The organism is Nevskia sp., from assembly GCF_021732705.1.
GTDB lineage: Bacteria > Pseudomonadota > Gammaproteobacteria > Nevskiales > Nevskiaceae > Nevskia.
The window spans coordinates 1-51,689 of the sequence record NZ_JAKFUM010000021.1 but is presented as its reverse complement, the minus strand read 5'-3'; the positions used below and the strand labels follow the sequence as shown (position 1 = coordinate 51,689).

General features: G+C 66.5%; 48 protein-coding genes. 23 read left to right on the top strand and 25 right to left on the bottom strand.

The genetic code is table 11. From position 1 onward, the window contains the following. The 19 genes from QZ951_RS18985 to QZ951_RS18895 form a co-directional block, all read left to right on the top strand. On the top strand, nt 1-290 hold a 290-nt coding region (locus tag QZ951_RS18985; RefSeq protein WP_293003485.1), incomplete at its 5' end, for a thiamine phosphate synthase. Between the two features lie 49 nt (nt 291-339). Then, nucleotides 340-1,629, top strand: a complete 1,290-nt coding sequence (gene hemL, locus QZ951_RS18980) for a glutamate-1-semialdehyde 2,1-aminomutase (RefSeq protein ID WP_293003484.1) — start codon at nt 340-342, stop codon at nt 1,627-1,629. Beyond that, a complete protein-coding gene (ftsY, locus tag QZ951_RS18975) occupies nt 1,626-2,576 on the top strand; it encodes a signal recognition particle-docking protein FtsY (RefSeq protein WP_293003483.1) in 951 nt (316 codons plus the stop codon). The genes hemL and ftsY overlap by 4 nt, the downstream gene beginning before the upstream one ends. An 8-nt stretch (nt 2,577-2,584) precedes the next feature. Further along, entirely contained in the window at nt 2,585-3,280 is a 696-nt protein-coding gene (gene ftsE, locus QZ951_RS18970; protein WP_366943992.1) for a cell division ATP-binding protein FtsE, read from the top strand. Beyond that, the gene (gene ftsX, locus QZ951_RS18965; RefSeq protein WP_293003480.1) at nt 3,277-4,227 is read left to right on the top strand and encodes a permease-like cell division protein FtsX; all 951 of its coding nucleotides are present in this window, start codon (nt 3,277-3,279) and stop codon (nt 4,225-4,227) included. Before ftsE ends, ftsX begins: the two co-directional genes overlap by 4 nt. Nucleotides 4,228-4,516: 289 nt before the next feature. After that, on the top strand, nt 4,517-5,398 hold the full coding sequence (rpoH, locus tag QZ951_RS18960) for an RNA polymerase sigma factor RpoH (protein ID WP_293003479.1): 882 nt from the start codon (nt 4,517-4,519) through the stop codon (nt 5,396-5,398). A 440-nt stretch (nt 5,399-5,838) separates the two neighbouring features. Next, entirely contained in the window at nt 5,839-7,149 is a 1,311-nt protein-coding gene (locus QZ951_RS18955; protein WP_293003478.1) for a nucleotide sugar dehydrogenase, read from the top strand. Nucleotides 7,150-7,275: 126 nt separating this feature from the next. After that, on the top strand, nt 7,276-8,730 hold the full coding sequence (locus QZ951_RS18950; RefSeq protein WP_366943991.1) for a glycosyltransferase family 2 protein: 1,455 nt from the start codon (nt 7,276-7,278) through the stop codon (nt 8,728-8,730). Nucleotides 8,731-8,779: 49 nt separating this feature from the next. Continuing rightward, entirely contained in the window at nt 8,780-9,997 is a 1,218-nt protein-coding gene (locus QZ951_RS18945; protein WP_293003476.1) for a PilZ domain-containing protein, read from the top strand. A gap of 7 nt (nt 9,998-10,004) precedes the next feature. Then, nucleotides 10,005-11,723 carry a hypothetical protein gene (locus QZ951_RS18940; RefSeq protein WP_293003475.1) on the top strand — a complete coding sequence of 573 codons (1,719 nt, stop codon included), beginning with the start codon at nt 10,005-10,007 and terminating at the stop codon, nt 11,721-11,723. After that, a complete protein-coding gene (locus QZ951_RS18935) occupies nt 11,720-13,126 on the top strand; it encodes an alginate export family protein (protein ID WP_293003474.1) in 1,407 nt (468 codons plus the stop codon). Before QZ951_RS18940 ends, QZ951_RS18935 begins: the two co-directional genes overlap by 4 nt. Further along, complete coding sequence (locus QZ951_RS18930; RefSeq protein WP_293003473.1) at nt 13,114-14,814, top strand: NosD domain-containing protein; 1,701 nt, start codon at nt 13,114-13,116, stop codon at nt 14,812-14,814. The genes QZ951_RS18935 and QZ951_RS18930 overlap by 13 nt, the downstream gene beginning before the upstream one ends. A gap of 12 nt (nt 14,815-14,826) precedes the next feature. Then, nucleotides 14,827-15,465 carry an alginate O-acetyltransferase AlgF gene (locus QZ951_RS18925; RefSeq protein ID WP_293003472.1) on the top strand — a complete coding sequence of 213 codons (639 nt, stop codon included), beginning with the start codon at nt 14,827-14,829 and terminating at the stop codon, nt 15,463-15,465. A 7-nt stretch (nt 15,466-15,472) separates the two neighbouring features. Continuing rightward, nucleotides 15,473-16,921: an alginate biosynthesis protein AlgX gene (locus tag QZ951_RS18920; protein ID WP_293003471.1), complete on the top strand. Its 1,449-nt coding sequence runs from the start codon at nt 15,473-15,475 to the stop codon at nt 16,919-16,921. 26 nt (nt 16,922-16,947) lie between these two features. Next, complete coding sequence (locus tag QZ951_RS18915) at nt 16,948-18,087, top strand: mannuronate-specific alginate lyase (RefSeq protein ID WP_293003470.1); 1,140 nt, start codon at nt 16,948-16,950, stop codon at nt 18,085-18,087. After that, entirely contained in the window at nt 18,084-19,034 is a 951-nt protein-coding gene (locus tag QZ951_RS18910) for a tetratricopeptide repeat protein (RefSeq protein ID WP_293003469.1), read from the top strand. The genes QZ951_RS18915 and QZ951_RS18910 overlap by 4 nt, the downstream gene beginning before the upstream one ends. Nucleotides 19,035-19,043: 9 nt before the next feature. Then, nucleotides 19,044-20,471: an MBOAT family protein gene (locus QZ951_RS18905; protein WP_293003467.1), complete on the top strand. Its 1,428-nt coding sequence runs from the start codon at nt 19,044-19,046 to the stop codon at nt 20,469-20,471. 6 nt (nt 20,472-20,477) lie between these two features. Continuing rightward, nucleotides 20,478-21,635: a hypothetical protein gene (locus tag QZ951_RS18900; RefSeq protein WP_293003465.1), complete on the top strand. Its 1,158-nt coding sequence runs from the start codon at nt 20,478-20,480 to the stop codon at nt 21,633-21,635. 84 nt (nt 21,636-21,719) lie between these two features. Next, a complete protein-coding gene (locus QZ951_RS18895) occupies nt 21,720-23,144 on the top strand; it encodes an MBOAT family protein (RefSeq protein ID WP_293003463.1) in 1,425 nt (474 codons plus the stop codon). A 16-nt stretch (nt 23,145-23,160) separates the two neighbouring features. Here the strand turns inward: QZ951_RS18895 and QZ951_RS18890 are convergent, their stop codons facing one another. From QZ951_RS18890 to QZ951_RS18870, 5 genes are all read right to left on the bottom strand, one after another. Then, complete coding sequence (locus tag QZ951_RS18890; RefSeq protein ID WP_293003461.1) at nt 23,161-25,437, bottom strand: hypothetical protein; 2,277 nt, start codon at nt 25,435-25,437, stop codon at nt 23,161-23,163. Between the two features lie 246 nt (nt 25,438-25,683). Continuing rightward, on the bottom strand, nt 25,684-26,640 hold the full coding sequence (gene cyoE, locus QZ951_RS18885) for a heme o synthase (RefSeq protein WP_293003459.1): 957 nt from the start codon (nt 26,638-26,640) through the stop codon (nt 25,684-25,686). A gap of 7 nt (nt 26,641-26,647) precedes the next feature. Next, entirely contained in the window at nt 26,648-27,697 is a 1,050-nt protein-coding gene (locus QZ951_RS18880; RefSeq protein WP_293003457.1) for a heme A synthase, read from the bottom strand. Between the two features lie 146 nt (nt 27,698-27,843). Continuing rightward, on the bottom strand, nt 27,844-28,446 hold the full coding sequence (locus tag QZ951_RS18875) for a hypothetical protein (RefSeq protein WP_293003455.1): 603 nt from the start codon (nt 28,444-28,446) through the stop codon (nt 27,844-27,846). Next, entirely contained in the window at nt 28,443-29,171 is a 729-nt protein-coding gene (locus QZ951_RS18870) for an SURF1 family protein (protein WP_293003453.1), read from the bottom strand. The genes QZ951_RS18875 and QZ951_RS18870 overlap by 4 nt, the downstream gene beginning before the upstream one ends. A gap of 63 nt (nt 29,172-29,234) precedes the next feature. Between QZ951_RS18870 and QZ951_RS18865 the strand changes: the two genes are divergently transcribed. Beyond that, a complete protein-coding gene (locus QZ951_RS18865) occupies nt 29,235-29,444 on the top strand; it encodes a twin transmembrane helix small protein (RefSeq protein ID WP_293003451.1) in 210 nt (69 codons plus the stop codon). A gap of 177 nt (nt 29,445-29,621) precedes the next feature. On the opposite strand, the gene QZ951_RS18860 is transcribed toward QZ951_RS18865, so the two are convergent. The 9 genes from QZ951_RS18860 to bioB all read right to left on the bottom strand — a co-directional run bounded on the left by QZ951_RS18860 (nt 29,622) and on the right by bioB (nt 37,938). Next, on the bottom strand, nt 29,622-30,509 hold the full coding sequence (locus tag QZ951_RS18860; RefSeq protein WP_293003449.1) for a cytochrome c oxidase subunit 3: 888 nt from the start codon (nt 30,507-30,509) through the stop codon (nt 29,622-29,624). 17 nt (nt 30,510-30,526) lie between these two features. Then, nucleotides 30,527-31,108 (bottom strand): cytochrome c oxidase assembly protein, encoded by a 582-nt coding sequence (locus QZ951_RS18855; protein WP_293003447.1) that lies wholly within the window; start codon nt 31,106-31,108, stop codon nt 30,527-30,529. Nucleotides 31,109-31,118: 10 nt separating this feature from the next. Further along, the gene (locus tag QZ951_RS18850; RefSeq protein ID WP_293003445.1) at nt 31,119-31,244 is read right to left on the bottom strand and encodes a hypothetical protein; all 126 of its coding nucleotides are present in this window, start codon (nt 31,242-31,244) and stop codon (nt 31,119-31,121) included. 17 nt (nt 31,245-31,261) lie between these two features. Further along, nucleotides 31,262-32,902, bottom strand: a complete 1,641-nt coding sequence (gene ctaD, locus QZ951_RS18845; RefSeq protein WP_293003442.1) for a cytochrome c oxidase subunit I — start codon at nt 32,900-32,902, stop codon at nt 31,262-31,264. Nucleotides 32,903-32,954: 52 nt separating this feature from the next. Next, nucleotides 32,955-34,250: a cytochrome c oxidase subunit II gene (gene coxB / locus QZ951_RS18840; protein ID WP_293003440.1), complete on the bottom strand. Its 1,296-nt coding sequence runs from the start codon at nt 34,248-34,250 to the stop codon at nt 32,955-32,957. Nucleotides 34,251-34,286: 36 nt separating this feature from the next. Beyond that, nucleotides 34,287-34,805, bottom strand: coding sequence for a DUF2244 domain-containing protein (locus QZ951_RS18835; RefSeq protein WP_293003437.1), 519 nt, complete (start codon nt 34,803-34,805; stop codon nt 34,287-34,289). 208 nt (nt 34,806-35,013) lie between these two features. Then, nucleotides 35,014-35,688, bottom strand: coding sequence for a dethiobiotin synthase (gene bioD / locus QZ951_RS18830; RefSeq protein WP_293003434.1), 675 nt, complete (start codon nt 35,686-35,688; stop codon nt 35,014-35,016). Between the two features lie 4 nt (nt 35,689-35,692). Beyond that, nucleotides 35,693-36,904 carry an 8-amino-7-oxononanoate synthase gene (gene bioF, locus QZ951_RS18825; protein WP_293003432.1) on the bottom strand — a complete coding sequence of 404 codons (1,212 nt, stop codon included), beginning with the start codon at nt 36,902-36,904 and terminating at the stop codon, nt 35,693-35,695. Then, nucleotides 36,901-37,938, bottom strand: coding sequence for a biotin synthase BioB (bioB, locus tag QZ951_RS18820; RefSeq protein ID WP_366943989.1), 1,038 nt, complete (start codon nt 37,936-37,938; stop codon nt 36,901-36,903). Before bioB ends, bioF begins: the two co-directional genes overlap by 4 nt. A gap of 74 nt (nt 37,939-38,012) precedes the next feature. On the opposite strand from bioB, the gene QZ951_RS18815 reads away from it, so the two are divergent. Beyond that, nucleotides 38,013-38,747, top strand: a complete 735-nt coding sequence (locus QZ951_RS18815; RefSeq protein WP_293003429.1) for a ComF family protein — start codon at nt 38,013-38,015, stop codon at nt 38,745-38,747. A gap of 4 nt (nt 38,748-38,751) precedes the next feature. On the opposite strand, the gene QZ951_RS18810 is transcribed toward QZ951_RS18815, so the two are convergent. From QZ951_RS18810 to QZ951_RS18760, 11 genes are all read right to left on the bottom strand, one after another. Next, the gene (locus QZ951_RS18810) at nt 38,752-39,639 is read right to left on the bottom strand and encodes an alpha/beta hydrolase (protein ID WP_293003427.1); all 888 of its coding nucleotides are present in this window, start codon (nt 39,637-39,639) and stop codon (nt 38,752-38,754) included. A gap of 10 nt (nt 39,640-39,649) precedes the next feature. Then, entirely contained in the window at nt 39,650-40,546 is an 897-nt protein-coding gene (ubiA, locus tag QZ951_RS18805; protein WP_293003425.1) for a 4-hydroxybenzoate octaprenyltransferase, read from the bottom strand. Nucleotides 40,547-40,550: 4 nt separating this feature from the next. Further along, a complete protein-coding gene (locus tag QZ951_RS18800) occupies nt 40,551-41,006 on the bottom strand; it encodes a DMT family transporter (protein WP_293003423.1) in 456 nt (151 codons plus the stop codon). 120 nt (nt 41,007-41,126) lie between these two features. After that, nucleotides 41,127-43,223, bottom strand: a complete 2,097-nt coding sequence (gene recG, locus QZ951_RS18795; protein ID WP_293003421.1) for an ATP-dependent DNA helicase RecG — start codon at nt 43,221-43,223, stop codon at nt 41,127-41,129. Nucleotides 43,224-43,274: 51 nt separating this feature from the next. Continuing rightward, nucleotides 43,275-43,598, bottom strand: a complete 324-nt coding sequence (locus QZ951_RS18790; RefSeq protein WP_293003419.1) for a hypothetical protein — start codon at nt 43,596-43,598, stop codon at nt 43,275-43,277. A gap of 4 nt (nt 43,599-43,602) precedes the next feature. Beyond that, a complete protein-coding gene (locus QZ951_RS18785; protein ID WP_293003416.1) occupies nt 43,603-43,986 on the bottom strand; it encodes a RidA family protein in 384 nt (127 codons plus the stop codon). Between the two features lie 117 nt (nt 43,987-44,103). Beyond that, complete coding sequence (locus tag QZ951_RS18780) at nt 44,104-44,931, bottom strand: sulfite exporter TauE/SafE family protein (RefSeq protein WP_293003414.1); 828 nt, start codon at nt 44,929-44,931, stop codon at nt 44,104-44,106. A gap of 45 nt (nt 44,932-44,976) precedes the next feature. After that, a complete protein-coding gene (locus tag QZ951_RS18775) occupies nt 44,977-47,175 on the bottom strand; it encodes a bifunctional (p)ppGpp synthetase/guanosine-3',5'-bis(diphosphate) 3'-pyrophosphohydrolase (RefSeq protein ID WP_293003412.1) in 2,199 nt (732 codons plus the stop codon). 145 nt (nt 47,176-47,320) lie between these two features. After that, a complete protein-coding gene (rpoZ, locus tag QZ951_RS18770; protein WP_293003410.1) occupies nt 47,321-47,584 on the bottom strand; it encodes a DNA-directed RNA polymerase subunit omega in 264 nt (87 codons plus the stop codon). 86 nt (nt 47,585-47,670) lie between these two features. After that, nucleotides 47,671-48,300, bottom strand: a complete 630-nt coding sequence (gene gmk, locus QZ951_RS18765) for a guanylate kinase (RefSeq protein ID WP_366943990.1) — start codon at nt 48,298-48,300, stop codon at nt 47,671-47,673. Between the two features lie 60 nt (nt 48,301-48,360). Then, nucleotides 48,361-49,218, bottom strand: coding sequence for a YicC/YloC family endoribonuclease (locus QZ951_RS18760; RefSeq protein ID WP_293003486.1), 858 nt, complete (start codon nt 49,216-49,218; stop codon nt 48,361-48,363). Nucleotides 49,219-49,254: 36 nt separating this feature from the next. Here QZ951_RS18760 and QZ951_RS18755 point away from each other — a divergent pair, with 36 nt between their 5' ends. Both QZ951_RS18755 and QZ951_RS18750 read left to right on the top strand, forming a co-directional pair. Next, complete coding sequence (locus QZ951_RS18755; RefSeq protein ID WP_293003406.1) at nt 49,255-50,052, top strand: glutaminyl-peptide cyclotransferase; 798 nt, start codon at nt 49,255-49,257, stop codon at nt 50,050-50,052. A gap of 110 nt (nt 50,053-50,162) precedes the next feature. Beyond that, entirely contained in the window at nt 50,163-51,359 is a 1,197-nt protein-coding gene (locus tag QZ951_RS18750) for an acyl-CoA dehydrogenase family protein (RefSeq protein ID WP_293003404.1), read from the top strand. The last annotated feature ends 330 nt before the right edge of the window (nt 51,360-51,689 follow it).

Below are 51,689 nucleotides of genomic sequence, written 5' to 3'. Positions count from 1 at the left end.
GGGCGGACGAGGTGCTCGCCGCCGGCGCCAGCTATGTCGCGTTCGGTCGCTTCTTCGCGTCGAACACCAAGCCGAACGCGCCGCAGGCCGAGATTCCGCTGCTGCGGGCGGCCCGGGCGCGTTTCGACGTGCCGATCTGCGCAATCGGCGGCGTAACGCCCGATAATGGCGCGGCGCTCGTCGCAGCCGGTGCCGACTGGCTGGCCGCGGTCGAAGGCGTGTTCGGCAGCGGCGAGCCGCACGAGGTCGAGCGCCGCGCCTGCGCCTACTGCGCGCTGTTCGCGGCCTGACGCTCGCCCGGCCCGGCCGCGGCCCCCTTCACTGGAAACCGATTTCGACATGACCCGTTCCGAAGCGCTGTTCGACCGTGCCCAAGCCTCGATTCCCGGCGGCGTCAATTCGCCGGTCCGCGCGTTCCGCGCCGTCGGCGGCACGCCGCGCTTCATCGCGTCGGCCAACGGCGCCTACATCACCGATGCCGACGGCAAGGCGTATGTCGACTACATCGGCAGCTGGGGCCCGATGATCCTCGGCCACCAGCATCCGGTGGTCCGCGACGCGATCGTGGCGCAGGCGCAGATCGGCGTGTCCTACGGCGCGCCGACCGACGCCGAAATCACCATGGCCGAGCTGCTGTGCGCGCGGGTGCCGGGCCTGGAGCAGGTGCGGCTCTGCTCGAGCGGCACCGAGGCGACGATGAGCGCGCTGCGCCTGGCCCGCGGCTACACCGGCCGCGACATGATTCTGAAGTTCGAAGGCTGCTACCACGGCCATTCGGACTCGCTGCTGGTCAAGGCCGGATCGGGTGCCCTGACCTTCGGCGTGCCAACCTCGCCGGGCGTGCCGGCCGATTTCGCGAAACACACGTTGACCGCCGATTACAACGATCTGGCGTCCGTTGAAGCCCTGTTCGCGGCCAATCCCGGCAAGATCGCCTGCGTGATCGTCGAGCCGGTGGCCGGCAACATGAACTGCATCCTGCCGAAGCCGGGCTTCCTGGAAGGGCTGCAGCGGCTCTGCAAGGCGGACGGCGCGGTGCTGATCTTCGATGAAGTGATGACCGGTTTCCGCGTCGGCCCGAAGGGCGCTGCCGGCGTTTACGGCATCACGCCGGACATGGTCACGCTCGGCAAGATCATCGGCGGCGGCCTGCCGGTCGGGGCCTTCGGCGGCCGTCGCGAGATCATGCAGAAGCTGTCTCCGGCCGGCCCGGTCTATCAGGCCGGAACGCTGTCCGGCAATCCGCTGGCGATGGCCGCCGGCATCGCGCTGCTGACCGCGCTCGACGATGCCGCGATCTACGCGCATCTGGAAGCGACCACCGCGGCGATCCTCGCCGGCCTGAATGCCGAAGCCAAGGCCGCCGGCATTCCGTTCACCACGGTGCAGCTCGGCTCGATGTTCGGCCTGTTCTTCACCGACCAGCCGGCGATCACGAGCTTTGCCGAGGTGACGGCCTGCAATCTCGACCAGTTCAAGCGCTTCTTCCACGCGATGCTGGCGCGCGGCGTCTACCTAGCTCCCAGCGCCTATGAGGCCGGCTTCGTGTCGGCGGCGCATGGCCCGCGCGAAGTCGAACTGACGATCAACGCAGCGCGCGAAGCCTTCGCGGAGCTGAAAGCGGCATGAGCGAGGACAACGTCGGCTTCATCGCGAAGCTCAGGAAGAAGATCAACAAGGGTGATTCCTGGCTGACCTATGACCTCGGCCGCCTGTTCACCGACGAAAAGCTCAACGACGACGCGATCGAGATCATCGAGGAGCGGCTGCTGATCGCCGATGCCGGTGTCGAAGCGACGATGCAGCTGACGCAGGCCCTGCGCAACGAGGTGATGGCGGGCCGGATCAAGACCGAAGCGCAGTTGCGCAAGGAACTGAAGAAGGCGCTGCTCGACATCATCGGCCCCTGCGCCAAGCCGCTGGTGGTGCCGAGCTACATCAAGCCGTACGTGATCTTCGTCGCCGGCATCAATGGCGCCGGCAAGACCACGACGATCGGCAAGATGGCCGCGAAAATGAAGAAGGAAGGCAAGAGCGTGCTGCTGGCCGCCGGCGACACCTTTCGTGCCGCGGCCGTCGAGCAGCTGACGACGTGGTCCGAGCGCGCCGGCGTGCCGATCCTGTCGCAGGGCGCCGGTGCCGATTCGGCCTCGGTGATCTTCGACGCCGTGCAGGCCGCCAAGGCCCGCGGCATCGATGTGGTGATCGCCGACACCGCCGGGCGGCTGCATACCCAGAGCCATCTGATGGACGAGCTGCGCAAGATCCGCCGCGTGGTCCAGAAGCTCGATGCCTACGCGCCGCACGAAGTGATGCTGGTGGTCGACGGCACCGCCGGCGGCAATGCGCTGAACCAGGCCGTGCAGTTCCACGAAGCGATCGGCCTCACCGGCCTGACGATCACCAAGCTCGACGGCACCGCCAAGGGCGGCGTGCTGCTGGCGATCACCAAGCGGATGGCGCTGCCGGTGCGCTACGTGGGCTTGGGCGAAGCGATCGACGATCTCGAAGTGTTCGACGCCGATGCCTACGCCGAAGCGCTGGTCGGCGGCACCGCGCTCGGGGACAAGCGTTGAGCGATGCGCTGATCCAGTTCTCCGACGTCAGCCATCGCTACGATGACGGCGGCCGCGAGATCCTGAGTCACGCGAACTTCACGCTGGCCAAGGGCGAGATGGCGTTCCTCACCGGCCCGAGCGGCGCCGGAAAGTCGACCCTGCTGAAGCTGATCGCGCTGCTGGCGCGGCCGACGCACGGCGAAATCCGCGTGGCCGGTCAGGACCTGAGCACGGTGCGGCGCAGCGCCGTGCCGGCCTATCGCCGGCAGTTCGGCATGATCTTCCAGAATTTCAGCCTGCTGCCAGACCGCAGCGTGTTCGACAACGTGGCGATGCCGCTGATCATCCGCGGCCACACCGGCGACGACATCGCGCGCCGAGTGCGGGCGGCGATGGACGCCGTCGGCCTGCGCGGCAAGGAGCGCGCGTTCCCGATCACCCTGTCCGGCGGCGAGCAGCAGCGCGTCGGCATTGCCCGCGCCGTCGTCGCCAAGCCGCGCCTGCTGATCGCCGACGAGCCGACCGGCAATCTCGATCCGGACATGGCAAACGAGGTCATGCAGTTGTTCATGCGCTTCAACGAGGTCGGCGTCAGCGTGCTGGTGGCGACCCATGCGCTCGGACTGATCTCGCGGCTGCCGTATCGCATCCTGCGGCTGGAGGACGGCGTGCTCGCCGACATCCGCTCGGCCGACGATGCCGACGGGGAGTTCGCCGAATGAGCGCCACCCGCCGTGTCAGCACCACGCCGAGCGGCTTCTCGCGCTGGCTGCTCGATCACACCCGCGCGATCAGCGCGACCCTCGATCAACTGAAACGCCGGCCGTTCGGCACCCTGCTGACCGCCTTCGTCATCGGCATCACGCTGGCACTGCCGGCGGGGCTCTACGCCGTGCTCGGCACGCTCGACGCGGCATCGAGCGGACTCAAGGGTTCGCTGCGCGCCTCGTTGTTCCTGAAGGACAGCGTCGACGAGGCCGCCGGCCGCACGCTGGCGGCAACGCTGGCGCGGCGCGCCGGCATTGCCGAAGCGAAGTACATCTCGCGCGACGCGGCACTGGCCGAGTTCAAGGCCCATTCCGGCTTCGGCGAGGCGCTGGACATCCTCAGCAGCAACCCGCTGCCGGCGGTCATCGTGGTCACGCCGGACGCCAAGGCACCGAAGGATCGGGCGCAGGCGCTGCTCGATGAAGTCGCCAAACTGCCGGAAGTCGACAGCAGCCGGCTCGATCGCGAATGGCTGGAGCGGCTGTACGCGATCCTCGCCGTGGTCGAGCGGCTGGTGCTGCTGATCGCCGCCGCACTGTCGATCGCGGTGCTGGTGGTCGTCGCGAACACGATCCGGCTCGACATCGCGGCGCGGCGCGAGGAAATCGTCGTGCTGAAGGTGATCGGTGCGCCGGACGCGTTCATCCGCCGGCCGTTTCTGTACACCGGGCTCTGGTACGGGCTGATGGGCGCGCTGCTCGCCTGCCTGCTCGTGGTCGGCGCCGGTTTCGCGATCGCCGATGCCGCGCAGACCCTGGCCGGCCTGTACGGCGGCGGCGCGGTGCTCGGCGGCCTGACCGCGGATACCGTGTTCGCGGTGTTCGGTGCCGGCGCGGCGCTGGGCTGGATCGGCGCGTTCTGGACCGTCAGCCGCCATCTCGGGACGATCGAGCCCGACTGAGTCCGGATTGAACCCAGACTGGGGCCGGGATGGGGCCGGACTGGCACACGACCGACGCTGGCGGCTTCGATCAAGCCCGCACGCGGCGGCTCTTGCAAACCGTGGAAGCGATCACAGGTTTGATTCGGAAGAATTCGGGCTTCAAGGGCAGGCTGTCCCGGACGGTGGTCGGGTCATTGCCAAATCCTATGAAGTACGCGAATTTCGGTTGGAACTTTCCGTAGGCTTAGCACTCCAAAAGTTCGAGTGCTAACATCCGGCGACACAGGCCGGGAACCAGGGGGACCAGATGACCGCTCTCGCAATCTCACAACGGGCTGCTTCGTTTCCGGTGCCGATGGCCGGCAGCCTCGACACGTACATCCGTTCGGTCAGCCAGATTCCGCTGCTGACGCCGGACGAGGAACAGAAGCTCGCCCACGAACTGCACGACGAAGGCAACCTCGCCTCCGCGCAGAAGCTGGTGCTGTCGAATCTTCGTTTCGTCGTCCACATCGCACGTGGCTACCAGGGCTACGGCCTGCCGCTGTCGGACCTGATCCAGGAAGGCAACATCGGGCTGATGAAGGCCGTCAAGCGCTTCGACCCGGGTGTCGGCGTGCGCCTGATCAGCTTCGCGGTGCACTGGATCAAGGCCGAGATCCACGAGTACATCCTGAAGAACTGGCGCATCGTGAAGATCGCGACCACCAAGGCGCAGCGCAAGCTGTTCTTCAACCTGCGCAAGTCCAAGACCCATCTCGGCTGGATGACCCAGTCGGAAGTCGAGGCCGTGGCCAAGGACCTGAAGGTCAAGCCGGAAGAAGTGCTGCAGATGGAGTCCCGCCTCGGCGGCGCCGACGTCTCGTTCAGCGCCACGCCGGAAGACGGCGACGAATCGTCGTTCGTGCCGGAGGACTACCTCGCCGATCGCCACGACGCCTATTCGGCGATCGAGGAAGCGGAATGGCAGGACGCCCGCGAAGCCCGCATGAGCACGGCGCTGGCCTCGCTCGACGAGCGTTCGCGCGACATCCTGAAGCGGCGCTGGCTGTCGGACGACCAGAAGGCCGGCCTGCAGGAGCTCGGCGACGAATACGGCGTGTCCGCCGAGCGCATTCGCCAGATCGAATCGGCGGCGATGAAGAAGTTGCGCAAGGCGATCGAGGTCGAGGACGACGTTCCCGCCTGATTCGCGGCGCGCTGCACCAAACAAGCCCGGCACTGCCGGGCTTTTTTGTGGCCCGCGTTCCGGCGCCGCGATCGTTGCCGACGCCCGCGGCCAGCATTTCGGGCCGGTGCATGCGGCGATGCAACAAATTTTTGCTTTCCTGATTTTAGATTTTACCGATAAAAATCAATGTTTTGTAAATTCGTGACGATCGATTCATGACGCCGATCAAGACTCCGTTCATATCTCATTCAGATTCATGAGCTTACGTTGTCGCTGTCACTGGCATGTTTTCTGCTGTAGACCAGTTCGAACACGTTGAGATTGCGAAAAAGGATTTTATAGCGCCGTTTTTTGACGGTGATCGAACAGTAATTACTGTTTGAAATTCTGATTGGCCAAACGGCCGCTTCGCATGGCTTTTCCCTCAGCGGAAACCGACATATAAACAAGGAGCTACCGTGCAGATCAGCATTTTTGGGATGGGCTATGTCGGTGCCGTCTGTGCAGCCTGCCTCGCCGACTACGGCCACGATGTCATCGGAGTCGATGTCTCGGAATTGAAGGTCAATCTGATCAACGCCGGCGAGTCGCCGATCGTCGAGCCGGGCCTCGGCGAACTGCTGGCGGCGGGCGTGGCATCCGGCCGGATCCGGGCAACGACCAGCACCGAGGACGCGATCCTGCACTCGGACCTGACGATGATCTGCGTCGGCACGCCGTCGAAGCGCAACGGCGACCTCGACCTGCGTTACGTCGAGCAGGTGTCGCGCGAGATCGGCGCGGTGCTGAAGCACAAGGCCGCGCGGCATACGGTGGTCGTGCGCTCCACGGTGCTGCCGGGCACGGTCAAGAACGTGGTGATCCCGGCCCTCGAATCGTCGTCGGGCAAGGTCGCCGGCGTCGATTTCGGCGTTGCCGTGAATCCGGAATTCCTGCGTGAGAGCAGCGCCATCGAGGACTACCGCAAGCCGCCGATGACGGTGATCGGCGAGTTCGACGAAGCCTCCGGCGCCGGTCTGGCCGAGATCTATTCGGTGCTGCCGGCCGAGGTGTTCCGCCGGCCGATCGAAGTCGCCGAAATGGTCAAGTACACCTGCAACGTCTGGCACGCGACCAAGGTCACGTTCGCCAACGAGATCGGCAACATCGCCAAGGCCAGCGGCGTCGACGGCCGGGAAGTGATGAAGCTGATCTGCGAGGACACCAAGCTCAACCTGTCGTCGTACTACATGAAGCCCGGCTTCGCGTTCGGCGGCTCCTGCCTGCCGAAGGACCTGCGGGCGATCAACTACCGCGCCGCGCAGCTGGAATCGGACAACCCGATGCTCGCCGCGATCATGCGCAGCAACGCCACCCAGGTGCAGCGCGCGTACGAGCTGATCTCCTCGCTCGGCCTGCGCAAGGTCGGCCTGCTCGGTCTCGCGTTCAAGTCCGGCACCGACGACCTGCGTGAAAGCCCGCTGGTGGAACTGGCCGAGCTGCTGATCGGCAAGGGCTACTCGCTGTCGATCTACGATCGCAACGTCGACCATGCGCGCGTCATGGGCACCAACAAGGACTACATCGACTCGAAGATTCCGCACGTCTCGAACCTGCTGAAGTCGAACATGAGCGATGTCATCGAGGCTTCGGAAATCGTCGTGCTCGGCAACAAGGACGCGGCATTCGGCGAAGCGCTGTCGAAACGTCGGCCGGGCACCAAGGTGGTCGATCTGGTCGGCTTCATGAATGGAGCGTCCAACGACGACCTGCACGGGATCTGCTGGTAAGCCGCCGGCTTTCGCCTGCGCACCGTCACGAGGACTGCCATGTCTGCGAGCATCGAGCCCCCAGTCGACGCGATCGAAACCGAGCGGCCGTTCGAAGGCTTGCGCGAAACCGCCGAGTGGCTGGCGATGATCGCGCTGATCATGGCGGTGGCGATGCTGCTGCCGCATTCGACGCTGACCCCCGGCGATGCCTACTTCCTCGTGGCCGTCGGCTTCGTCGGCATGTGGCGCTACACGTTGCGCGCGATCCACTTCCTGCGCGCGATGTGGTTCCTGCACGTGTCGTACCCGCGGCTGCGGGAACTGGCCGAGCGGGCCGGATCGGCCGCCGATCCGTCGCACGTCTACTTCCTCGCGACCAGTTTCCGGATCGATCCGCACACCACCGGCCGCGTCTATCGCGCGGTCATCGATGAAGCCGTGGCCTGCGGCTATCCGGCGACGGTCGTCGCGTCGATCGTCGAGTACGGCGACGAGTTGCTGATCAAGGGCCTGTGGAAGCATCTGAACCCGCCGGACCGCGTGTCGCTGAAGTTCGTGCGCATTCCCGGCACCGGCAAGCGCGACGGTCTGGCCTATGGCTTCCGGGCGATCTCGCGCGATGTGCCGGACGAGCGCGCGCTGGTCGCCGTCGTCGATGGCGACTCGGTGCTGCTGCCGGGCGTGATCCGGCGTTGCGCGCAGATGTTCCACGTGCTGCCGAAAGTCGGCGCGCTGACCACCAACGAGTTCTGCACCGTGCACGGCGGCCGCATCGTGCGCGACTGGCACAAGATGCGCTTCGCCGAGCGCCATCTGAACATGTGCTCGATGGCGCTGCGTCATCGCGTGCTGACGCTGACCGGCCGCATGTCGCTGTTCCGCGCGCATGTCGTCACCACGCCGGAGTTCATTGCCGATGTCGAGTACGACTCGGCGCTGCACTGGCGGCTCGGCCGCGTGAAGTTCCTGACCGGCGACGACAAGTCCTCGTGGTTCAGCGTCGTCCGCCTCGGCTGGGACACCTTCTACCTGCCCGACGCCGCGATCCACACGATCGAGCATCCGCCCGACCCGTCGTTCCTGAAGACCAGCCGCACGCTGATGTTCCGCTGGTACGGCAATTCGCTGCGCCAGAACGGCCGCGCCCGGAAACTCGGGCCGCATCGTCTAGGCTGGTTCACCTGGTACGTGCTGCAGGATCAGCGCGTGCAGATGTGGGCCGGCCTGCTCGGCCTGAGCGCCGCCCTGCTGGCGAGCGTTCGCTACAACTTCTACTACCTGCTGACCTATCTGGTGTGGATCGGCATCACCCGTTACCTGATGTGCCTGATGCTGCGCCTCGGCGGTCACCGGGTCGGTCCGCTGTATCCGTCGCTCATGTACTACAACCAGATCGTCGGCTCGATGATCAAGGTCTTCGTCTTCTTCTTCCCGGATCGCCAGTCGTGGACCCGCCAGAAGACCGTGCTGAAGCGCGATCTCGACGGTTTCCACAGCTGGTTCAACGACCTGTCGTCTCGAATCATGCTGTTCACGGCAGTCAGCCTGTTCGCCTCCGTGATCGTCACGATCGTGCTGCTCAAACCCCGGTTCGGATAGCGGCGCCGTTCGCGCCCGCCCAACCCGCAACCCGTACAGGAACCCGCGCATGTCCTCGACTGCCAGCCCCAACACGCCGAACCCGTCCCAGCCGTCCGTGAACAGCAACATCGTCCATGAATCGGAAGCCCAGCGGCAGTTCGTCCGCGTGCGCTTCCCGGCCACGATCCAGTTCACCCAGAACGGCGAGCGCCGCAGCTTCCGCCTGAACGACATCTCCGCCGGCGGCTTCAGCTTCGACAGCGGCAGCCATGCCTTCACCGTCGGCGAGGCCTTCAGCGGCCACGTCGTGGTGCCGATCGACTCGGTCGGCTTCTCGATTCCGGTCAGCTTCGACGTGCGCATGGTCGAGACCGATACCCGCCGCGTCGCCTGCGTGTTCCAGGACATGGGCCCGAAGGAAACCGCCGCGCTGCGCCAGATCATCACCGCGTTCCTCGGCGGCGAACTGACCACCGCCGGCGACATGCTGGCGACGCTGTCGCGCGAGAACTTCGTCAAGGCCCGCGGCTCGCGGCTCGGCGGCGGCCTGAGCATCGGCGGCAAGCTGCGCGCAGTGATCGGCACCCTGATCGCGCTGGCGATCGGCCTGCTCGCGTTCGGCTACGCCGCGACCAACCTGTACGAGATCGTCTTCGTCACCCACGCCACGGCGGCCAAGGTGGCGGCGCCGATCTACACGATCACGATGCCGCGCGACGGCACCTTCTTCTCGCTGGTGCAGCCGAACGCGACGATCAAGAAAGGCCAGCCGATCGGCCAGTTCCAGACCGCGCTGCTCGATGTCGTCGAGGGCGTGCCGGGCACCTTGAAGATGACGCCGGAGCAACTCAGCGAAATCGTCGGCCAGCAGCTGAAGGGCTCGATCGCCAGCCCCTGCGACTGCGTGGTGCAGAAGACCTTCGCGACCGACACGCAGTACCTGCTGCGCAACCAGTCGGTGATGCAGCTGGTGCAGACCGGCACGCAGCCGTACGTGCTGGCGCGCTTCCACTACGACCAGATGAAGAAGCTCAGGATCGGCCGCACGGTCTACTTCCGCGTCAATGGCGAGGCCGATCGCATCAGCGGCACGATCAGCGAACTGCGCGTGCTGCCGGCACAGACGATCGACTCCAACGGCCTGAACGATCTCAATGGCCTGAACACCAACGCCGCGATCACCGACGTGATCGCCGTGATCACGCCGACCGAGCCGATGCCGCTGACGCGCATCGACGAGCCGGTGGAAGTGCTGATCGATCCGCTGTTCGATCGCTACCGGTAAGTCCGCCATGCGGCAACTTGTCCCGATCCTGATCGGCATCTCGATGCTGGCCGGCTGCGCCGACGTGCATGTGCGCAAGGGACTGCCGATCGTCGCCAAGCCGCGGGATGGCGCGCTGATCGCCGGCACCGACGGCGCTGCCGACATCGGCCGTGGCAATCAGGCGCGGCTGGCCGGCCGCCACGACGACGCGATCCGCGACCTGGAGCCGATGGCGCAGCGCGGCTATGCCGATGCGATGCTGTACCTCGCCGCGGTCTACGCGCAGTCGCCGAGCATGGCCGCGCAGGACAAGGCCATCGCCTGGTATCGCAAGGCGCTGCCACAGCGGCCGGAAGCGGTGGTGCCGATGGCGCGGGCACTGACCCAGAGCGGCCAGACCCGGCTCGTCGCCGAAGCCGAGCAGCTGCTGCTGGCCACGCGTCGTCGTCATGACGATCCGCTGGCCGATGCCGCGCTGCTGAACTTGTATGGCCTGTTCCCGGCATTCGACACGAAGCAGCAGGCGCCGAAGCTCGCAGCGGCGCTGATCAAGTCGCCATTGCCGGAATCCCGGGCCACGGCCATCAACTGGTATCGCGACGAGATCACCGACCGCGCCAGCGCCGAGCGCCTGCTGGCGCTGTGCCGGAAGAACCTCGACGCGGCACCGGAGTGCTATCTCGACCTCGTCGAGTACTACCGCTTCACGCGCGACAAGGCCGGGCTCGAAAAGCAGGTCGACGCCGCGCTCAAGGCCTTCGACACACTGACGCCGCTGAAGGTCTCCGACTCGCTCGATGCCATGCCGCTCGATGTCGCAGCACTTGCCGGACGGCTGGCCGTGACCCTGGTCGAGCAACCCGGCATCGAAGACACGCTGGAGCAGGCCGAAGCCGTGCGCAACACGCGCACCGCCGACGAACTGCTGCGCGATGGCGCCGCCGACGACAGCACCGACGGCAGCGAAGCACCGGATCCGACGCCGCAGACCGCGGCCGATGCCGTGCCGGCGACACCGGCAACCGTCGCCATCGTGCCGCCGTCGGCGTCCGGCAATGCCGAGCCGGAACTGGCGAACAAGGTGCTGCGCTGGATGCTGAAGCGTCCGGGCGCGATGAAGGTGGAAGCGGCCGCGGTCGCCGTCGGCTTTCCGTACCTGCTGCCGGACATCGACATCGAAGCGCTGCTGAAGGCCGGTGTCGCCGACCAGCGCCCGCGCGCGTCGCTGATGCTCGGCGAGCTGTACTTCTTCAACCAGCGCGCGCCGCGCGAAGCGGATCTGGCCGAGATGCATTTCAAGACCGCGCTGAACTACCGCGAGACCAGCATTCCGGCGCATTACCGGCTCGGTCGTCTGTATCAGCAGGGCTATCTCGGTCGGCCCGATCCGGCGAAGTCGCTCGAACACTTCCTGTACGCCGCGCGCCATCGCGTGACGGCGGCGGATACCCATCTGTCGCGCCTGTTCTACGACACGCCGGGCGCGCGGACCAACCGCGTCAATGCCTATGTCTTCGCGAAGCTGTCGAGCGATGGCGGCTATCCGGTGGTCGTGCGCACCCTGCGCAACGGCGTGCCGAACGCCTATCCGCTGCTCGAACGCCTGACCGCCGACCTGACCCCGGCCGAGCTGGAAGCGGCCGAAGCCCTGTACCAGAAGGAACGCAAGGTCCATCTGGTCACCCGACGTCCGATCGGGCCTGAAGTCTGGGCTCAGGAAACCACCGCGAAGCCACGCTCATGATCAAACCGACTGCCGCCACGCTGGCCCTGCTTGCCGCCGCCGCCGTCCCGGTGGCCACACGCGCCGACGTGACCTTCAACTACGCGCTGCGCGCGACCGTGGGTGCGGAAGCCGATGGCGACCGCACGCTCGGCCTCGGCAGCAATGGCGACTCCACGCAGAACCTGTTCGTGAATCTGGCGCCGCGCGCCTTGATCCAGTTCGGCGAGGACTGGACCGCCTACACCCGCATCCGGGCGTTCGTGCCGACCGGCCGCGCCGCGCCGTTCGATTCGAACACGCCGGACAACGCCACCGCGCGCGGCAATTCGTTCATCGCGCTGAGCGAGCTGTGGGTGCAGTACAACGGCCTGACCAGCTATCCCGGCGAAGCCATCAGCCTCGGCCGCCAGCGCGTGCGCCAGGTCGGCAGCGAATGGTGGGACGAGGACATCGACAGCCTGCGCTGGAATTTCGCGACGACGCTGAAGTCGTTCGACATCGGCATCGCCCGGCAGTTGTTCCACTACCGCAGCGATGGCGCGCCGATCATCGCCGAGCAGCGCCATCGCACCTACGGCTTCGGCAATGCCTCGGTCGACTGGCGGCCGGAGCATCGCGTGGGGGTCCGCGCCGTCGTCGCGCAGGACAGCGGCAGCGCGCCGCGGATCGGCGATACCGTCGATGCCGACAGCAAGCTGCGCAATGGCCAGCTGAACTGGCTCGGTCTGTATGCCGACAACGGCTTCTACGATCCGCTGAACCGCACGCCGTTCAACTACTGGATCGAAGCGAACTATCTGATCGGCAAGCAGACCGAGGCCAGCGCCGGCAGCGGCAATGTCGTCGATACCCGCAACCGCCAGGACGTGAACGCCTACGCCGGTACCATCGCCGGTCGCTGGCGGCCGTTCACGGAGTTTCCGGTCGCGTTCGGCGCGGCCTACACCTACAGCTCGCGGGAGTACCAGCAGACCGGCGCGCAGAGCAACAGCTCGACCTTCTCCGGCACGCAGACGCTGATCAACCGCTACAACGAAACGCTGCGGGCGCAGCTTGGCAACCTGCGCGTGGCCAGCGCCTTCGTGTCGCTGAGCTTCGACAACGACGCGATCAGCGCCATCTTCTCGACGCTGGCACGCAACGACGGCAACGCGGCGATCACGGCCGACAACGTCATCGCCCAGACCCAGGCCAACGGCCGCAACCACGTCGGCAACGGCGTCGACCTCGTTGCCACGCACTACTTCGGCCGCGCCCTGCGCCGGCAGCGCCTGCTCGATTCGGGCGATGCCTTCGTCTCGCAGAAACGACGCTCGCTGATCTCGATCCGCGCCTCGGCGTTCGATCCGGGTGCCGCATTCGGCCCGGGCACCGAACTCGACTACCGCGTGCTGCTGGAGGCCACGCTGTGGGTCAACTGAGCGCCCGCGCGCTGGTGCTGGCCGCGCTGCTGGCGCTGGCCGCGACATCGCCGGCGCAGGCCGCCGGCAAGCCCGTGGGCAAGGCCCGCGCGGCCGCCAGTCACTCGAAGGTCGACGATACCGCCGACGAAGGCGGCGACGATGCCGACGAGACACCGGACGAAGTCGACCGCCCGGTGCCGACCGAAGCCGAGTTGAAGCGGCAGTACCGCGTCGTCACCGCCGATCCATCGACCATCGCGTTCTCGGCCCCGGTGCTGCCGGATCTGGCGCAGTACACGCCCGCGGCGATGGCGAAGAAGATCGACCGTTCGCGCCGCGGCACGGTCACCGTCGCGTCGCTGCTGAACGAGCCGGGCTTCAAGTCGCTGACCACCGCCGTCGACCAGGGCCTGTCGGAACTGGCGCTGCGTCAGCGCGGCAGCCTTCGCGCGATCTTCATCGAAGGCGGATTCGTGAGCCTGCCGGAACTGCTGGCGAGCCTGCCGAAGGATCTGTTCGAGCAGACCGCGCCCGGCATCTTCGTGCTGCGCCTGCCGTTGCTGGTGCGCCACGGCGCGACGCTGGAAATCGGCAGCGGCACGAAGGAACTGCGGCTGTCGCAGGAACGCGGCGCCATGCTCGCGACCGAGGGCACGCTGTATGTCAGCAACAGCGCGATCGTCGGCTGGAGCGAAGCGAAGAATGCGCCGGCACGCTTTGTCGACAAGCATGTGTTCCGGCCGTTCATCGTCGGCTGGGGCGGCTCGAAGACGTATATCGCCGGCAGCCGCATCGCCAGCCTCGGCTATGCCAGCACCAAGGCCTTCGGGCTGTCGCTGTCGCAGTACAGCACCACGGTGGCGCAGCGCGCCGTATGGCCGCGGCCGACCGGCTGGATCCTGAACACCGAGATCAGCGATCTCTGGTACGGCTTCTACAGCTGGGAAGCCGATGACGTGGTGCTCCGAGGCAACACGCTGCGCGACAACATCCAGTACGGCATCGATCCGCACGACCGCTCGCAGCGCCTGATCATTGCCGAGAACGAAGCGTTCGGCACCAAGCGCAAACACGGCATCATCATTTCGCGCGATGTCGACAACAGCTTCATCATCGGCAACAAGAGCCACGACAACAACCTGTCCGGCATCGTGCTCGACCGCCAGTGCAGCAACACGGTCATCGCCAACAACACGACGTACCGCAACAAGTCCGATGGCATCGTGCTGTCGGAAAGTCCGGACAACGTGGTCTGGAACAATCTGAGCACCGGCAACCTGCATCACGGCATCCGGCTGCGCAACAGCACCGGCATCCGCATTCAGGACAGCTCCGCGATCGCCAACGGGCTCGCCGGCATCTACGGCGTGTCGCGGGACCTGACCGGCACCGATCGCGATTTCATCGAAGACCCGTACACCAAGGCGATGTCGATGGTGGTGGCCGGCGGCCAGCTCAGCGGCAATGGCTCCGGCCCGGTCAATCTCGACGAGCCGACCCGCGCCGTGCTGTACGGCGTCGACCTGCGCACGCCGCAGCGGGCGCTGGGCTACCGCCTCGGCGGCGTGCTGCTGGCATTCCAGATCGAAGTGCTCGACATCGTGCTGAACCGCAAGGAAGTCGCGGTGCTGGAACCGATTCCCCCGCAGAAAGTGGCCGCACAGACGGCCGCACCGCTGCCTGCTTCCCTCCCCCTTCATCGCTAGAGGACTTCGACCGTGCCCCTCACGTCGAGACACCGCTTCACCCACCGCGCATTGCTCGGCCTCGCCGTTTGCTTCGGCGCCGCGCTGGCGCTGCCTGCCCAGGCGCAGCTCTACGCCCGCGAAGCGCCGCCGAACTCGGCGTTCATCCGCGCCTTCAACAACACCGCCAACACCGGCGTCGGCGTGAAGATCGGCGAGCAGACCGAACCGCCGCTGCTGTCGTATGCCGCGAGCGCCTACCTGTTCCGCGAACCGGGCGACGTCGTGCTCAAGGTCGGCCCGCACGAGAAGACGGTGAAGCTTGAAGCGAACCACTTCTACACCGCGGTGGAGACCAGCAACGGCATCGTCATGTTCGAACTCTCGGGCGTGCTGAACCGGCTGAAGTCGATGATCGCGATCTTCAATCTGATGCCGGCCACGGCCGTGGGCCTCAAGACCGCCGACGGCAAGGCCACCGTGTTCGAAACCGTGGCGCCCGGCACGTCGGCACAGCGCGAGATCAATCCGCTGAAACTGAGCCTGGGCCTGTTCAATGGCCCGACCAAGCTCACCGATGTGCCACCGGTCGCGCTTGATCGCGGCAAGGTGTTCAGCCTGTTCGTCAGCGGATCGGAAGCCTATCCGGTGATGATCTGGAACGAGGATTGAGCGCGCCATGCGCCGCCTTGATCGCGTGCGGATGATCCGGTGCCTGCTGACGTCGCTGCTGCTGGGCATGGCGGCGATGTCTGCGCAGGCACAGACGTCAGCCGCGGCGAGCGATGACGAGGACCTTCCCCGCTACAGTGCCGAGCCTTGCTGCACGCTGTGCCCGCGCGCCCGCGATGCCGACGTCTACCTGACGCGCTTCATGCAGGATCATCAGGAAGCGCTGCAGGGCCGCGGCGACTGGCTGTTCCGCAGCCAGAGCGAGCTGAACACCGAGTTTCCGATCAACGATCAGGTGCTCGCCGATCTCGCCCGCATGGTCAAGGCGTTCAAGGCGCATGGCACCGAGGTGCTGATGCTCGATTTCCCGCCGCGCGGCGTGCTGCATGCCGACCAGCTGCTGCCCGGCGACCGCGCCCGCTTCAACGACAAGCTGGCGCTGGCGAACTATCGCGCCGCCCTGCAGCGCTTCCGCACGGCCGGATTCATCGTGCCGGACTATGGCCTGCTGGCCGAACGCGGCGATGGCACCGAGTACTTCTTCCATCGCGACGGGCACTGGACGCCGGACGGCGCGCGGCGCACGGCAGAGCTGATCGCGAGCACGCTGAAGGGCACGCCGCTGCTCGCGGGCCTGACCAAGCGCGCCTACGTGACCACGCGCATCGGCCGCAATCGCCATCCCGGCGTGATGTCGATCGTCGCGCAGCAGATCTGCGGCGGGCACTACCCGTCCGAAGTCGTGCTCGGCTACAAGACCGACGCCACCGAAACCGATCTGTTCGCCGATGAGCCGGTGCCGGAGATCGCGCTGGTCGGCACCAGCTTCAGTGCCACCCCGACCTATCACTTCGCCGGCTTCCTGAAGCAGAACCTGCAGACCGACGTGCTGAACGTCTCGCTGTCCGGCGGCAACTTCGATGGCGCGCTGACCCAGTACCTGCTGAGCGAGGACTTCCAGAAGCGACCGCCGAAGCTGGTGATCTGGGAGTTCGGTCACCCGCAGATCGCCGCGGCGAATCCCGGCCAGATGCGGCGCATCGTGCCGCTGGTCAACAACGGCTGCGCCGATCGCGCCACGCTGCTGAGCAGCACCACGCCGATCAACACCGCGAACGACTTCACCGATCTGCTGTTCAACGGCGGCGGCCGCATTCTCGATGCCAGAAGCCGCGATCTGGTGATCGACCTGCAGTTCGGCGATCCCGCCGTCAGCGAGTTTCTCGCCGAGACCTGGTACCTCGACGGCAAGCATGAAGTGCAGCGCGTGCGGCTGAACGACTACACGCGTTCCGGCGGCCGCTTCGTGCTCGAGACCAATCGTGAGCCCGAATACATCGAGCAGCCGGTGATCGCATTCCGCGTGCAGGTCGTGACCAAGCTGGCGAAGCCGACCACGGTCACCGCGAAGCTGTGCCGAACGACGGCACCGCTCGTGGCCAGGCAGGCGCCCTGATGCCGGCGCGAACGCCATTCCGCGCCATGGCGCTGATTTCGGCACTGCTGTTGGCCGCGGCACCGGCCATGGCCGGGCCGCTGCAGCCCCCGCCGGGGTATCTGCAACCCGCCGGCAGCAAGCCCGGCGCGGCCTCGCCGTGCCCGGCGGCGCCGAAGCCGTTCACCGGAACGCTGGCGTTCCAGAGCAAGTACGAAGGCTCGGGCAAGGCCCGCGACACGCTGAACCCGGACGCGGAGAAGGCCTACAAGGCCAAGACCCGGCCGATCACCGCGATGGAGAAAGGCCTGGTGTCGCGCGTGAAGAAGTATCAGCGTTCCGGCAACGCGGCGGACCTGCAGTGCGCCGTGCAGTGGCTGTCGAGCTGGGCGACCGCCAAGGACGGGGCCGTGACCGGCGCGATGCTCGGCGAGGCCACGAACCACACCGGCAAGTCGCTGCGCAAGTGGAGTCTGGGCACGTTCGCCAGCGCCTGGGTCCGGCTCAAGTTCTCGGCCTCGAACGGCGTGGCGGCGTATCCCGAGGACCGCCGCAGGATCGAGCGCTGGCTGTCGGCGATGGCGGACCAAGTGGTCACCGAATGGTCGCCGGATGATCCGATCGACAAGATCAACAACCACTACTACTGGGCCGCCTGGGCGCTGATGGCAACGAGTGTCGCGGTGGATCGTCGCGATCTGTTCGACCGTTCGCTGCTGCTGTTCCGCGTGTTCGAAAAGCAGATCGATGCCGACGGCTATCTGCCGAACGAGATGAAGCGCGCGACCCGCGCTGCCGGCTATCACAACTACGCGATGGCGCCGCTGGCGATGATCGCCGCGTTCGCCAAGGCCAACGGCGTCGATCTCGCGAGCGAAGGCGTGGTCGGCGGTCGCAGCGCCCTGACGCGCCTCGCGCAGCTGTCGGAAACCGCGCTCGACGATCCGGCGTCGTTCGCCGACAAGGCCGGTGCCGAGCAGGACACGGCGACGCTCGACAGCAGCAGCAGCCGCGCCTGGCTCGAACCGTATTGCTGGACGGTGCGCTGCACGCCGCGTGAGGAAGCGACCCGCGATGCGTCGCGACCGCTCGGCAGCACACGGCTCGGCGGCGATCTGACGTCGATCTTCGTCACCGCCGCTGCCGGCGCAGCGAGCGGCAACCCGATGCACGAGGAACAGCCATGAGCGGTGCGCGCATCCATCCCCGCCGCTGGGTCCCGGTCGTGGCAATGCTGTTCACGTTCGCGCTGCCAGCCGCCGACGCGCAGCTGGCCACTGAACTGAACGGGCTCAACGGGCTGTGCACGGCCGCCATCCGCTCCGGCGATACCGAGGAAGCGCTGCGCACCTGCCGCCGGGTCAGCTTCGACATCGAGCGTCTGGCGCCCGGCTCGCAGGCCTACATCACCAGCCTGACCAACATCGGCGAGATCAAGTGGCAGGTCGCCAACTATGTCGATGCCGATGCCTTCTACGGCGATGCGCTGAAGGCGGTCGAAGCGATCAGCGGGCGCAATACGCCGGCCTCGCTGCCGCTGCTCGGCAAGATCGTCGAGACCAAGATCAAGCGCGGCAAGTTCATCGATGCCGAAGCGGTGTTGCGCCGCGCGATCGCGATCCAGCGCAAGGGTGCTGCGCCGAACGATCCGGCGCTGGCGGCGCTGCGCCTGCGGCAGGCCGACCTGCAGGCGCTGAGCCATCAGTATCCAGAAGCCGAGCGCGGCTATCTCGACGTGATCACCGTGTTCGCGGCTGGTGGTGCGGCCACCGACGCGATGCTGCGCACCGGCCTCCAGCATTACGCCGAGTTGCTGGAGCGCGAGCAGAAATTCGCCCGCGCCGAAACGCAGTATCTGCGGCTGCTGGCGCTGGTCGAGAAGAAGCCGTCGGACACGAGCCTGTCGCCCGCCGCCGTGCTCGATCGTCTCGGCTATCTCGCCGAGCAGCTGGATCGCCAGGCCGATGCGATGAGCTACTACCAGCGCGAGCTGGTCTTGCTGCGCGCGCGAAGCGGCAAGCCGGACGACAAGGCCGACGACATCGGCAACCTCGAGGCGAAGCTGTCGAGCCTGAAGCTGAGCCTGTCGCAAAGCCTGTCGCTGCCAGCCGCTGGCAGCGCCGGCCGGCCGTGATCGCCTGACATGGTCTTCTCGTCGAACGCCTTCCTGTTTCTGTTCCTGCCGCTGTTCTTGGCGATCTACTACGTCACGCCGAACCGCTACCGCCTGCGCAATTGGGTGGTGCTGCTTGGCAGTTATGCGTTCTACGCGTGGTGGCGCGTCGACTTCCTGTTCCTGTTCATCGGCGTCACGGTCTGGAACTACCTGATCGGCCTGATGATCGCGCGGCACGGCGCACGCACGACGGGGGCCGGCCGCTGGCTGGCGCTCGGCGTCACCGTCGACCTGCTGATGCTCGGCTACTTCAAGTACGCGAACTTCGGCGTCGCGAGCTTCAATGCGCTGCTGACGGGCGCCGGCTTCGAGCCGTTCGTGCTCAGCCACGTGATCCTGCCGATCGGCATCTCGTTCTATGTCTTCGAGTCGATCAGCTACATCATGGATGTCAATCGCGGCGACGTTGAAGCCACGCGTCATCCGGTCGATTTCGCGACCTTCCTCGCCTTGTTCCCGCATCTGATCGCCGGCCCGGTGTTCCGCTACAAGGACCTGGCCGAACAGTTCGAAAGCCGCGACCACTCCTTCGACAAGTTCGGCGAAGGCGCGACGCGCTTCATGCAGGGCTTCGTCAAGAAGGTGTTCATCGCCGACTCCATCGCGCCGATGGCGAACCAGGCGTTCGCGCTGGCCGATCCCACGACCGGCGATGCCTGGCTCGGGGCCATCGCCTACACGATGCAGCTGTACTTCGATTTCTCCGGCTACAGCGACATGGCCATCGGCCTGGGCCTGATGATGGGGTTCCGGTTCATGGAGAACTTCAACCAGCCGTACATCAGCCAGAGCATCACCGAGTTCTGGCGGCGCTGGCACATCAGCCTGTCGAGCTGGCTGCGCGATTACCTGTACGTGCCGCTCGGCGGCAATCGCCACGGCGTGTTCAACACTTATCGCAACCTGTTCCTGACCATGCTGCTCGGCGGTCTGTGGCATGGCGCGAACTGGACGTTCGTGATCTGGGGCGCGTGGCACGGCGCGATCCTGTCGGTCGAGCGCGCGCTCGGCGTGAAGGTCGGCAGTGCCGGCCGCTTCGCGTTCGGCCGCTGGGCGCTGACCCTGCTGTTCGTGGTGCTGGGCTGGGTGATCTTCCGCGCCGACAACGTCGACGTCGCGTTCCGGATGTATGCGGCGATGTTCAGTGTCGGCGACCTGCACCTGAGCGAGGTCTTCGCCGGCGACATCGATCGCCTGCAGATCGCCACGCTGATCGCGGCACTGGCGATCGTCGCGATCTGCGGCATCCGCCAGCGGCTGCCGGCGCAGCGCTTCGCATGGCCGGCGCCAGCGCGCGCCACGGCAGCGATCGGCCTGCTGGTGCCGTTGTTCCTGCTCGCGCTGCTGAAGCTGTCGGCGCAAAGCTACTCGCCGTTCCTGTACTTCCAGTTCTGATCCGACATGGCCACGACCGACTCGGCAGTTCCGTCACGCCCGCCCAGCGCACCGCGGGCAGCCCTGCTGCAGACCGTGCTGTTCCTCGCCGTGATCGTCATCACCGGCGTGCTGGCGCTGCGCGGCATCGCCAGCTTCGACCGACCCGCCGATGCGCCGGTGGTCACCGGCCAGTTGGCGAAGCGCTTCGAGACGCACTACGACGAAAGCTTCCCGGCCAAGCGCTTCGGCGTGAACCTGTGGGCCGCGATCGGCCTGCGCGTGTTCGGCGAAGGCCGACCCCGCGTCGTGCTCGGCCGCGAGCAGTGGCTGTACACGTCGGAGGAATTCAATGTCGGCGACGGCAGCGCACGGCAGCTGAAGGTCAACCTCGCGACGATCGCCTGGGTACACGCGCAGCTGAAGGCGCAAGGCATCCCGCTGGTGGTCGCGATCGTGCCGGCCAAGGCGCGGGTCTATCCCGAGTTTCTTGATGGCCACGCGCCGGCGCGGCTGCAGCAGTCACTGCACGAGCAGCTGGTGGCGGCGCTTGCGGCGCGCGGCATTCCGACGGCGGACCTGCTGCCGACACTGGTCGCGGCGAAGGCGGAACAGCCGACCTACTTCCGCACCGACACGCACTGGACGCCGTTCGGCGCGCAGCGGGCGGCGGCGCTGGTGGCGGCCCTCGTGGCCGAACGCGGTCATGCGCGCGCGGCCGACCAGCGCACGCGCTACGTGACGACGCTCGGCGACGAGCAGCGGCATCGCGGCGACCTGTTCAACTACCTGCCGCTCGATCCTTACTTCGCGTCGCTGCTGCCACCGACCGATGTCGTGCGGCCCTCGGAGACTGTGGCCACGGATTCGACGACTGCCAGCGACCCGGCGGATCTGTTCGGCGATGCCGCGGCACCGCAGGTGACCCTGGTCGGCAGCAGCTACAGCGCCAATCCGCTGTGGAACTTCGCCGGCGCGCTGCGCGAGGCGCTGGGCGAGGACATCGCCAATCTGTCGAAGGAAGGCGTCGGGCCGTTCCCGCCGATGATCCAGTATCTGACCGGCGCGGAGCTGAAGCAGGTCAAGCCGCGGCTGGTGATCTGGGAGATTCCGGAGCGGGCGCTGATCGTGAAGCCGGACCTGCATGGCTTCGTGCTGCCCCCGGACGTGCTGAATCCGCCATGATCGGCCGCGGCCGCGATGGCGGCAGCCGTTTCCCTGCGCGTTCACGCTAGCGCTCGCCACCGCCCCACGTCGGGCAGGACTGCCGTGGTCTTTTCGTCGAACGTCTTCCTGTTCCTGTTCCTGCCGCTGTTTCTCGCGGTGTACTACCTCGTGCCGAACCGGGCACGGCTGCGCAATGTCGTGGTGCTGGTCGCAAGCTATGCGTTCTACGCGTGGTGGCGGGTCGATTTCCTGCTGCTGTTCGCGGCGGTCACCGCGTTCAACTATGCGATCGGCCAGCAGATTGCGCGGCACGGAGCCCAGACACCCGGCGCGCTGCGCTGGCTGAAGCTCGGCGTCGTGGTCGATCTCGCCGTGCTCGGCTACTTCAAGTACACGAACTTCGGCATCGAGACGTTCAACGGGCTGGTGGCGAACGTCGGCATCGCGCCGTTCACCTGGACCCATGTGCTGCTGCCGATCGGCATCTCGTTCTACGTGTTCGAGTCGATCAGCTACATCATGGATGTCTACCGCGGAGACGCCGAAGCCACGCGGCATCCGCTCGACTTCGCGACCTTCGTGTCGCTGTTCCCGCATCTGATCGTCGGTCCGATCTTCCGCTACAAGGATCTGGCCGGGCAGTTCGAACATCGCACGCACAGTGTCGCGCTGTTCGGTCAGGGCGCCGTGCGCTTCATGCAGGGCTTCCTGAAGAAGGTGCTGATCGCCGACACCCTGGCGCCGCTGGCCAACCATTGCTTCTCGATGGCCGATCCGTCGACGGCGGACGCCTGGCTCGGCGCCATCACCTACGGCACGCAGCTGTACTTCGATTTCGCCGGCTATACCGACATGGCGATCGGCCTCGGCCTGATGATGGGCTTCCGCTTCCCGGAAAACTTCAAGCGGCCTTTCCTGAGCCAGAGCAACACCGAGTTCTGGCGGCGCTGGCACATCAGCCTGTCGAACTGGCTGCGCGACTATGTGTTCTTCGCGCTCGGCGGCAGCCGCGGTAGCGAGTCACGCACCTACGTCAACGTGTTCATGACCTTCTTTCTCGGCGGCATCTGGCATGGCGCGAACTGGACCTACGTCTGCTGGGGCGCGCTGCAGGGCAGCCTGATCTTCGTCGAGCGGACCCAAGGCGTCACCGGTTACGTCAAGACCTTCCGCTGGCGGCGCTGGCTGCCGACCTTCGTCTGCATCATGGTCAGCATGGTGATCTTCCGCGCCGACAGCGTCGCCGACGCGTGGCGCCTGTATCAGGCGATGTTCCTGCTGCAGCACGTCGGCGGCTTCACCGACGTGCTGCTGGGTGCCGCCACGCATCTGCAGCTCACGGTGCTGGTGATCGCGTGGTGTCTGGTGCTGATCGAAGGGCTTCGCGAGTTCGGACCGAAGTGGTCGTTCGGCAGCCCGGCACTTCGCAGCACGGCGGCGGTCTGGCTGCTGGTGCCGGCGTTCGTGCTGACCATCCTCAAGCTGTCGGCGCAGGGCTACTCGGCGTTCCTGTACTTCCAGTTCTGAACGGCGAGGCCGCCGATCACTGGAAGCTGATGTCGTCGAGGTAGGTCAGCGAGACGCTGGCGGTGCCGGCACTCTTCAGGATGATCGCGTTGAAGCTGCCAGCATTGAAGCGGCTCATCGGAATCGACACGGTGTTCCAGCGATTAGCGATCAGCCCGCTGATCGCGAATGTGCCGAGTGTCGGGTAGGCCTCGCCGGCGACATACGGCTTCGCGCCCAGCAGCAGGTTCAGGCGCAGCGTTGCGCTGGTCGGGTAGACGCTAAGCCGCAAGCTGCCGTAGCTCGCGGTCGACAGCATCGGCCCGCCCAGCGTGGCGACCACGCCATTGACCGTCGCGGTCGGCAGGATCGACATCGCGTAGCGGCCGCCGGCGGTCTGGTTGACCGTCTGCGCGCTGACCTTGCAGCTGGCGGCCGTGGTGCTGACGTCGCCATTTTCCATGTTGCTGGGGCAGGCGGTGCCGAAGGCCGTCGACCAGCCGAGCTGGTCGCCGTTGAACACCAGATGGCCGCTGCCGGTGTAGGTGCTGCGCGCCACCGTGCCGACGACGGGCGCCGGCGCGCAGGCGCTGCTCGCGAACGATGCTGGTGCTTGCCCAAGCCGCTGCACGACCTGCTGCTGCCACAGCGAGGCCGGCGTCAGGCCGCTGGTGTAGAGACCTTCGTACAGCACGTTCTGGTTGCGCGCACCGGGCACCGCCATCTGTGCCGGCGGGCCGACCTGCAAGCCGCCGTATCGCTGCATCCGCGCGCCGCTGGCGATCGTCGTGGCGTCATCGAACACCGGATACTGCGTCGGCCCGCCGACGACGATGCCGTAGCCATCGACTGACGGATTGACGCTGATCACGCCGCCGTTGCTGGTGCCCCGGTAGCCGTTGTCGGTGGCGTTCCAGACCACGCTCGAATAGTTCGATTCCTGCGCGTTCGACGACGCCGCGCCGCGGTAGCTCAGCATCAGCCCGCTGCCGTGGCTCAGGCCGTGGCGGTCCCACAGCACGGCTTGCGCGAGGCCGGCGTGCATGTCGTCGCCGTTCTCGCGAACGCCGACGCTGTCATTCTGCGAGTAGACCAGCACCGAGTTCAGGCCGCTCTGATTGGTGTAGCTGTGCCGGGCGAGTTCGACGTAGTTGCGCGCCAGCAGCAGGTTCTGGCTGTCGATCGACAGGAACCCGTAGCCGCGCCCGTTGCCGCCGGTGTTCTGCGCGCGCAGCGCGGCGCTGTCGGTGATCGACAGGCGAGCCGTGGCGTCGAACACGAAGCCGAAGCGCGGGAAATTCTGAACCTGCACGTCGTGCACCCAGCCGTTGCGGACGCCCTCGACATGCACGCCGATGCCGACCGGGAAGCCGCCGGCGCCGCCGCTGTTGTCGGCAAAGCGGATGGTCATCCCGGCAATGCCGGTGTTGTCGCGCAACGTGATTCTGCCGCCGCTGGCCTTGGTCTCGGTCGAACGGATGCCGATCGGGTTGTTCGCCGGATCCAGAGTCACGGGCAGCGGCGCATCGAGCGTCAGCACATTGCCGGCCTTGGCGACGATCTTGCGCAGGTAGACGAAGCTGTAGCGCCGGTTCGGCGAGCCGGCCGGCGGAAAGCTCGTGCTGTTGTACGAAAGCCAGGTACCGGAGCTGTCGTTGCGCTGGCTGAGGCTGCTCCAGTAGTACTGCTGCAGCACGATCCACTGGCCAATCGCCAGATTCGCGGCATTGGTCACCGTGGCGCGGATGTCGCCTTCGCGGATGGTCGAGGCCACAGTGCCCAGCACCGCACCCTGATCGAGCCATTGCCGATTGGTGCTGCCGGGCTTCGAACCTAGCTGGAACAGGCCTTCGTCGTCCTCGTCCAGCGGCCGGTAGCTGGCCGGCACGCTGATCACGGTACGACCGCTGCCGGCGCCGAGGATCGAGACGTTGCCGTAAGGCACGCTGATGGTCCTGCCGATGGTGTAGCTGCCGGCAGGAATCAGGATCGTGCCGCCACCGGCGCTGCCGACCGTATCGACTGCGGCCTGCACGGCGGCGGCGATGTCCCCGGTGGCCGTGATCGTGCGGGTGTTCGTGCAGGCGATGCCGGTTGCCGGTGCGGTCGCGCCCAGTTGGTAGCCGGTGTACGAGAAATCCGGCAGCCGCCAGTCGCGGCCGGCGAAGTTGACGGTCGCGGCGCGGTACCCGCCGTTGCCGTCAGCCGGGTACAGGCTGCTGGTCCAGGCGCGTGCCGGTCCGGCGATGGCGATGGCGACGGCGGCGCCGAGCAGCGCAAGTGGCACGGCGGACAAGCGAGGGGCGGTGGACATCGCGGGCTCCGGGAACGACAGCGTGGGGGGGCCGGGCCACCCTACGGATGCCGTTTCGGTCAGCCGAATTCGCCGACGAACGGGGTTAGCCGACCGCAGAATCCGGCATTTGGCCGGATATCCGACAAGCCGGGACGGCAAATCGGTGACGCACGCGCGTCGCGATTCCGGTTTTGGGCCCTTGTCAGGCCGTTCGAAGCCGCTGCCAGCGGGCCGGCAGGCGGTCGGATGCCGCAGCCCGCGCGCTCAGATCAGGTAGTGATCAACCAGCAGCGCCGTGAAGATCGCCATCAGGTAGACGATCGAATAGCCGAAGGTCTTCATCGGCAGGCCCTTGCGGGGCCGGTACTTGAGCTGGATCGCGAGCTGCAGGAAACGGCCGCCGAGGCCGAGTGCGGCCACCAGGTACAGCCAGCCGCTCATGCCGACCGCGAACGGCAGGATCGTCACCGCGATCAGCAGCAGCGTGTACAGCAGCACCTGCGTCTTGGTGTATTCCACGCCGTGCGTCACCGGCAGCATCGGGATGTTGACCTTGGCGTAGTCCTCGCGCCGCTCGATGGCCAGCGCCCAGAAGTGCGGCGGCGTCCAGATGAAGATGATCAGGAACAGGATCAGCGCATGCGGATCGATGGTGCCGGTCACCGCCGCCCAGCCGAGCACTGGCGGCGCGGCACCGGAAGCGCCACCGATCACGATGTTCTGCGGCGTGGCCCGCTTCAGGAACAGCGTGTAGACGCCGGCATAGCCGACCAAGGTCAGCTGCGTCAGCACCGCGGTCAGCGGGTTGACGAGGAACCACAGCACGACGAAGCCGGCCAGCCCGAGCGCGGTCGCGAAGCCGATCGATTCGACCAGGCTCAAGGAGCCGGTGACCAGCGGCCTCCCGCAGGTGCGGGCCATGCGCGAGTCGATCTCGCGATCGATGATCTGGTTCACCGCCGCCGCCGACGCCGCCTGCAGCGAGATGCCGATCGTGCCCCAGATCAGCGCCGCAATCGGCGGGATGCCGGGCACTGCGAGGAACATGCCGACGATCGCGGTGAACACGATCAGCATGACCACGCGCGGCTTGCACAGCTCGTAGTACTCGCTGAAGCGCGAGACCGGCGCCGCGCCGTCGATCACGGCGGCGGCGGCAACATCGGCGTCAGCCGCAGGCACGCCGTGAATCTTCAGCGGCGGCGTCGATCGGGTGGTCATCGGCGGTTCAGATCGGTCGTGGAACGGCAGTGCCACGCGGCACCGGGGCGGTGCGCGCAACGCTTGCCGTGCGCCAGACCCGGTGATTGAGCGCCAGCACGGCCAGCAGCAGCACGGCGGCGCCGCCGTTGTGGGCGTCGGCCAGCCACAGCGGCAGTTGCAGGTGGATCAGGCCGATGCCGATGGTCAGCTGCAGGGCCAGCGCGCCGAACAGCGCGAATGCCAGCCGTCGCAGCGGCGCGCGGTTCAGGCTCAGCAGGTACAGCGCCACACCGCCGAGCACCAGGCTCAGCACCAGCGCGCCGTAGCGGTGGACCAGATGGATCGTTGCGCGGGTGGCGGTGTCGAGCACGCCGAATTCGTAGTCGATGCCGAGACCGCGCCACAGCTTGAAGGCTTCGCCCAGATCGCCTTTCGGCGCGAACGAGCCATGGCAGGCCGGGAAATCCGGGCAGGCCAGCGCGGCGTAGTTGGTGCTGGTCCAGCCGCCGAGGAAGATCTGGCCGCCCAGCACCAGCAGCGCGAATGCCGCCAGCGGCTTCAGCACGGCCGGCAACGCGTCGGGCATCGATTGCGTGGCCACCGGGCGCGTCTCGAGCCACATCCACCACAGCAGCGACAGCGTGGTCAGCCCCAGCATCAGGTGCGTGGTGACGATGATCGGCTTGACCTTCAGGGTGACCGTCAGCGCCCCGAACACGATCTGCACCAGCACGACCCCGACCGTCGCCAGTGCCAGCGTCCTCGGCAAGGTTCTGGTGCGATCCCTGAGCGCCAGCACGGCGAGCGTGCCGATCAGCAGGCCGACGAAGCCGGCGAGATAGCGATGGACCATTTCCTTCCAGGCCTTCGGCGCCTCGACCGGGCGTTCCGGGTACGCGGCTTCGGCCGCCGCGATCTCGTGCTGGGCATCCGGCACGCCGACATGGCCATAGCAGCCCGGCCAGTCCGGGCAGCCGAGCCCGGCGTTCGACAGGCGGACGTAGGCGCCGAGCACGACCAGGCAGAAGGTCAGGCCCAGTGTCAGCAGAGCGATGCGATGAAACGTTGTGGACATGGTGGATCCGCAGGCAAGTTGATCATTTTACAGCCGCAGGGCGCCGGACACCGGCGGCGCGTCGTGGTCGGTCCGTACCGGCCTCGACGTCGGTCGGCAAGAGGGCATCGGGCAAGCGCGGCGCGACGTGCGCGGCCAGCGGCCTGTCAGCCGATGTTCGACAGTTTCATCAGCTTCTTCAGGTCCCCGAGCAGGCCCTTGGCTTCGACCGTTCCCTTGTAGACCAGCAGCCAGTTGCCGTTCGGATCGATCAGGTAGAGGTTCAACGGGTCGTCGGTGCCGAAGACATCGCGGGCGCGACTGCCGGCGGCACCCGCGTCGGCGACGATGTGCAGGTTCTTGTGGCTGTCGCCGAGCGACGCGACCAGTGCCGCCTGCGCCGCCGCATCCGGTGCGATGTAGACGCGCTGCAGGCGCGACAGGTTCTTGCCGAGCGCAAGCCGAACCTGGCGCGTCAGCACCAGGCGCTCGTTGCACGCGGCATCGCAGTCGGCAGCGCCGATCTGCAGCAGCGTCCATTTCTCGCTTGGCAGCACGTTCGCGGGCGCGCCATCGGCGGCTTTCAGTTCCAGCGCGGGAATCGGCTTGGCCGGAACGATCAGCTCGCCGTAGTTGGTGGTACCGGTCGGCCGAAGGTTCGGGAAGAAGTTGTAGATTACCCAGGCGCCGATGAACGGGGCAAAGAACAGCGATCCGAGCAGGATCAGGGTCAGGCGCGATCGCGTCAGCACGGCGGCTTGCGGGTTCATGGGCGGCGTTTCAGATTGAGTTTGAGAAAGATCGCCAGCAGGGTCGCGGCGAACGCGAACCACTGCGCGGCATAACCGTAATGACGCTGCGGCGGAAAGCGGCGATCGCCCTGCGTCCACTCGCGCAGGTAGCCGTCCGGTTCGGCAGGATCGAGCAGCAGCACGCCGCCGGCCGTCGACGCGCCGTACAGGCAGCGCAGGTCGTCCGCCGTCGGATAGCCGACGATGCGCGGCCACGGCACGCCGGCCGACGGGCAGTTCTCGATCGACAGCCGCAGGGCCGGTTGCGGCAGCGAACGCCACAGCCCGTTCACGGTCGTCGTCGCATCGCTGATCGCGAGCGCCGGCAGCACGCGCCGATCCGGGTTCTGCGGCAGCCAGCCACGGTTGACCAGCACGATGCCGCCGTCGTCGAGCACGAACGGCGTCAGCACCTGATAGCCCGGCATGCGGTCGTGCACCTGATTGTCGAGCAGCAGTTGCCGGCTGGCATCGTAGTGGCCGCGGGCGGTTGCCGAGACGGCATCGGCACCGGCGGGCACGGCGCTGTCGACCGACAGCGCAAGCGCCTGCTGCGTCACGGCACTCGCGTACTGCGCGTCCAGCGCCTCGCGCGCAAGGCCGCGATGCCATTGCCACAGTCCGAGATTGATCGTCACCGCGCAGCCCAGCAGTGTGCCGACGATCACCCACCACGGCGGGCGGAATTGCCAGCCGGAAGTCACGGCGCGTAGGCAACCCGGGCATGGCGGCTTACCATCCGCACACCACCTTTTCCCTGCCCTGCCATGCTTCCGAAGCTGATCATCGCGTTTCTGCTGATAGCCATCGTCATTTCGCTGTTTTCGGGGCTGTTCTTCATGCTCAAGGACTCCAGCCAGAGCAAGCGCACGGTCCGCGCGCTGTCGATCCGCGTTGGCCTGGCCGTGGCCCTGATCGCGTTCCTGCTGCTGGCCACGGCACAGGGCTGGATCCATCCGCACGGCGTCGGCCGCTAGGCCGTCGCGTGATGGACTTCTGAATCCCGGCGACGTTCCATTGCCTCAGCCGATGGCGCGACGACCGTTCGGCTGATGTGACTCGCCCCAACCCATGACAAAAAGCCCGACCGCGAGGCCGGGCTTTTTGGCTTTTCACGCATCGACGAGGAATCGCCGATGCGGGTGACGTCTAGATCAGAGGATGTAGACGAAGATGAACAGGCCGAGCCAGACCACGTCGACGAAGTGCCAGTACCACGCCACGCCTTCGAAGCCGAAGTGGCTGTCCGGCTTGAAGTGACCCGACATCAGGCGGCCGGTGACGGCGATCATCATGATCGTGCCCAGCGTCACGTGCATGCCGTGGAAACCGGTCAGCATGAAGAACGTCGAGCCGTAGATGCCGGAGCCGAGCGTGAGGTTCAGCTCGTGGTAGGCCTCGATGTACTCGGTGACCTGGAAGTACAGGAACACGCAGCCGAGCGCGATGGTCGCCCACATCCACAGGATCGTCGCGAGGCGGTGCCCTTCCTTCAGCGCATGATGCGCGAAGGTGATCGTGATCGACGAGGTCAGCAGCAGCAACGTGTTGATCAGCGGCAGATGCCACGGCGAAATGGTCTTGAACTCGCCGCCGATGCCGGCCGGGCCGTTGGTCGGCCAGACATTCTCGAACGCCGGCCACAGGAACTCGTTGGTCAGCACCCGCGACCCTTCGCCCGACAGCCACGGCACCGACAGTTCGCGCGCGTAGTACAGCGCGCCGAAGAAGGCACCGAAGAACATCACTTCCGAGAAGATGAACCAGCTCATCCCCATGCGGTAGGTGCGGTCGACCTGGGCGCTGTACTTGCCGGATTCGCTTTCCAGCGCAACGCCGCGGAACCAGGTGAACACGATGTAGAAGAACAGCGCGCCGCCGATCACGAACGGAATCGGACCCGGGTGACGCTCTTCGAGGTACATGCTGACGCTGTACAGGATCGTGCCGAGCGCAATCGTCAGCAGGAACGGCCAGACACTCGGGTCCGGAACGAAATAACGACGGTTGTCGGAGTGGCTTTCAGCGGCGTGGGTCGCCATGACGATTTCCTGGTTGACTAGCTTTTCGGTGCAGGTTGCTGCTTGACGGGATCGATCTTGCCGTTGGCCAGCGCGGTCGCGTCAAAGAACGTGTACGACAGGGTGACGGTTTCGACGTCGGCCGGCAGCTCCGGGTCGATCATGAAGCGCACCGGCATGCGCTTTTCCTCATTGGCCGCGAACGGCTGCTGGTTGAAGCAGAAGCATTCGGTCTTGCGCAGATGCCGGGCCGCGTTCCACGGCGCCACGCTCGGCACGGCCTGACCGACCACGGCCTCGTCGCGCTCGTTGCGGGCGGTGAAGTTCACCGTGTACAGCTTGCCCGGGTGAACCTCGATCGTCGGCTGCTCGGCGTGAAAGCTGAACACGCGTCCACCGTTGACCGTGGTCACGAACTCGACCTTCACGGTCCGCGTGGCGTCCTCGCGCTCGACCACATCCTTGGCCGACACCAGCATCGCGGTGTCCTTGCCGTTCAGATTGGTCAGCTGGCACAGCGCGTTGTACATCGGCACCAGCGCAAAACCGAAGCAGAACATGCCGCCGACCACGATCAGCCATTTCCAGCTGCCGCGACGATTTTCGGTGGGCGTGCTCATCGTCGATCGATCAGCGCGACGCGATCGACAGCACGAAACCCGCGTAGAAGCCGACCGCAATCAGGCCCAGCACAATGGCCAGACGGAAATTGCGACGGCGTTCTGCGGTGTCGGGCTTGGGAGCCACGGCGCTCATCGATTCCGGATCGGCGTTCAGTGCGTCGCCGCAGGCTCATCGCCCACGTGCGGCGGATCTTCGAACGTGTGGTACGGCGCCGGCGAGGCGACCGTCCATTCCAGACCCTTCGCGCCTTCCCACACCTGGCCGGTGGCCGGCTCCATGCCCTTGCGGAACAGGGCGCAGCGCAGGAAGTTGTAGATCATGATGAACTGGACGACGAAGTAGCCGAACGCACCGATGGTCGACAGCTCGTTGAAGTCCGTGAACTGCACGGCGTAGTCCGGGATGCGGCGCGGCATGCCGGCCAGACCGACGAAATGCTGCGGGAAGAACGTGATGTTGATGAAGATCGCGCTCAGCCAGAAGTGCCACTTGCCGAGCGTTTCGCTGTACATCACGCCGGTCCACTTCGGAATCCAGTAGTAGATGGCGCCGATGATCGAGAAGATCGCGCCCGGCACCAGCACGTAATGGAAGTGGGCCACCACGAAGTAGCTGTTGTGGTACTGGAAGTCGACCGGCGCGAGCGCCAGCATGATTCCCGAGAAGCCGCCGATGGTGAACAGGAACACGAAGCCGATCGCGAACAGCATCGGCGTTTCGAAGGTCATCGAACCGCGCCACATCGTGGCCAGCCAGTTGAACACCTTCACGCCGGTCGGCACCGCGATCAGCATCGTCGAGAACATGAAGAACAGTTCGCCGGCCAGCGGGATGCCGACGGTGAACATGTGGTGCGCCCAGACGATGAACGACAGGAACGCGATCGAGGCCACGGCGTAGACCATCGAGTCATAGCCGAACAGCTGCTTGCGGGCGAAGGTCGGGATGATCGTCGAGACGATGCCGAACGCCGGCAGGATCATGATGTAGACCTCCGGATGGCCGAAGAACCAGAAGATGTGTTCGAACATCACCGGGTCGCCGCCGCCAGCCGCGTTGAAGAAGCTGGTGCCGAAATACTTGTCGGTCAGCAGCATGGTCACGGCACCGGCGAGCACCGGCATGACCGCGATCAGCAGGTAGGCGGTGATCAGCCAGGTCCAGACGAACAGCGGCATCTTCAGCAGGGTCATGCCCGGTGCGCGCATGTTCATGATCGTGACGACGATGTTGATCGCGCCGGTGATCGACGAGATGCCGAGCATGTGGATCGCGAAGATCGTCAGCGGGAACGAGGCACCACCCTGGAGCACCAGCGGCGGATACAGCGTCCAGCCGCCGGCAGGGCCACCGCCCGGCAGGAACAGCGACGACAGCAGCATCGTGAACGCGAACGGCAAGATCCAGAAGCCCCAGTTGTTCACGCGCGGCAGCGCGAGGTCGGAGCAGCCGATCATCATCGGCACCATCCAGTTCGCCAGGCCGACGAACGCCGGCATGACGCCGCCGAAGATCATGACCAGCGCGTGCAGCGTGATCATCTGGTTGTAGAACTCGGGGTCGATGAACTGCAGACCCGGCTGGAACAGTTCCGCACGGATGATCAGCGACATGACGCCGCCGATGAAGAACATGATGAACGAGAACCACAGGTACAAGGTCCCGAGGTCCTTGTGGTTCGTGGTCTTGATCCAGCGCATCACGCCCTTGTCGGGACCATGATGGTGATCATGGTCGTGGGCATGGTCGTGCCCGTGACTATGGTCGTGATGCGAGTGCGTGTTGGCCATGACTCTCTACTCCGGGCAATGCGAAATCTGGATGTTGTCGGGCGCGCGAAACTCAGCGCAGCTTCGCGACCTGTTCGGCGGAGGCGGCGTCGCCGACCTTGTTGCCGAACGAGTTGCGGGTGTAGGTGACGACGGCGGCGATGTCGGCATCCTTCAGGCGAGCGAACGGCGGCATCGCGTTCTTGCCGTTCAGTACCTGCTTGATCTGAGCATCGATCGGGCCCGCGACGACCGCCGACCCGATCAGGCTCGGGAAGGTCGGTGCCAGCCCGGCGCCGGTCGCCTGATGGCAGGCCATGCAGTTGACCTTGTACACCTTCTCGCCACGGGCGATCAGTTCTTCCTTCGTCGCCGGTGCCGCGGCAGCCGCCGGGGCGGGCGCGGCCGCGGTGTCGGCCGCAGCCAGCTGCACCGGCTTGGCATCGACGACGGCGTCGGTCGCCGTGGTGGCGGCAGCGGCCACCTCGAGCTTCGCCGGAAGCGCGGCGGCCGGCGTCGGCGCAGCCGCCGGTTCTGCGGCCGGAGCGGCAGCGTCGCCACCCTTCTTGGCGGCGAGCCAGGCGGCGTAGTCGGTTTCCGACTTCGCTTCGATCACGATCGGCATGAAGCCGTGGTCGCGGCCGCACAGCACGGTGCAGCCGCCGCGGTAAACGCCCGGCTCGTTGATCTTGGTCCACATCTCGTTGATGAAGCCCGGGATCGCGTCCTTCTTGATCGCGAGGTCGGGCACCCACCAGCCATGGATGACGTCGTTCGCGGTCAGCAGGAAGCGAACCTTCTTGCCGACCGGCACCACGAGGTAGTTGTCGACGTTGCGCAGGTAGTTCGGGACCGTCTTCGGGTCGATGCCGGAGCCGAGCTGGCGGGCTTCGTTCGACTTCTCGTCCAGGGTCGAGAAGAAGCTGACGTTTTCGCCGACGTATTCGTACTGCCACTTCCACTGGTAGCCGGTGATCTTCACCGTCATGTCGGCGTTGCGCGTGTCGTACTGCTTGATCAGCGTGCCGGCGGCCGGCACGGCGAGCCCGATCAGGATCAGGAACGGCACGATCGTCCAGATGATCTCGACCGTGGTCGAGTGGTGGAACGTTGCCGGCACCGGGTTCTTCGAACGGCGGTGCGCGAACACCGAATAGAACATCACGCCGAACACGACGACGGCGATCGCCACGCAAACCCAGAACGCCGCCATGTGCAGGTTGAACACTTCATGGCTGATGTCGGTCACGCCTTTCGGCAGGTTCCAGTACGCGTTCTCGACAGTGTCCGGCGTTGCGGCGTGCGCCGCGAAACTGCCGGCGAGACCGGTCAGTGCGAGGCCGCGAAGGCCACGAATCAGGTTCGACATATCCACTCCAGCCCCAGAAGGTCCACCAAGAAGAATTCAGATGCCGTTCGGCGATTCGCTTTCTGCCGCGTCCTGCGGCACCGCTGCCCAACCGGCCAGCACCAGCTCGCGCAATCGTGCTGCAAGCCGTTCCCGGTCCTCGTCCGTGAGGCACCGCCCCAATGTCAGTCGCCGGCCGCCGTTGCTCAGCACCAGCCGCGTCGGATCGTTCCGATTGACGCCCGTTTCCAGCAGCACCCGGGTCGACGAGCGGGGCCATTCCGTCACCAGACGCGCCCCTTCACCCGCCATGCCGCACTCCACCCGCAGCTCCCGGTCGCTGAAGCTGATCACTTCGCGGTACCGGTTGCGCCGCAGGCTGACATGCAGCGCCACACCCAGCGCGCCCAGTTCGAGACCGGCGAACGGCAGGATCGGCCACAGCCCGATTGCCGCAAAAGCACCCGCGATGGCCAGCGATACCACCGCCATCACGACCATGAACGTCACGGCCATGCGCGTGTCCATCGACGCGTTCGGCCCGATCACGACTTGGGTGTTGCGCGGATTGGTCACTGCACGTTCCACCAGCGGGCCGGAAGATGCCGGGCGTTCAGCGGGCGGATTGTAGTGGATGAAGCGGTCGCCGCAAAGCCTTGTCTTTCCAGCGTTCCGCACGCAGACAAGGGCTTTTGATTGGTCACTCCTATCGGCTTCCCCGTGCCGAAACCCGCGATGTCACACCGCCGGTACTCGCCCGGTGTCACGCGGGCTGGACGACGCGTCAAAGCCGGGACAGAAGCGCCTTCAAATCGAAGCCGTCAGCGCCATCCGGCTCGCCGTGCGGCGGCAGGATCGCGATCCGCGGCGCCGGCAACCGCTGGTCGAGCGCGGCGACGTTGTCGCGCCACTCGGCCTGTTCCGGCGGCAGACGATTGCCGACCCACCCGACCAGCGGGACACGCCGCGCGATCGATTCGGCACTGAGCAGCGCGTGATTGATGCAGCCCAGCCGCAGGCCGACGACCAAAAGCACCGGCCAGTGATGGCGCGACACCCAGCCGGCCATCGAGTCGCGCTCGTTCAGCGGTACCCGCCAACCGCCGGCGCCTTCGATCACCAGCACCTCGCACTGCGCGACCAGCCGCTCGACAGCGACATCGAGCACGGCGGTATCGATGGTGACGCCGTCGGCGATGGCGGCGAGATGCGGCGCGATCGGCTGCGCCAGCGCATAAGGGTTGACGTCGGCGTACGGCCAATCGCGGCCGGAAGCAGCGATCAGCGCCAGCGCGTCGTCATTGCGCAGGCCATCGGCCGTCCGCTCGCAGCCGCTGGCCACCGGCTTCATGACACCGACGACAAGCCCCTGCGCGCGCAGCGCCCGGACCAGCGCACAGGCCGCATGGGTTTTGCCGACACCGGTATCGGTGCCGGTGACCAACAGGATTTTCGCCACGCGCTCAGGCCATCGGTTCGGGCACGGGATTCTGGACCGTGGCAGCGCCGAAACATTCCGCGATCGCGGCGCGCAGCTGCTCGATCAGGTCGTCGATCTGCGCCGGCGTGTGCGCGGCCGACAGGGTCAGTCGCAGCCGCGAGGTGCCGGCCGGCACCGTCGGCGGCCGGATCGCGGCGACCCAGTAGCCGCGCTGGTACAGGCTGCGCGACAGCGCCATCGCCGCCGCCGCATCGCCGACGATCAGCGGCTGGATCGGCGTGTCCGACGCCATCACGGTGATCGGCAGGTCCGGGCCGAGTGCCGCCATGCCGGCGCGGAAGCGGGCGATGTTCGCGTGCAACCGCTGCCGGTGCTCGGGTTCGCTGCGGATGATCCGGAGCGCGGCGCGGGCAGCGGCGGCGATCGCCGGTGGCGGTGCCGTCGAGAACACCCAGGTCCGCGCCCGCTGGATCAGGTACTCGATCAGCGGCTCGGACCCGGCCACGAAGGCCCCGGCTGCGCCGAGGCTCTTGCCGAGCGTGGCCACGTACACGTCGGCGTCGGTCGCGATGCCGCGGCCGTCGTCGCCGATCACGCCGAAGCCGTGCGCATCGTCGACGATCAGGCTGGCACTGTGGCGCTGCGCCAGCGCGGACAGCGCATCGACGTCGGCGATGTCGCCATCCATGCTGAACACGGAGTCGGTGACGATGCCGATCTCGCCGCCGGCATCGCGCGCCAGTCGCAGTTCGGTCTCGACCGCGGCCAGGTCGCCATGCGGATAGCGGCCGTAGCGCGCGCCGGCCAGCCGCGCGCCATCGATCAGGCTGGCGTGGTTCAGTTCGTCGCAGACCAGCGTGTCGCCCTTGCCGAACAGCGCCCGCAAGGTGCCGAGATTGGCCGCCCAGCCGCTGGAGAACAGCAGCACGCGCGGCCGGCCGATGAACTCGGCCAGTTCCTCTTCCAGCGCCCGATGCTCGCCGTTGTAGCCGGACACCAGCGCCGCCGCGCCACTGCCGGTGCCGGTACGCCCCAGCGCGACGCGCGCCGCTTCGGCCACGCGCGGGTCGGATGCGAGGCCCAGATAATCGTTGCTGCAGAAGTTGATGCAGCGCCGGCCGCCGACGGTCAGATCGACGCCATGGCTGCCGTCGACCGCCCGGCGCACGCGATACAGGTCGGCGGCGCGCAGCCGCTCCAGCTCGCCGCGCAGCCGGGTGTCGAGCGGGCTCAAGCCTCGCAGCCCACGGCCACTTCCTGGGTCGCGCGGACGTCCGGGTGAATGCCGAGCTTCGCGAACAGCGCGCGATCGCGCTCGTTCTGCGGGTTGTGCGTGGTCAGCAGCCGCTCGCCGTAGAAGATCGAATTGGCGCCGGCGAGGAAGCACAGCGCCTGCGTCTCGTCGGACATCTGCGTGCGGCCGGCCGACAGGCGCACATAGCTCTGCGGCATCAGGATGCGGGCGACGGCGATGGTGCGGACGAAGTCGAGCGGATCCAGCGGCGCGGCATCGGCCAGCGGCGTGCCGCCGACGGCGACCAGTTCATTGATCGGCACGGATTCCGGATGTGCCGGCAGGTTGGCCAGCGCCCGCAGGAATTCGACGCGGTCGGTCTCCGACTCGCCCATGCCGACGATGCCGCCACAGCAGACCTTCAGGCCGGCTTCGCGGACATTGGCGAGCGTTTCGAGACGATCCTCGTAGGTGCGGGTCGAGATGATCTCGCCGTAGTACTCCGGCGAGGTGTCGAGATTGTGGTTGTAGTAGTCGAGGCCGGCGCTCGCCAGATCCTGCGCCTGCGCCGGCTTCAGCATGCCGAGCGTGACGCAGGTTTCCAGCCCCAGCGCCTTCACTTCGCGGACCATCTCGGACACCTTCTCGATGTCCTTGTCCTTCGGCGAGCGCCACGCCGCGCCCATGCAGAAGCGGGTCGCGCCGTTGGCCTTGGCTTCCTCGGCCGCCTTCACGACCTCGGCCAGCGGCATCAGCTTCTCGGCCTTGAGCCCGGTATCGAAGCGCGCGCTCTGCGGGCAATACGCGCAGTCTTCCGGACAGGCACCCGTCTTGATCGACAGCAGGGTGGACAACTGCACGGCATTCGGGTCGAAATGCAGGCGATGAACACTCTGCGCACGGAAGAGCAGATCGCTGAACGGCAGCGCGAACAGCGCTTCGACATCGGCGCGCGTCCAGTCATGGCGGCGATCGTCCGCGTTCGGGCGAATCGCAGGCTTCGAGGACGGGGCGACGCTGGCAGCAGCCTGCATGACGGGATTCCGGGAATCGTGGGGAAGCGGCAGTTTTCCGCCGGCATGGCAGGGCTGTCAACCGTGAGCCGGCGATGATGGTTGACGTCTCCGCCTGGCGCCGGCAGCTCGCGAGCGGCCTGCGCCGCTGGATCGTGCCGTCGGCCTGCCTGCTGTGCCACGGCGCGCTCGAACGGGATGCCGAGCGCGGCGGCCCGATCTGCGCCGGCTGCCGCGCCGGCCTGCCGTGGAACGACGTCGCGTGCCCCGCCTGCGCACTGCCGATGCGGGGCGCTGACGTACACCTGTGCGCGCGCTGCTCGGCCGAACCGCCGCCGCAGGATTCAGCACTTTCGGCGTTCCGCTACGAAACGCCGATCAGTCAGGCGATCTTCGGCCTGAAGTACCACGCGCAGTTCCGCCAATCGCGCTGGCTCGGGGAGGAAATCGCCCGGCGGGTCGCCGCGCGGCCGGCGCCGATGCCCGAATTGCTGATCCCGGTGCCGCTGCATGCGAGCCGTCTGCGCCAGCGCGGCTACAACCAGGCGCTGGAACTGGCCCGTGGCATCACGCGCCGCCTCGCGATCCCGATCGACGCGCACTGCGCGGTGCGCACCCGCGCCACCGCCGATCAGATCGGCCAGGGCGCGGTCGCGAGGCATCGGGAAGTGCGCGGCGCATTCGCGGTCGATGGCCGCGTGGCCGGCCTGCACATCGCGCTGGTCGACGACGTGATGACGACCGGCAGCACCGTCAACGAACTCGCGAAAGCCTGCCGCGAAGCGGGTGCCGCCCGGATCGAGGTCTGGACGGCGGCGCGGGTGGCGTGAGCCTTCAGCGATCCCGCAGATGCCGGTCGAGGAAATCGGCGCCGCGCTGCACAGCGGCGCCGTCCATCAGAAAGGTCAGGATGTGGCCGAGGCCGCGCAGCACGTAGAGCTCGTTCGGCACGCCGGCGGCATCGAGCGCGGCCTTGTAGTCGGTGGCCTGATCGAACGGCACCAGCGTGTCCCAGCTGCCGTGGTACAGGAACACCGGCGGATCGCCGGCCGACACGTACGCGGCGGGTGACGACTCGCGGAACGCGACCGACTGCTCGGTCCAGGTCTCGCCGAGGAACTTCGGCACGATGGTGCCGCCGTGGAACTTGCGCAGGTCCGACGGAATGCCGCCGGCGATGACGACGGACACTCGCGCATCCTCGCGGTACAGCCGGTCACCGGGACCGATGCCGCCGAGCAGTGCCGCGAGATGGGCGCCCGCGGAATAGCCCCAGGCGCCGATGCGGGCCGGATCGACCTTGTAGCGCTCGGCATTGCCGCGCAGCCAGCGCACGGCCTGCTGCACGTCGACGATCTGCGCCGGGAAGATCGAGTCCGGCGCCAGCCGATAGGTGACGTTCACCGCGACGTAGCCGCGCTTCGCCACCCGCGCGGCGATGCCTTCGACCTGCTTGCGGTCGCCGCTGCTCCAGGCGCCGCCGTGGATCACCAGCACCGCCGGCCAGCGCCCGCCGGCCGGTGGCTCGCCGTTCGGCACGTAGACATCGGCCAGCAGCGATTTCGGCCAGTTCGGCGGGGTGAACAGCTGATCCCGCTGGATGGTGTAGCTGCGCTCGACGCGGGCCGGCGCCGGAACGTCCGGCTTGCCGATGTGCCGGGCACAGCCGGACGTCAGGACAGCGACCGGCAGCAGCGTGGTCGACAGCATTCTCAGGATCATGGCGGAGCGTTCACGAAGTCAGATGAGCGACGAGCAGGCCGATGAAGACCAGCGCGCCAAAACGATTGTTCTGCAGAAAGGCCGAAAAGCACGCCGCCCGGTCCCGATGCCGCACCTGCCACTGCTGATGCACCGCCGCCAGCCCGGCCAGCGCCAGCCCGGCGAAGTACGCGCCGTTCAGGCCGGCCCGCAGCCCGGCCAGCGCCAGCAGCAGCAGCGACACCCCATGCAGCAGCCCGACGATCAGCCGATCCGCGGATCCGAACAGGATCGCGCTCGATTTCACGCCGATCTTCAGGTCGTCCTCGCGGTCGACCATCGCGTACAGCGTGTCGTAGGCGATCACCCAGGCGAGGTTCGCGGCCATCAGCAGGCCGGCCATCGTCCAGTCCACGGAGCCTGTTACGGCTGCGAACGCCATCGGGATGCCCCACGAGAACGCGATCCCGAGATGCGCCTGCGGCAGGCTGTGGAAACGCTTGGCGAACGGATAGCTCGCCGCCAGCGCCGCGGCCGGCACCGACAGGCCCAGCGCCAGCGCATTCAGCGGCGCGGCCACGGCCAACGCCAGCAGCGCCAGTACCGCGAACAGCACCAGCGCTTCCCGCGGCGACACGCGACCGGCGGCAATCGGCCGGTGCTTCGTGCGTTCCACGTGGCCATCGAAGTTGCGATCGGCGAAATCGTTGATGACGCAGCCGGCACTGCGCATCAGCACGGTGCCGGCGACGAAGATCAGCAGCAGGTGCAGCGGCGGCGTGCCGTCGGCGGCGAACCACAGCGCCCACAGCGTGGGCCAGAGCAGCAGATAGATGCCGACCGGCTTGTCGAGCCGCATCAGTCGGGCGTAATCCAGCAGCTTGCCGTCGCCGGATTGCGGAGCCGGCGTTTTCTCGCGGGACGCCATCAGCCTAGAACTTCCGGATCAGGATCACGCCGGCCACGATCAGGGCCGCACCGAGCACCCGCCACGGGTTGATCGCGTGCTGCGCCACGCCCAGCCAGCCGAAGTGGTCCAGCGCCAGGGACATCGCCAGCTGCCCGGCGACGATCAGCCCGAACGTCAGTGCCACGCCGAGCATCGGCGGCAGCCAGATGCTCATGATCAGGTAACCCACGCCGAGCGTGCCGCCGGCGACCCACAGATACCACGGCACCGCCGCCACATTCGCCGGCCACGGCGTGCGCAGCAGCAGCACGATGGCAAGCAACAACAGCGTGCCGGCCGAGAACGATACGAGCCCTGCCGCGAACGGACTGCCGAGCAGCCCGCGCAGCTGCCCATTGAGCACGGCCTGAAACGGCAGCACGGCACCGGCGGCGAGCGCCAGCAGCATCGGGATCAAGACCAGAACCGGGGATTTCATCGCGCCATTGTGCCAGCGGCGATCGACGGGACTGCGACAGCGGCGTGCCGACCGCGTCGAATCGGCTCCCGATCAGCCTGCGATGCGCTCGCTTGCGACGCTCATCGAGCGAATGAGCCGCTAGACCTGCGCATAGCGCTCGGCATCGCCGATCCAGCGCGCGATCATCCGGCGCGCCTCCTTCGGCGTCTTCAGCCACCAGTCGTCCGCCAGCTTCTGCAGCGGCGGGATCAGCGCCGAATCGCGCACCGGGTCCGCGATCTTGAGGCCGATCAGGCCCGTCTGGCGCCGGCCGAGCAGTTCGCCCGGGCCGCGCAGTTCCAGATCCTTCTGGGCGATGACGAAGCCGTCGGTCGTGGTGCGCATCACTTCGAGCCGCGCCTTCGAACCTTCGCCGAGCGGGCCCTGGTACATCAGCAGGCACTGGCTGGCGGTGGCGCCGCGACCGACGCGGCCGCGCAACTGATGCAGCTGCGAAAGCCCCAGACGCTCGGCATTGTCGATGATCATGATGCTGGCGTTCGGCACGTCGACCCCGACTTCGATCACCGTCGTCGCCACCAGCAGTTGTGTGGCACCACTCTGGAACGCGCGCATCTGCGCTTCCTTTTCCGCCGGCTTCAGTCGCCCGTGGACCAGGCCGACGCGCAGCTCCGGCAGTTCCTCGCGCAGCTGGCGATAGGTTTCCTCCGCCGCCTGCGCCTGCAATTCGGAGTTTTCCTCGATCAAGGTGCAGACCCAGTAGGCCTGCCGCCCCTGCCGGCAGGCTTCGCCGATGCGCAGCAGCACGTCGTGACGGCGCTCGTTCGAGACCACGACGGTCTGCACCGGCGTGCGGCCGGGCGGCAGTTCGTCGATCACCGAGACATCGAGATCGGCGTAGATGGTCTGCGCCAGCGTCCGCGGAATCGGAGTGGCCGACATGATCAGCTGATGCGGCGTGACGCCGGCCGGGCCCTTGTCGCGCAGTGCCAGCCGCTGGCCCACGCCGAAGCGGTGCTGCTCGTCGACGACGATCATCGCCAGCCGCTTGAACGCCATGTCGCCCTGAAACAGCGCATGGGTGCCGACCCAGACCTTGACCTCGCCGCTCGCCGCGCGGCGCAGCGCCTCGTCACGTTCGGATTTCTTCATCTTGCCGAGCAGCAGGCCGACCTCGACCCTGAGCGGGTTCAGCCACGCGGCGAGCGTCCGGGCGTGCTGCTCGACCAGCAGCTCGGTCGGTGCCATCAGCACCGACTGCAGGCCGACCTGCGCGCAGCCGAGCATCGCCGCCGCCGCGACCACGGTCTTGCCGGAACCGACATCGCCCTGGATCAGCCGCAACATCGGCTTGCCGGCCGACAGGTCATGGGCGATGTCGCCGATCACGCGGCGCTGGGCGCCGGTCATCACGAACGGCAGCCGGCCCTGCAGTTGCGCGGTCGCGGCCAGCACCGCCTCGATCCGCGCGCCGGGTGCGGCCTTGGTCTGCTTGCGCAAGAGCCGCATGCACAGCTGATGCGCCAGCAATTCCTCGCGCACCAGCCGGATCTGGGCTGGATGACGGTCGAGCAGCAGATCGCCCAGATCGCGGCCATCCGGCTCGTGCAGCGTGCGCAGCGCGGCCAGCGTGGCCGGGCCGCCGAGGCCGGGAAAATCGGCGGTGAAGTCCGGGTCCGCCTGCGCCACGGCCAGCGCCTGCTGGATCAGCGCGCGCACACGGGTTTGGGTGATGCCGGTGGTCAGACCGTAGATCGGCGTGAGGCGGTCCTCCGGCGGCAGTTCGGCGGCGGAATCCGCCACGCGATATTCGGGATGGACCATCTCCGCGCCGTTCGGCGTGATCCGCCCGGTGCCGAACGCACGGACCCAGCGGTTTTCGACCAGTGCCGCCTTCTGCACCTCGTTGAAGTGGAAGAAGCGCAGCACCATGCTGCTGCGGCCGTCGTCGATCACCACGCGCAGCCAGCGCTTGGCGCCGAAGCGCACCTCGGTCGACACCACGCGGCCGCAGACCAGCGCTTCCTCGCCGTTGCGAACCTCGGCAATCGGCAGGATCCGGCGGCGATCCTCGTAGCGCGTCGGCAGATGCAAAAGCAGATCGCCGACCCGCTCCAGCCCCAGCGGTTTCAGCTTCATCGCCACCGCCGGGCCGGCTCCCTTGAGGAAGGTCAGCTCGGTGGCGAGGGTCAGCGGCGGCTTCTTGCCTTTCGGCCTGTCGCTGCGGACGTTCATGTCCGGCGCGACTTTGCGGTCGCGGGATCGAACGATGTGCGCAAGACGACCTCAATCATCGAAATGCACGTTGCACGATGAGCAAACGCGATAGGGGCGGTACTGCGGAAAGCTGTGCAGACCTGCGGGACATCGCATGTAGATCGAGTGCCCGACCAACGTCCAGCCGAAGAAGAGGATGTTTCCGATCGCGAAGACCGCCGCAAGCCCGTTCTTCCCGAAAATGACGCGGGCTTCCCAACCGCCGATCACCAGCATGACGACGATGGTCAAGCCGACCTGCCAGACGCGACGCTTGCGCAGGCGCAGTTCGGCGTTTTGCGCCGGTGTTGCGCGCTTCACGGCATCACGCTCGGGCGTTGCGGAACCAGCCACCGGGTTATTCGAGCACCACCACCGCATCCGCCTCGATCCTCGACCCACGCGGCAGTGCCGCCACGCCGATCGCCGCGCGCGCCGGGAACGGCTGCACGAAGTACTGGCTCATGATTTCGTTGACCTTCGCGAAGTGGCCGAGATCGGTCAGGAAGATGTTGAGCTTGGCGATGTCCTTGAGGCCACCACCGCAGGCCACGGCAACGGCCTGCAGGTTCTTGAAGACCTGATGGATCTCGTCTTCGATCGTGGCGTTGGTCAGGGTCATCGTCTTCGGATCGAGCGGAATCTGGCCCGACAGATAGGCGGTGTTGCCGATCTTCACCGCCTGCGAATAGGTGCCAATGGCGGCTGGGGCGTCGTCGGTGTGGATGATTTCGCAGGTCATGATGGTCTCGTGCGTGAATGGCGGACGACGCGCGGCGCGCCATTCGGGCGGCACCGGGTCCGACGGGTGGGAGGATGCGGGGAACACTAGCGCGGTTGCCGCGCCCCACGCCAGCGTTCAGATCAGGCCGAGCGCCTTCACGGTTAGGCCGCTCGCGATCACCAGCACCAGCACGGCAAAACCGGATTGCAGCGCCGGGCCGGCGATCTTCGGCGCCAGCACGCGGCCGCCGCCCATGCCGAGCATCGCGCCACCGACGAACGGCACGCCCACCGCCACCGGGATCACGGCGCCGTGGGCCAGCGCACCGATTGCCGCACCGGTCGACACCAGCGCGATCACCATCAGCGAGGTCGCCACCGCGCCGTGCATCGTCAGTTCGGTGGCCTTGCGCAGCGCCGGCACGATGATGAAGCCACCGCCCACGCCGAGCAGGCCGGACAGGACGCCGGTCATCGCGCCGGTGCTGGCGAGTGCGGCCGCGCACGGTGAATTCCAGCGAATGCGGCCAGATTCCGGATTGACTCGGCACACGGCGTTGCGGGCATCACCGCCATCGAGCCGCGCGGCGACGATGCGCGTCTCCTCCGGCATTCGTCGCGCCTGCAGCAGCAACCGGACCGCCACCAGAGCCAGCACGGCCGAGAACAGGATCGACAGCACCGACGCCGGCAGACGGTGCGCGGCAGCAACGCCGATCGGCGTCGTCAGCCAGCCGACGATCACCATCAGAGTCGCCGCGCGATAACGGACGAGGTTCTGCCGCCAGGCCGTGACCGCACCGATGGTGGCCGCCATCGCGACCGCGAGCAGCGCCACGGGGGCGGCCTGCGGCAGGGTCCAGCCGAGCGTCACCATCAGCAGCGGCACCGCGATGATCGAACCACCGGCACCGGTCAGACCGAGCACAATGCCGACGAATGCGCCGAGCAGCAGCGTCACCATGACAGACGGATCACCGAAAGATGGCTGGGTTGGGGCATGCCGCGCTCAGACGCGCGTGACGCGCTGCACCGGCTCAAGCCGGCGCAGGCGACGCAGCACGCGCGCGAAGTGCACGCGATCGCGCACGGTGATCACGAAGCGCATTTCGAGTGCGGCATCGCCGCCATCGCGTTCCGGCATCTGCACGTTCTCGATGCCGGAACCGGCGCTTGCGATCTCGCCGGCCACCGTCGCCAGCAGGCCGCGCCGGTTTTCGGCCTTGAGCTTGATCTCGGCCAGGAAATCGCCCTGCACGCTCGGCGCCCAGATCAGCGGCACGCGCTCCTGCGCGGCCCCCTTGCGGGCCGACACGTGCTTGCATTCCAGACGATGGACGACGATACCGCGGCCGATCGAGACATAGCCGCAGATCTCGTCGCCCGGAATCGGGTGGCAGCACTTGGCGTAGTCGATGACCAGGCCTTCGGTACCTTCCACCGCCAGCGGCACCGATTCGCCCGGCGTCGTCGTCTGGTTCGGGTCGGGCAGGAAGTGACGCGCGACCAGCGGCGCCAGCCGGCTGCCGCTGCCGATCGACACGTAGAGGTCTTCGATGTCCTGCAGGCCGAACGCCTTCAGCACGGCACCGGTCGATTCCTCCTTCAGCACCGACAGCGGCACGTTCAGTTCGCGCAGCGCGATCTCCAGCAGGCGGCGGCCGAGACGAATCGCTTCGTCCTCGCGCTGGTTCTTCAGGAAATTGCGGATGTGCTGCCGCGCCTTGACCGTCTTGACGTAGTTCAGCCAGGCCGCGTTCGGCCGCGCGTGGCGGGCGGTGATGATCTCGATGGTCTGGCCGTTCTTCAGCACCGTGTTCAGCGGTTCCAGCTGCTGATCGACGCGGGCGGCGACGCAGTGATCGCCCAGTTCGGTATGGACCGAGTAGGCGAAGTCGACCGCCGTGGAACCGCGCGGCAGCTGCCGGATCTGGCCCTTCGGCGTGAACACGTAGACCTCGTCCGGGAACAGGTCGACCTTGACGTTCTCGATGAATTCGAGCGGCGCGGCACCGGTCTGGGACTCGAACAGGTTGCCGAGCCATTCCCGCGCGCGGTTCTGCGGCTGGGTCTGCGAATCGTTGCGGCCCGACGCGGCCTTGCCCGGATTCTTGCCATCGAGCTTGTATTGCCAGTGCGCCGCGATGCCGTTTTCGGCGATGTGGTGCATGTCGCGCGTGCGGATCTGCACCTCGATCTTGCGGCCCTGCGGCCCGATGCAGGTCGTGTGCAGGCTCTGGTAGCCGTTGACCTTCGGATTCGCGATGAAGTCGTTGAACAGCTCGGAAATCGGCCGGTAGGCGTGATGCACCACGCCGAGCGCGCGGTAGCAGTCATCGACCTTCGAGACGAGGATGCGGAAGCCGAGCAGGTCCATCACGTCGAGAAAGCGCAGGCGCTTGCGCTGCATCTTTTCGTAGATGCCGTACAGGTTCTTCTGCCGGCCGACGACGCTGGCGCCGATACCCTCTTCCTTCAGCGCGCGTTCGAGCTTGTGCTCGATTTCCTTGATCAGCCCCTTGGTGTCGCCGAGGCGGTCATTGACCGCCTTCTGGAACACCTCGTAGCGGTTCGGGTAGAGATTCTGGAAGCTCAGGTCTTCCAGTTCCTGGCGCAAGGTGTTGATGCCGAGGCGCTGCGCGATCGGCGCGTAGATTTCCAGCGTTTCGAGCGACACGCGGCGGCGCTTGGCCGGCTCCACGCCTTCGAGCGTGCGGACGTTGTGCAGGCGATCGGCGAGCTTGACGAGGATCACGCGCAGGTCCTGCGCCATCGCCAGCAGCAGCTTGCGCACGCTTTCGGCCTGGCGCTCGGCGCGCGACATGCCTTCGACCTTCTGGAACTTCGACACGCCGTCGACCAGTTCGGCGACATCGCGCCCGAAAAGCCGCGCGATCTCGTCCTTGCCGACCGGCGTGTCCTCGATCACGTCATGCAGGATCGCCGCGCATAGCGTCGTGGCGTCGAGCCGCATCTCGGCGAGGATGCGGGCCACGGCTAGCGGGTGGTAGATGTACGGCTCGCCGGACTGGCGGGCCTGACCGGCATGCATGCGCGCACCGAACTCGTAGGCGCGGCGCACCTCGGAGATCTGCGGCGCCGGCAGGTATTCGTCGAGGATGCGGATCAGGGCATCGATGCCGTACTCGCGCGCCACCCGCTGCGTGCGAATGGCCGTGCCGATACGCGAGATGACCGGAATATCCATGGACCGAGTATAGACGCGGGCCACGCGGATTCGGACGATGGACTTTCGGTTGTCGACAGCCGAAGCACCGGCTGTCGCTGCGGAAGCGGCCGGGCACAAAAAAGGAGCCTTGCGGCTCCTTTTTGCTTACACGATGTCGATCGGCTTACAGATCGAAGCTCGGGTCCAGCGCTTCGAGTTCCATCTTCGGCTGCTGAATGGCCGGCAGATCGGCTTCCTGCAGCACGCCGGTGTCGATGTAGCCGTGCGCGATTTCCTTCAGGCTCAGCACGGTCGACTTGTGGTTGCCCCACGGCAGCTTCGCTTCGGCGCCACGCGCGAGCTGGCGGGCGCGCTTGGCAGCGACCAGCGTCAGTTCGAACTGGTTCGGGATGCGGTCCAGACAATCTTCAACGGTCACTCGTGCCATGGGCGATGCTCGTGTGCTGCGGGGGAGCCGCGAATTATAGCGGCGGCGCGAAATCCGTGCCAGCGGCCTCGATCCGGCGCTGCCTGTCAAGCGTTCAGCAGGTTGTCGATCAAGGCTTCGTGACGCGCCTGCTGGGTTGCGCCGCGCAGGCGGCGGGCGATGAAGATCGCCGCCATCTCGTCCAACGCCCGCTCGAAGTTGCGGTTGACCAGCAGGTAGTCGTACTCGGCGTGATGCGCCATCTCGGTTCTGGCGGCGCGCATCCGCGCGGCGATGACATCGTCATTGTCGGTGCCGCGCGCCCGAAGGCGACGTTCGAGCTCGATCGACGATGGCGGCAGGATGAACACGCTCTGCACGTCCGAGCGCCGCGCGCGGATCTGCCGCGCGCCCTGCCAGTCGATGTCGAGGATGACGTCGATGCCCTGACCCAGCAGCTGCTTGGTCCGGCTCAGGCCGGTTCCGTAATGCTTGCCGAAGACTTCGGCATGCTCGAGGAAATCGCCGTGCTCGACCATCGCGGCGAACGTCGGTTCGTCGACGAAGTGGTAATGGACGCCGTCTTCCTCGCCGGAACGCGGCGCACGCGTGGTGTACGAGACCGAAATCTCCGCCGGCCAGCCCTGATCCTTCAGGCGCGGCACCAGCGCGCGGGTCAGGCTGGTCTTGCCGCCGCCGCTGGGGGCGGAAACGATCCACAGCGTGCCGGGAATCAGGGTTTCATCCATGACGGGTCTCGGCGGCGGTGTGGCAGGCGATGGCTGGGGCGTTGCGGCTCATTCGATGTTCTGAACCTGCTCGCGCATCTGTTCGATGATGACTTTCATCTCGACCGCGCACCGGGTCATTTCGGCGTCCTGCGATTTCGACGACAACGTGTTCGCTTCGCGATTCAGTTCCTGCATCAGGAAATCGAGCCGGCGTCCGACCGCTTCGTCGCGCGCGAGCGTGTCGCGCACTTCGACGAAGTGGCTGGCCAGTCGCGACAGCTCTTCATCGACATCCAGACGCTGCGCGGCCATCGCCGCTTCCTGCGCCAGACGCGCGGGTTCGACGTCGACACCGAGATCGGCAATCTTTGCGCGCAGGCGTTCGAGCCAGGCGTCGCGCACCTGCGGGGCGCGCAGGCGCACGCGGTCGACCAGCACCGCCATCGCATCGAGCCGTTCGATCAGGTAAGCCTGCGTGCGCTCGCCTTCGCGGCTGCGGGTGCTGGTGAAATCGTCGAGCGCCGCCGCGAACAGCAGGCTCGCCTCGGCCAGCGGCGCAGCGATTTCCGGCGTGTGCTCCTGCTTGACCACACCGGGCCACGCGAGCACCTGGATCGGGTCCGGTGCCGCCGAGGTCCGCAATTGCGCGGACACCTGCTCGATCGCCGCAAGCACGGCCGACAGGCGTTCGCCATCGATCTGAAGAGCGCCCGCAGCGACGCCGTCGCGACTGAACCGGAGTCCTGCCTCGACCTTGCCGCGGCCGATGCGCTGCGTGGCAAGCGCGCGGAGCTCGTTCTCGAGGCTGCGGAACTCCTCCGGCAACTTGAGCTGGAGTTCGAGATACCGGTGGTTGACCGAGCGCAGTTCCCAGCTCAGTCGCCCGGCAGGGCCCAGTTGTTCAACACGGGCGTAGCCCGTCATGCTGCGGATCATTTCAGGCGTTTCTCGGGGCGGGCGATGCGGATTGTACTGGCGCTGGCGTGCTGGGTGGGTTGGGCGGCGCACGCGGCCGCGCCGCCAACGCTGTCATATCGCGTGATTGCCGAGCATCGGCACGCGCTGATGTCGTTCACGCAAGGCCTCGTCATCGTTGACGGCCAGCTGATCGAAGGTACCGGACTCTACGGCGAGTCACGCCTGAGCCTGTTCGAGCTGCCAGGCCTCCGTCCCCTTCGATCGACCTCGCTGGATCCGGGCGAGTTCGGCGAAGGTGTCGCCGTGACGCCGACACGCATCTTCCAGCTGACGTGGCAGAGCCGCCGCGCCTATGTCTATGACCGCAAGCTGCAGAAACTGGGCAGCTTTCCGCTCACCAGCGACGGCTGGGGTCTCGCGTACGACGGCAAGCGCCTGATTCGCAGCGATGGTTCGTCGCGGCTTCAGTTCCTCGACCCTGAACGGTATGTCGAGACTGGACACGTCGTGGTTCGGGAGGGTTCGATCGAAGTCGATCAGATCAATGAACTCGAATGGGTCGATGGCCGGCTGTACGCCAATCTGTGGCAGACCGATCGCATCGCCGTGATCGATCCGGTTTCAGGCCAGATCATGGCTTGGCTGGATTTGACTGGCCTTGCCGAACGTTTCGAAAAGTCATCGAACTGGAACGCACGGGATTACGTGCTGAACGGCATCGCATTCGACGAACGCACCGGCCATTTCTGGATCACGGGAAAGTACTGGCCGCTGCTGTTCGAGATCGCGGTCGATCTGACGCCGCTGAAGCGCAATGTGGTGACGCCGCCGCGTCGGTGATTCTCATCGGAAATGACCATTTCCGTACTGCGGGATTCTGCGGCGTGCTGTTTACGCAGTTGCGGTGCAAATGCTATAGCTAACGGAAATTCCGAGGCGAGGCACGAGTAATGATTCTTTCCCATGAGCACAAGGAGCTGTATCGGCAAGTTCGCAGTTTTGTCGACAAGGAACTGAATCCGAACATCGCCGAATGGGAAAAGGCGGGCATCTGGCCGGCACATGAAGTGCTGAAGAAGATGGGCAATCTCGGCCTGCTCGGCATTGCCAAGCCGGAAGCGTATGGCGGTCAGGGCCTCGACTACTCGTATGAGGTGGTCTTCGCGCAGGCGCTTGGCAACTGCAACAACGGCTCGCTTCCGATGGCGATCGGCGTCCAGACCGATATGGCAACGCCGGCGCTGGCGCGTTTCGGATCGGATGATCTGCGGAAGGAATATCTGGCGCCTGCGATTGCCGGTGACGTCGTCGTGTCGGTCGCGGTGTCGGAAGCCGGCGCTGGATCCGACGTCGCCAGCATCAAGACGACGGCGCGCAAGGAAGGCGGCGATTACGTCATCAATGGCTCGAAGATGTGGATCACCAACGGCACGCAGTCCGACTGGGCCTGCGTGCTGGTCAACACGTCAGACGGCAAGGCGCATCAAAACAAGTCACTGATTGTCGTGCCGATGGACGCGGTCGGCGTCGATCGCAAGACCCGGCTCGACAAGCTCGGCATGCGGTCCAGCGACACCGCCATGATCTTTCTCGACAACGTTCGGGTGCCGCAGCGCAACCTGATCGGGCAGGAAGGCATGGGTTTCATGTATCAGATGCTGCAGTTTCAGGAGGAACGCCTGTATGCCGCCGCGTGCGGCATCGACGGCTTCACCAACCTGATCAACGAAACGATCGAGTACACGCGGCAGCGGCACGCGTTCGGCCAGCCGCTGATCGACAACCAGTACATCCATTTCCGCATGGCGGAATTGAAGACAGAGGTTGAAGCCCTGAAGGCCATGGTCTATCAGGCGACCGAGGAGTACGTGGCGGGTCGCGATGCGACGATGCTCGCTTCGATGTGCAAGCTCAAGGTCGGACGACTCGGTCGCGAATTGACCGATACCTGCCTCCAGTACTGGGGCGGCCAGGGCTACATGTGGGACAACAACGTGTCGCGCGCATATCGAGACTCACGCCTGACCTCGATCGGCGGCGGCGCCGACGAGATCATGCTCGGAATCATCTGCAAGCTGATGAACATCTTGCCCGGCAAGAAGAAGACGGCCGGGACAGCAGCCGAGCAGGCGACTGCGGAAGTTTGATCGGGACGGGTGTCGGCCAGCGTGTGGGTGAACACTTCGCTCCGCTGTCCTGCCCCCCGTAGGCCGTCGATTGTTGTCATGAGCGCCGGCTTTGAACGGATGGCATTGGACGCAATCCGTTCTCAAGCTTGTTAACTCGAGCTGATGCTGTCGCTGCGCTGGCTGAATCTTCGTTGCAACTGATCTCAACGGTCCACCGAGGGCGTTGGATCTGGCGAGATAGGCAATAAAAAACCCCAGACCGGCTGAACCGATCTGGGGTGTTTTATTTGGAGCCTGGCAGTGTCCTACTCTCGCATGGTCTTAGCCACACTACCATCGGCGCTGAGC

Bases quoted from the DNA above. Each gene is read 5' to 3' on its own strand.
- hemL (WP_293003484.1), top strand. From the start codon at position 340: ATGACCCGTTCCGAAGCGCTGTTCGACCGTGCCCAAGCCTCGATTCCC.
- ftsY (WP_293003483.1), top strand. From the start codon at position 1,626: ATGAGCGAGGACAACGTCGGCTTCATCGCGAAGCTCAGGAAGAAGATC.
- ftsX (WP_293003480.1), top strand. From the start codon at position 3,277: ATGAGCGCCACCCGCCGTGTCAGCACCACGCCGAGCGGCTTCTCGCGC.
- rpoH (WP_293003479.1), top strand. From the start codon at position 4,517: ATGACCGCTCTCGCAATCTCACAACGGGCTGCTTCGTTTCCGGTGCCG.
- QZ951_RS18950 (WP_366943991.1), top strand. From the start codon at position 7,276: ATGATCGCGCTGATCATGGCGGTGGCGATGCTGCTGCCGCATTCGACG.
- QZ951_RS18945 (WP_293003476.1), top strand. From the start codon at position 8,780: ATGTCCTCGACTGCCAGCCCCAACACGCCGAACCCGTCCCAGCCGTCC.
- QZ951_RS18940 (WP_293003475.1), top strand. From the start codon at position 10,005: ATGCGGCAACTTGTCCCGATCCTGATCGGCATCTCGATGCTGGCCGGC.
- QZ951_RS18935 (WP_293003474.1), top strand. From the start codon at position 11,720: ATGATCAAACCGACTGCCGCCACGCTGGCCCTGCTTGCCGCCGCCGCC.
- QZ951_RS18920 (WP_293003471.1), top strand. From the start codon at position 15,473: ATGCGCCGCCTTGATCGCGTGCGGATGATCCGGTGCCTGCTGACGTCG.
- QZ951_RS18915 (WP_293003470.1), top strand. From the start codon at position 16,948: ATGGCGCTGATTTCGGCACTGCTGTTGGCCGCGGCACCGGCCATGGCC.
- QZ951_RS18910 (WP_293003469.1), top strand. From the start codon at position 18,084: ATGAGCGGTGCGCGCATCCATCCCCGCCGCTGGGTCCCGGTCGTGGCA.
- QZ951_RS18905 (WP_293003467.1), top strand. From the start codon at position 19,044: ATGGTCTTCTCGTCGAACGCCTTCCTGTTTCTGTTCCTGCCGCTGTTC.
- QZ951_RS18900 (WP_293003465.1), top strand. From the start codon at position 20,478: ATGGCCACGACCGACTCGGCAGTTCCGTCACGCCCGCCCAGCGCACCG.
- QZ951_RS18890 (WP_293003461.1), bottom strand. From the start codon at position 25,437: ATGTCCACCGCCCCTCGCTTGTCCGCCGTGCCACTTGCGCTGCTCGGC.
- cyoE (WP_293003459.1), bottom strand. From the start codon at position 26,640: ATGACCACCCGATCGACGCCGCCGCTGAAGATTCACGGCGTGCCTGCG.
- QZ951_RS18880 (WP_293003457.1), bottom strand. From the start codon at position 27,697: ATGTCCACAACGTTTCATCGCATCGCTCTGCTGACACTGGGCCTGACC.
- QZ951_RS18875 (WP_293003455.1), bottom strand. From the start codon at position 28,446: ATGAACCCGCAAGCCGCCGTGCTGACGCGATCGCGCCTGACCCTGATC.
- QZ951_RS18865 (WP_293003451.1), top strand. From the start codon at position 29,235: ATGCTTCCGAAGCTGATCATCGCGTTTCTGCTGATAGCCATCGTCATT.
- QZ951_RS18860 (WP_293003449.1), bottom strand. From the start codon at position 30,509: ATGGCGACCCACGCCGCTGAAAGCCACTCCGACAACCGTCGTTATTTC.
- QZ951_RS18855 (WP_293003447.1), bottom strand. From the start codon at position 31,108: ATGAGCACGCCCACCGAAAATCGTCGCGGCAGCTGGAAATGGCTGATC.
- QZ951_RS18850 (WP_293003445.1), bottom strand. From the start codon at position 31,244: ATGAGCGCCGTGGCTCCCAAGCCCGACACCGCAGAACGCCGTCGCAAT.
- ctaD (WP_293003442.1), bottom strand. From the start codon at position 32,902: ATGGCCAACACGCACTCGCATCACGACCATAGTCACGGGCACGACCAT.
- coxB (WP_293003440.1), bottom strand. From the start codon at position 34,250: ATGTCGAACCTGATTCGTGGCCTTCGCGGCCTCGCACTGACCGGTCTC.
- bioB (WP_366943989.1), bottom strand. From the start codon at position 37,938: ATGCAGGCTGCTGCCAGCGTCGCCCCGTCCTCGAAGCCTGCGATTCGC.
- QZ951_RS18815 (WP_293003429.1), top strand. From the start codon at position 38,013: ATGATGGTTGACGTCTCCGCCTGGCGCCGGCAGCTCGCGAGCGGCCTG.
- QZ951_RS18810 (WP_293003427.1), bottom strand. From the start codon at position 39,639: ATGATCCTGAGAATGCTGTCGACCACGCTGCTGCCGGTCGCTGTCCTG.
- ubiA (WP_293003425.1), bottom strand. From the start codon at position 40,546: ATGGCGTCCCGCGAGAAAACGCCGGCTCCGCAATCCGGCGACGGCAAG.
- QZ951_RS18800 (WP_293003423.1), bottom strand. From the start codon at position 41,006: ATGAAATCCCCGGTTCTGGTCTTGATCCCGATGCTGCTGGCGCTCGCC.
- recG (WP_293003421.1), bottom strand. From the start codon at position 43,223: ATGAACGTCCGCAGCGACAGGCCGAAAGGCAAGAAGCCGCCGCTGACC.
- QZ951_RS18785 (WP_293003416.1), bottom strand. From the start codon at position 43,986: ATGACCTGCGAAATCATCCACACCGACGACGCCCCAGCCGCCATTGGC.
- QZ951_RS18780 (WP_293003414.1), bottom strand. From the start codon at position 44,931: ATGGTGACGCTGCTGCTCGGCGCATTCGTCGGCATTGTGCTCGGTCTG.
- QZ951_RS18775 (WP_293003412.1), bottom strand. From the start codon at position 47,175: ATGGATATTCCGGTCATCTCGCGTATCGGCACGGCCATTCGCACGCAG.
- rpoZ (WP_293003410.1), bottom strand. From the start codon at position 47,584: ATGGCACGAGTGACCGTTGAAGATTGTCTGGACCGCATCCCGAACCAG.
- QZ951_RS18760 (WP_293003486.1), bottom strand. From the start codon at position 49,218: ATGACGGGCTACGCCCGTGTTGAACAACTGGGCCCTGCCGGGCGACTG.
- QZ951_RS18755 (WP_293003406.1), top strand. From the start codon at position 49,255: ATGCGGATTGTACTGGCGCTGGCGTGCTGGGTGGGTTGGGCGGCGCAC.
- QZ951_RS18750 (WP_293003404.1), top strand. From the start codon at position 50,163: ATGATTCTTTCCCATGAGCACAAGGAGCTGTATCGGCAAGTTCGCAGT.